The 55,878-nt window shown below is 66.1% G+C and carries 57 protein-coding genes and 1 tRNA gene (1 of these 58 only partly in view); 34 read left to right on the top strand and 24 right to left on the bottom strand.

What is annotated here, in order from left to right:
* The 4 genes from rodA to G7B69_RS04475 form a co-directional block, all read left to right on the top strand.
* A protein-coding gene (gene rodA, locus G7B69_RS04490; RefSeq protein ID WP_166176537.1) for a rod shape-determining protein RodA crosses the window boundary here: on the top strand, positions 1-666 show its 3' portion. 453 nt of this gene lie to the left of the window's left edge; the window shows 666 of its 1,119 coding nt (coding positions 454-1,119); its start codon lies beyond the left edge, outside the window; it ends in the stop codon at positions 664-666.
* 88 nt (positions 667-754) lie between these two features.
* Positions 755-830, top strand: a tRNA-Lys gene (locus tag G7B69_RS04485).
* 82 nt (positions 831-912) lie between these two features.
* Positions 913-1,641 carry an SDR family oxidoreductase gene (locus G7B69_RS04480; protein ID WP_166176535.1) on the top strand — a complete coding sequence of 243 codons (729 nt, stop codon included), beginning with the start codon at positions 913-915 and terminating at the stop codon, positions 1,639-1,641.
* On the top strand, positions 1,641-2,813 hold the full coding sequence (locus G7B69_RS04475; protein WP_166176533.1) for an alpha-hydroxy acid oxidase: 1,173 nt from the start codon (positions 1,641-1,643) through the stop codon (positions 2,811-2,813). Before G7B69_RS04480 ends, G7B69_RS04475 begins: the two co-directional genes overlap by 1 nt.
* Positions 2,814-2,869: 56 nt before the next feature.
* Here G7B69_RS04475 and G7B69_RS04470 read toward each other — a convergent pair whose 3' ends face one another.
* Positions 2,870-3,088: a hypothetical protein gene (locus G7B69_RS04470; RefSeq protein ID WP_166176531.1), complete on the bottom strand. Its 219-nt coding sequence runs from the start codon at positions 3,086-3,088 to the stop codon at positions 2,870-2,872.
* A 179-nt stretch (positions 3,089-3,267) separates the two neighbouring features.
* Here G7B69_RS04470 and G7B69_RS04465 point away from each other — a divergent pair, with 179 nt between their 5' ends.
* Positions 3,268-4,269 (top strand): M48 family metallopeptidase, encoded by a 1,002-nt coding sequence (locus G7B69_RS04465; protein ID WP_166176529.1) that lies wholly within the window; start codon positions 3,268-3,270, stop codon positions 4,267-4,269.
* Positions 4,270-4,273: 4 nt separating this feature from the next.
* Here the strand turns inward: G7B69_RS04465 and G7B69_RS04460 are convergent, their stop codons facing one another.
* A complete protein-coding gene (locus G7B69_RS04460; protein ID WP_166176527.1) occupies positions 4,274-4,789 on the bottom strand; it encodes a flavin reductase family protein in 516 nt (171 codons plus the stop codon).
* Positions 4,790-4,887: 98 nt separating this feature from the next.
* On the opposite strand from G7B69_RS04460, the gene ribB reads away from it, so the two are divergent.
* The 6 genes from ribB (at position 4,888) to G7B69_RS04430 (ending at position 10,544) form a co-directional block, all read left to right on the top strand.
* A complete protein-coding gene (gene ribB, locus G7B69_RS04455) occupies positions 4,888-6,180 on the top strand; it encodes a 3,4-dihydroxy-2-butanone-4-phosphate synthase (RefSeq protein WP_166176525.1) in 1,293 nt (430 codons plus the stop codon).
* Positions 6,177-6,710 carry a CYTH domain-containing protein gene (locus G7B69_RS04450; protein ID WP_166176523.1) on the top strand — a complete coding sequence of 178 codons (534 nt, stop codon included), beginning with the start codon at positions 6,177-6,179 and terminating at the stop codon, positions 6,708-6,710. Before ribB ends, G7B69_RS04450 begins: the two co-directional genes overlap by 4 nt.
* Entirely contained in the window at positions 6,710-7,129 is a 420-nt protein-coding gene (gene ribH / locus G7B69_RS04445; RefSeq protein WP_166176521.1) for a 6,7-dimethyl-8-ribityllumazine synthase, read from the top strand. Before G7B69_RS04450 ends, ribH begins: the two co-directional genes overlap by 1 nt.
* On the top strand, positions 7,126-8,052 hold the full coding sequence (locus tag G7B69_RS04440; RefSeq protein WP_166176519.1) for an aldo/keto reductase: 927 nt from the start codon (positions 7,126-7,128) through the stop codon (positions 8,050-8,052). The genes ribH and G7B69_RS04440 overlap by 4 nt, the downstream gene beginning before the upstream one ends.
* Before the next feature lie 108 nt (positions 8,053-8,160).
* Positions 8,161-9,771, top strand: a complete 1,611-nt coding sequence (locus G7B69_RS04435; RefSeq protein WP_166176517.1) for a putative bifunctional diguanylate cyclase/phosphodiesterase — start codon at positions 8,161-8,163, stop codon at positions 9,769-9,771.
* Between the two features lie 59 nt (positions 9,772-9,830).
* A complete protein-coding gene (locus G7B69_RS04430) occupies positions 9,831-10,544 on the top strand; it encodes a helix-turn-helix domain-containing protein (RefSeq protein WP_166176515.1) in 714 nt (237 codons plus the stop codon).
* A 9-nt stretch (positions 10,545-10,553) separates the two neighbouring features.
* Here G7B69_RS04430 and G7B69_RS04425 read toward each other — a convergent pair whose 3' ends face one another.
* The 4 genes from G7B69_RS04425 to eno all read right to left on the bottom strand — a co-directional run bounded on the left by G7B69_RS04425 (position 10,554) and on the right by eno (position 16,290).
* Positions 10,554-11,840 carry an MgtC/SapB family protein gene (locus G7B69_RS04425; RefSeq protein ID WP_166176513.1) on the bottom strand — a complete coding sequence of 429 codons (1,287 nt, stop codon included), beginning with the start codon at positions 11,838-11,840 and terminating at the stop codon, positions 10,554-10,556.
* A gap of 97 nt (positions 11,841-11,937) precedes the next feature.
* Entirely contained in the window at positions 11,938-14,022 is a 2,085-nt protein-coding gene (locus G7B69_RS04420; protein WP_166176511.1) for a M13 family metallopeptidase, read from the bottom strand.
* A 134-nt stretch (positions 14,023-14,156) separates the two neighbouring features.
* A complete protein-coding gene (locus tag G7B69_RS04415; protein ID WP_166176509.1) occupies positions 14,157-15,008 on the bottom strand; it encodes a hypothetical protein in 852 nt (283 codons plus the stop codon).
* A 4-nt stretch (positions 15,009-15,012) separates the two neighbouring features.
* Entirely contained in the window at positions 15,013-16,290 is a 1,278-nt protein-coding gene (gene eno / locus G7B69_RS04410) for a phosphopyruvate hydratase (protein WP_166176507.1), read from the bottom strand.
* Positions 16,291-16,472: 182 nt separating this feature from the next.
* Between eno and G7B69_RS04405 the strand changes: the two genes are divergently transcribed.
* From G7B69_RS04405 to G7B69_RS04385, 5 genes are all read left to right on the top strand, one after another.
* Positions 16,473-17,033 (top strand): hypothetical protein, encoded by a 561-nt coding sequence (locus G7B69_RS04405; RefSeq protein ID WP_207785949.1) that lies wholly within the window; start codon positions 16,473-16,475, stop codon positions 17,031-17,033.
* 40 nt (positions 17,034-17,073) lie between these two features.
* Positions 17,074-17,481, top strand: coding sequence for a phage holin family protein (locus G7B69_RS04400; RefSeq protein ID WP_166176505.1), 408 nt, complete (start codon positions 17,074-17,076; stop codon positions 17,479-17,481).
* On the top strand, positions 17,478-17,813 hold the full coding sequence (locus tag G7B69_RS04395) for a hypothetical protein (protein WP_166176503.1): 336 nt from the start codon (positions 17,478-17,480) through the stop codon (positions 17,811-17,813). The genes G7B69_RS04400 and G7B69_RS04395 overlap by 4 nt, the downstream gene beginning before the upstream one ends.
* 20 nt (positions 17,814-17,833) lie before the next feature.
* Positions 17,834-18,295: a hypothetical protein gene (locus G7B69_RS04390; RefSeq protein ID WP_166176228.1), complete on the top strand. Its 462-nt coding sequence runs from the start codon at positions 17,834-17,836 to the stop codon at positions 18,293-18,295.
* Between the two features lie 79 nt (positions 18,296-18,374).
* Positions 18,375-18,602: a DUF4170 domain-containing protein gene (locus G7B69_RS04385; RefSeq protein WP_166176501.1), complete on the top strand. Its 228-nt coding sequence runs from the start codon at positions 18,375-18,377 to the stop codon at positions 18,600-18,602.
* Positions 18,603-18,605: 3 nt separating this feature from the next.
* Here G7B69_RS04385 and greA read toward each other — a convergent pair whose 3' ends face one another.
* The 4 genes from greA to carA form a co-directional block, all read right to left on the bottom strand.
* Entirely contained in the window at positions 18,606-19,073 is a 468-nt protein-coding gene (greA, locus tag G7B69_RS04380; protein WP_166176499.1) for a transcription elongation factor GreA, read from the bottom strand.
* A gap of 90 nt (positions 19,074-19,163) precedes the next feature.
* Positions 19,164-22,487: a carbamoyl-phosphate synthase large subunit gene (carB, locus tag G7B69_RS04375; RefSeq protein WP_166176497.1), complete on the bottom strand. Its 3,324-nt coding sequence runs from the start codon at positions 22,485-22,487 to the stop codon at positions 19,164-19,166.
* The gene (locus G7B69_RS04370; RefSeq protein ID WP_166176495.1) at positions 22,471-22,830 is read right to left on the bottom strand and encodes a hypothetical protein; all 360 of its coding nucleotides are present in this window, start codon (positions 22,828-22,830) and stop codon (positions 22,471-22,473) included. The genes carB and G7B69_RS04370 overlap by 17 nt, the downstream gene beginning before the upstream one ends.
* A 20-nt stretch (positions 22,831-22,850) precedes the next feature.
* Positions 22,851-24,014: a glutamine-hydrolyzing carbamoyl-phosphate synthase small subunit gene (carA, locus tag G7B69_RS04365; protein ID WP_166176493.1), complete on the bottom strand. Its 1,164-nt coding sequence runs from the start codon at positions 24,012-24,014 to the stop codon at positions 22,851-22,853.
* 149 nt (positions 24,015-24,163) lie between these two features.
* Here carA and G7B69_RS04360 point away from each other — a divergent pair, with 149 nt between their 5' ends.
* Both G7B69_RS04360 and G7B69_RS04355 read left to right on the top strand, forming a co-directional pair.
* Positions 24,164-24,616 (top strand): GatB/YqeY domain-containing protein, encoded by a 453-nt coding sequence (locus G7B69_RS04360; RefSeq protein ID WP_166176491.1) that lies wholly within the window; start codon positions 24,164-24,166, stop codon positions 24,614-24,616.
* Positions 24,613-25,248: a hypothetical protein gene (locus G7B69_RS04355; protein WP_243415025.1), complete on the top strand. Its 636-nt coding sequence runs from the start codon at positions 24,613-24,615 to the stop codon at positions 25,246-25,248. Before G7B69_RS04360 ends, G7B69_RS04355 begins: the two co-directional genes overlap by 4 nt.
* Here the strand turns inward: G7B69_RS04355 and G7B69_RS04350 are convergent.
* Positions 25,245-25,727 (bottom strand): YybH family protein, encoded by a 483-nt coding sequence (locus tag G7B69_RS04350; RefSeq protein WP_166176487.1) that lies wholly within the window; start codon positions 25,725-25,727, stop codon positions 25,245-25,247. The genes G7B69_RS04355 and G7B69_RS04350 overlap by 4 nt on opposite strands.
* A 120-nt stretch (positions 25,728-25,847) precedes the next feature.
* Between G7B69_RS04350 and dnaG the strand changes: the two genes are divergently transcribed.
* The 3 genes from dnaG (at position 25,848) to G7B69_RS04335 (ending at position 31,671) form a co-directional block, all read left to right on the top strand.
* A complete protein-coding gene (dnaG, locus tag G7B69_RS04345) occupies positions 25,848-27,725 on the top strand; it encodes a DNA primase (RefSeq protein WP_166176485.1) in 1,878 nt (625 codons plus the stop codon).
* 8 nt (positions 27,726-27,733) lie between these two features.
* Positions 27,734-29,767, top strand: a complete 2,034-nt coding sequence (gene rpoD / locus G7B69_RS04340; RefSeq protein WP_166176483.1) for an RNA polymerase sigma factor RpoD — start codon at positions 27,734-27,736, stop codon at positions 29,765-29,767.
* A 128-nt stretch (positions 29,768-29,895) separates the two neighbouring features.
* Positions 29,896-31,671: a DEAD/DEAH box helicase gene (locus G7B69_RS04335; protein ID WP_166176481.1), complete on the top strand. Its 1,776-nt coding sequence runs from the start codon at positions 29,896-29,898 to the stop codon at positions 31,669-31,671.
* On the opposite strand, the gene G7B69_RS04330 is transcribed toward G7B69_RS04335, so the two are convergent.
* Complete coding sequence (locus G7B69_RS04330) at positions 31,668-32,240, bottom strand: hypothetical protein (protein WP_166176479.1); 573 nt, start codon at positions 32,238-32,240, stop codon at positions 31,668-31,670. The two genes, G7B69_RS04335 and G7B69_RS04330, sit on opposite strands and share 4 nt — an antisense overlap.
* A gap of 86 nt (positions 32,241-32,326) precedes the next feature.
* Between G7B69_RS04330 and G7B69_RS04325 the strand changes: the two genes are divergently transcribed.
* The 4 genes from G7B69_RS04325 to G7B69_RS04310 all read left to right on the top strand — a co-directional run bounded on the left by G7B69_RS04325 (position 32,327) and on the right by G7B69_RS04310 (position 37,612).
* On the top strand, positions 32,327-33,361 hold the full coding sequence (locus tag G7B69_RS04325; RefSeq protein ID WP_166176477.1) for a winged helix-turn-helix domain-containing protein: 1,035 nt from the start codon (positions 32,327-32,329) through the stop codon (positions 33,359-33,361).
* Entirely contained in the window at positions 33,358-34,971 is a 1,614-nt protein-coding gene (locus G7B69_RS04320) for a GMC family oxidoreductase (RefSeq protein ID WP_166176475.1), read from the top strand. Before G7B69_RS04325 ends, G7B69_RS04320 begins: the two co-directional genes overlap by 4 nt.
* A gap of 120 nt (positions 34,972-35,091) precedes the next feature.
* Positions 35,092-36,303 carry an MFS transporter gene (locus G7B69_RS04315; protein ID WP_166176473.1) on the top strand — a complete coding sequence of 404 codons (1,212 nt, stop codon included), beginning with the start codon at positions 35,092-35,094 and terminating at the stop codon, positions 36,301-36,303.
* Positions 36,304-36,319: 16 nt separating this feature from the next.
* Positions 36,320-37,612, top strand: coding sequence for an NRAMP family divalent metal transporter (locus tag G7B69_RS04310; RefSeq protein ID WP_166176471.1), 1,293 nt, complete (start codon positions 36,320-36,322; stop codon positions 37,610-37,612).
* Between the two features lie 15 nt (positions 37,613-37,627).
* On the opposite strand, the gene G7B69_RS04305 is transcribed toward G7B69_RS04310, so the two are convergent.
* Positions 37,628-38,554: a beta-keto acid cleavage family enzyme gene (locus G7B69_RS04305; protein WP_166176469.1), complete on the bottom strand. Its 927-nt coding sequence runs from the start codon at positions 38,552-38,554 to the stop codon at positions 37,628-37,630.
* A 23-nt stretch (positions 38,555-38,577) separates the two neighbouring features.
* Positions 38,578-39,582: an aldo/keto reductase gene (locus G7B69_RS04300; RefSeq protein ID WP_166176467.1), complete on the bottom strand. Its 1,005-nt coding sequence runs from the start codon at positions 39,580-39,582 to the stop codon at positions 38,578-38,580.
* Between the two features lie 98 nt (positions 39,583-39,680).
* Between G7B69_RS04300 and rpiB the strand changes: the two genes are divergently transcribed.
* The 7 genes from rpiB to rpsD all read left to right on the top strand — a co-directional run bounded on the left by rpiB (position 39,681) and on the right by rpsD (position 44,049).
* Positions 39,681-40,124 carry a ribose 5-phosphate isomerase B gene (gene rpiB / locus G7B69_RS04295; protein WP_166176465.1) on the top strand — a complete coding sequence of 148 codons (444 nt, stop codon included), beginning with the start codon at positions 39,681-39,683 and terminating at the stop codon, positions 40,122-40,124.
* Positions 40,125-40,129: 5 nt separating this feature from the next.
* Positions 40,130-41,449, top strand: coding sequence for a serine hydroxymethyltransferase (gene glyA / locus G7B69_RS04290; RefSeq protein ID WP_166176463.1), 1,320 nt, complete (start codon positions 40,130-40,132; stop codon positions 41,447-41,449).
* Between the two features lie 4 nt (positions 41,450-41,453).
* A complete protein-coding gene (locus G7B69_RS04285) occupies positions 41,454-41,669 on the top strand; it encodes a hypothetical protein (protein ID WP_166176461.1) in 216 nt (71 codons plus the stop codon).
* 6 nt (positions 41,670-41,675) lie between these two features.
* Entirely contained in the window at positions 41,676-42,155 is a 480-nt protein-coding gene (gene nrdR, locus G7B69_RS04280; RefSeq protein ID WP_166176459.1) for a transcriptional regulator NrdR, read from the top strand.
* Positions 42,136-42,861, top strand: coding sequence for an RNA methyltransferase (locus tag G7B69_RS04275; RefSeq protein ID WP_166176457.1), 726 nt, complete (start codon positions 42,136-42,138; stop codon positions 42,859-42,861). The genes nrdR and G7B69_RS04275 overlap by 20 nt, the downstream gene beginning before the upstream one ends.
* 130 nt (positions 42,862-42,991) lie before the next feature.
* Positions 42,992-43,264, top strand: coding sequence for a hypothetical protein (locus G7B69_RS04270; protein ID WP_166176455.1), 273 nt, complete (start codon positions 42,992-42,994; stop codon positions 43,262-43,264).
* Positions 43,265-43,434: 170 nt separating this feature from the next.
* Positions 43,435-44,049: a 30S ribosomal protein S4 gene (gene rpsD, locus G7B69_RS04265; RefSeq protein WP_166176453.1), complete on the top strand. Its 615-nt coding sequence runs from the start codon at positions 43,435-43,437 to the stop codon at positions 44,047-44,049.
* A gap of 66 nt (positions 44,050-44,115) precedes the next feature.
* Here rpsD and G7B69_RS04260 read toward each other — a convergent pair whose 3' ends face one another.
* Positions 44,116-44,841, bottom strand: a complete 726-nt coding sequence (locus tag G7B69_RS04260; protein WP_166176451.1) for a hypothetical protein — start codon at positions 44,839-44,841, stop codon at positions 44,116-44,118.
* Between the two features lie 33 nt (positions 44,842-44,874).
* Here G7B69_RS04260 and G7B69_RS04255 point away from each other — a divergent pair, with 33 nt between their 5' ends.
* The gene (locus tag G7B69_RS04255; RefSeq protein ID WP_166176449.1) at positions 44,875-46,143 is read left to right on the top strand and encodes a TauD/TfdA family dioxygenase; all 1,269 of its coding nucleotides are present in this window, start codon (positions 44,875-44,877) and stop codon (positions 46,141-46,143) included.
* A gap of 4 nt (positions 46,144-46,147) precedes the next feature.
* Here G7B69_RS04255 and tgt read toward each other — a convergent pair whose 3' ends face one another.
* The 9 genes from tgt to G7B69_RS04210 all read right to left on the bottom strand — a co-directional run bounded on the left by tgt (position 46,148) and on the right by G7B69_RS04210 (position 53,515).
* A complete protein-coding gene (tgt, locus tag G7B69_RS04250) occupies positions 46,148-47,281 on the bottom strand; it encodes a tRNA guanosine(34) transglycosylase Tgt (protein WP_166176447.1) in 1,134 nt (377 codons plus the stop codon).
* Positions 47,271-48,194 (bottom strand): DUF481 domain-containing protein, encoded by a 924-nt coding sequence (locus G7B69_RS04245; protein ID WP_243415024.1) that lies wholly within the window; start codon positions 48,192-48,194, stop codon positions 47,271-47,273. The genes tgt and G7B69_RS04245 overlap by 11 nt, the downstream gene beginning before the upstream one ends.
* 52 nt (positions 48,195-48,246) lie before the next feature.
* On the bottom strand, positions 48,247-49,014 hold the full coding sequence (locus G7B69_RS04240; protein WP_166176443.1) for an ABC transporter permease: 768 nt from the start codon (positions 49,012-49,014) through the stop codon (positions 48,247-48,249).
* Entirely contained in the window at positions 49,011-49,958 is a 948-nt protein-coding gene (locus G7B69_RS04235) for an ABC transporter ATP-binding protein (RefSeq protein ID WP_166176441.1), read from the bottom strand. The genes G7B69_RS04240 and G7B69_RS04235 overlap by 4 nt, the downstream gene beginning before the upstream one ends.
* Positions 49,959-49,996: 38 nt before the next feature.
* On the bottom strand, positions 49,997-51,025 hold the full coding sequence (gene queA / locus G7B69_RS04230; RefSeq protein ID WP_166176439.1) for a tRNA preQ1(34) S-adenosylmethionine ribosyltransferase-isomerase QueA: 1,029 nt from the start codon (positions 51,023-51,025) through the stop codon (positions 49,997-49,999).
* A gap of 8 nt (positions 51,026-51,033) precedes the next feature.
* Complete coding sequence (locus tag G7B69_RS04225; protein WP_166176437.1) at positions 51,034-51,783, bottom strand: peptidylprolyl isomerase; 750 nt, start codon at positions 51,781-51,783, stop codon at positions 51,034-51,036.
* Positions 51,784-51,853: 70 nt separating this feature from the next.
* A complete protein-coding gene (coaD, locus tag G7B69_RS04220; protein WP_166176435.1) occupies positions 51,854-52,366 on the bottom strand; it encodes a pantetheine-phosphate adenylyltransferase in 513 nt (170 codons plus the stop codon).
* The gene (locus G7B69_RS04215) at positions 52,363-53,268 is read right to left on the bottom strand and encodes a polyprenyl synthetase family protein (RefSeq protein WP_166176433.1); all 906 of its coding nucleotides are present in this window, start codon (positions 53,266-53,268) and stop codon (positions 52,363-52,365) included. The genes coaD and G7B69_RS04215 overlap by 4 nt, the downstream gene beginning before the upstream one ends.
* Position 53,269: 1 nt before the next feature.
* Positions 53,270-53,515 carry an exodeoxyribonuclease VII small subunit gene (locus tag G7B69_RS04210; protein WP_166176431.1) on the bottom strand — a complete coding sequence of 82 codons (246 nt, stop codon included), beginning with the start codon at positions 53,513-53,515 and terminating at the stop codon, positions 53,270-53,272.
* Positions 53,516-53,600: 85 nt separating this feature from the next.
* On the opposite strand from G7B69_RS04210, the gene purL reads away from it, so the two are divergent.
* On the top strand, positions 53,601-55,850 hold the full coding sequence (gene purL, locus G7B69_RS04205; protein WP_166176429.1) for a phosphoribosylformylglycinamidine synthase subunit PurL: 2,250 nt from the start codon (positions 53,601-53,603) through the stop codon (positions 55,848-55,850).
* Positions 55,851-55,878: the final 28 nt, after the last annotated feature.

The raw sequence follows: 55,878 nt of genomic DNA, 5'->3' as shown, positions 1-55,878 counted from the left end.
GTGCTGGTCCTGTTGCAGCCCGATCTCGGCACTGCGCTGGCGATAACCTTCGCCGGCGCTGTGGTGATGTTTCTCGCGGGATTGCCGCTCAAATGGTTCCTGGGAGCCGGCGCGGCGGGCGCCCTGGCGGCTCCGCTCGCCTATTTCTTCGTGCTGCACGATTACCAGCGCGCGCGGGTGACGACCTTCCTCAACCCGGAAAGCGATGCCCTGGGCACGGGGTACCACATCACCCAGTCGCAAATCGCCATCGGCTCGGGCGGAATCCTCGGCAAGGGATTCGGCAACGGTTCGCAGAGCCACCTCAACTACCTTCCCGAAGCGCATACCGATTTCGTGTTCGCGACGATGGCCGAGGAATGGGGCCTGCTCGGCGGGCTGTTCGTGCTGCTGGTGTTCGGCGTGGTGCTGCGCTGGGGCCTCGGCGTCGCCCGCCGCGCGCCCGATCGCTTCAGCCGCCTGCTCGCCGGCGGGATGACCGCGACGATTTTCTTCTACGCCGCCGTCAACATGATGATGGTCATGGGCCTGGCTCCGGTGGTCGGCATCCCGTTGCCGTTCCTCAGCTATGGCGGTTCGTCGATGATGACCAACATGATCTGCGTCGGGACCTTGATGATGGTCGACCGCTGGAGCCGCAAGGCCAGCACGCCGGGATTGCTCTAGGCGGCGCCAAGGCCCTTTTATCATCGGCGGCAATCGCTATATGGGCCGCTCCCGGCGATTCGCCGGCCGCGGTTTTCCAGCCCGGGATGGACGCATAGCTCAGTTGGTAGAGCAGCTGACTCTTAATCAGCGGGTCCTAGGTTCGAGCCCTAGTGCGTCCACCACCCTCCCCCGAAAGATTGACGGTTTCGCATCGGCTGCCGGCGCGGTAAGCGGCGAGGCACGTCCAGTCCAAGGGGAAGACCGTTGAGCATCTTGAAGGGCCGCGTGGCGGTGGTGACCGGAGCCAGCTCCGGTATCGGCGAGGCCTGCGCGATTGCATTCGTCGAGAAGGGCGCGAAGGTCGCGCTCGCGGCGCGGCGTGCGGAGCGGCTGTCGGCGCTGGTCGGGCGGCTCGAAAGCCTGGGCGGCGAAGCGCTGGCGGTGACCACCGACGTGACCAGCGAATCCGACGTCGACAACCTCTTTGCGCGGGCCGTCGAGCGCTTCGGCACCGTCGACGTGCTGATCAACAACGCCGGCATCGCCGACAGCACGCCGGTCGACGAGATGCCGCTCGAGCTGTGGCACCAGGTGATCGAGACCAACCTCACCAGCGCCTTCCTGTGCAGCCGCGCGGCGTTCCGGGTGATGAAGGGCAAGGGCCGCGGGCGGATACTCAACATCGGCTCGATCTCGGCGCGGGTGCCGCGGCAGAACAGCCCGGCCTACGCAGCGAGCAAATGGGGCCTCGACGGCTTGACCCGGTCGCTGGCGATCGACGGGCGCGAGTTCAACATCGCGGCGTCCATCTTCCATCCCGGCATCGTCGCCACCGAGATCGCGCCGGGCGCGGTCAAGCTGCCGGACGACCTGACCGCCGATCCGAAGGACATCGCCGATGTGATCATCCACATGTGCGACATCCCCGATCACCTCAATTTCTACGAAGGCATGGTCGTGCAGAACAAGATCCCGTTCCTCGGGCGCGGCTGATGGCCGCAAAGTCGCTTGGCGACCTTGGCTGCTACAACATCGCCGACTTGCGCGAGCGGGCGCGGCGACGCCTGCCCCTCGGAATCTGGGAATACGCCGAGCGGGGGGTCGAGGACGAATGCGGCATGGCGCGCAATCGTGCGGCCTTCGAGACGATAACCTTTCGCCCGCGGGTCTTGCGCGGTGTCGACAAGATCGACCCGTCTACCGAGATATTCGACCAAAAGGTCCCTTTTCCGCTCGCCATCGCCCCGACCGGTGCCGCCGGCTTGATGTGGCACAAGGGCGATCTCGCCCTGGCCCGCGCCGCGGCCGGGGCCGGCGTGCCGTTCATCATCTCGAGCGCGAGCACGATGGACCTGGAGCGGATTGCCGAGGCCGGCGGGAGGCAGTGGTTCCAGCTCTACCTGTGGGAAGACCGCTCGCTTTCCTACGCGGTGATTGACCGCGCCTGGGTGCACGGCTGCGAAGCGCTGTTCGTCACGCTCGATCTGCCGGTACCGCCGAACCGCGAGTACATCTACCGCAGCGGTTTCGGCACGCCGTTCAAACTGAACGCGCGCAACACGCTCGACGTCCTGACCCATCCGCGCTGGCTTGCCGGCGTGATGGGCCGCTACCTGCTCGAAGGCGGTATTCCGACCCAAGCCAACCTGCCCGACCGGCTGCGCGCCAAAGTCACCAAGGGTGCGCCGCCGGGAGCGCTGTTCAAGCAGGACGATCTCGGCTGGGACGGGATCAAGGAGTTGCGCGACCGCTGGCCAGGCAAGTTCGTGCTCAAGGGCGTGCTGCATCCCGAGGACGCCAGGCAGGCGCTGGCGCTCGGCGCTGACGGAATTGTGGTGTCGAATCACGGCGCGCGGGCGCTCGATTGCTCGATCGCGCCAATAGAAGCCTTGCCGGAAATCGTCGACGCCGTGGGAGGCCGGCTGACCTTGTTCCTCGACAGCGGCGTACGCCGGGGCAGCGATGTGGTGAAGGCGGTCGCGCTCGGAGCGGATGCCGTGCTTGCGGGTCGTGCGCCGCTTTACGGCCTCGCCGCGTTCGGAGAACCGGGGGTGGCGCGGGCGATCGCGCTACTGCGCTCCGAAACAATACGCACGATGGCGATGCTCGGCGCGCGAAACATTAGCGAAGTGCGAGCGGCTGCGGTTGAATCGCTTGTTCGATAGACAATAAAAAACGGCGGGAAAGCCCCGCCGTTTTCGTTTTCCTGATCGACCGAAGACTACGGGCTGACCGGGTTGTTGTTGTCGTCGGTAGCGATGATCGCCACCACGCCGGCAACGATAAGCAGCCCGAGCAGAATGCCGAACGTGCCAATACCAGCCAGATCTTCAGACTCGGAGACGGGCGAAGCATCGCGCGCTTCCGCGGCGACCGCAGCCGTCGAACCAAGAACCAACCCGGCAGCTACCAAGCTGGAAAGCGTCTTACGAATAACCATTTGATGCCCTTCCTATAATCTCGACCCCGGGATACCACCATGGTCTGTCCAGTCAACCGTCCGCGGCGCAATTTTGTCTCAACTCATCACAACGAGCGGTCGATTGCCAATTCCCCGGCAGGGGTTCAGTTCCCTTCATTGGAAAGAAACCCTACCGCGGCGCCTATTGCAGGGCAATTATGAACGTTTCCTTATGCCATGATACGCCCCGGCCGGTTGCTCGGCCGGCCGCATGCCTGAAATGGCTGGCGATTCTCGCGCTCGCCGCCGCCGCGCCGGCGCTTGCGACCGACGACTCGCTTGCTCCTTTGCGCTCGCAGGACGAACGGCTGCTGAAGATCGCCGAGCCAATTCTGGCCCGCAACGTGGCCCTCTGCGACCGAACGATGCCAGGCCTGGGCGTCGCCTTGCAGAGCGCCGACCAATATTCGGCGCAAGCCCGTCCACCGTTCGCGGCGCCGGTGGCCTTTGCGGCCGTTCTGCCGGGCTCCGCCGCCGCGCAAGCCGGGATCGAGCGTGACGACGGGCTGCTCTCGGTCGACGGACAGGCGATTGCCAAGCAGCCCGACCTGCTCGCTTCACCCTTGCGCGATTCCGCATTTGCACTGCTGTCCGCGCATTCGCCGGGCAAGCCGCTCGTGCTCGGCATCGCGCACGCCGGGCAAGCGCGCGAAGTGACGATCCCGGCGCAGCAGGAATGCCTCGCGCTGGTCGAGATTCTCGCCGATCAGGGCAACGACGCGCGTTCCGACGGCCGGGTGATCCAGATCGGCTTCGGCCTGGCGAGCCGCGCGAGCGACGAGCAAATCGCCACGATTTTCGCCCACGAACTGGCGCATTCGATCCTCCACCATCGCGATCGCCTCTCGGCGGCAGACGTCAACAAGGGGCTGCTTGGCGAATTCGGGCGTAACCGCCGGCTCAACCTTCAGGCGGAGAAGGAAGCCGACCGCCTCAGCGTCCATCTGCTCGCCAACTCCGGCTACGACCCTCGCGCCGCTGCGGCGTTCTGGCGCTCCAAGCTCGGCAAGCAGTTGAGCGGCGGTGTTTTCCACGACCGCATGCACCTTTCGGCAAAGGCTCGCGCGACGATGCTCGACAGCGAGGTTTCGAAGCTGGCATCCGGCTCGGCGAGCTATCCCGACGACCTGATGGCCCTGCGCAACCAGCCCATGCGCTGAGGTGTCAGCGCGGGGCGCGTTCGGGCGCGGCGCTGATGTCGATGTAATGGCGGTCGTAATAAGTCAGCGGCGCGGCGTTCTCGCGGTGGCGGGCGTCGATCAACTCGCCGATGAAGATCGTGTGCGTGCCGAATTCGTGGCGGTGAGCGGTGCGGCAGATGAAATACGACTGCGCGCTGGCGAGCACAGGAACGCCGTGCTCCTCCCGCCAATCGCCGATCCCGAAGCGATCCTCGCCTCGCGCTTTCTCGAAGACCTCGGCGATCTCGCGATTGCCGAGGCCGAGCACGTTCACGCAAAAGGTGTCGGCGCAAGCGAGCGGTTCGTGCAACGAAGCGGCCCGGTTGATGCAGACGAGCAACGAGGGCGGCTCGAAACTGAGCGAACTCACCGCGGTGGCCAGGATTCCGTGGCGCTCGCCCACGTGCCCGGTGGTGACGGCATAGACCGTCGCCGCCACATGGCGCATCGCCGCACGGAAGGCGTCGAGAATGGCAGTGTTATCGGCCGCGGCGCTCACGCCTTCTCCATGCTTTGGCGCGCGCCGGGGCGCAAGCGCTAAGGGTAAATGTGATCTGAGCTTCCCGAATCACATTTTATTGTGATAACGGACGCGGCATGAACACACAAACGATCGACCGAGTCCGCAATCTCGTCGCCGAGGGGCGCATGTCGCGCGCCGGCCTTGCCCGTGCGGCCGGGCTGCACGCCAACACCTTGCGAGAGTGCACCGAACCGGGCTGGAATCCGACCGCCGAGACCCTGGCGAAGATCGACCGTTTCCTCGAGGAGAACGACGCCACGCCGGTGCTCGTGCCGATCGAGGAAATCATCGACGAGGCGCGCAACGGGCGAATGTTCATCCTCGTCGATGACGAGGACCGGGAGAACGAAGGCGACCTGATCATCCCGGCGCAGATGGCCACGCCGGACGCGATCAATTTCATGGCTACCCACGGGCGCGGCCTGATCTGCCTGGCGCTGACCCCGCAGCGGATCGAAACGCTCGGGCTGCCGCCGATGAGCCGCAGCAACGGCACCCGCCACCAGACGGCCTTTACGATCTCAATCGAAGCTCGCGAGGGCGTCACCACCGGCATCAGCGCCGCCGACCGCGCACGCACCGTTTCGGTGGCGATCGACGCGAGCAAGACTGCCGAGGACATCGTCACGCCGGGCCACGTGTTCCCGCTCGCGGCCCGCGAAGGCGGCGTGCTCGTGCGCGCCGGGCACACAGAGGCGGCGGTCGACATCTCGCGCCTCGCCGGCCTCAATCCCTCGGGCGTGATTTGCGAGGTCATGAACGACGACGGCTCGATGGCCCGCCTCGAGGACCTGATGCGCTTCGGGCGCAAGCATGGCCTCAAGATCGGCACGATCCGCGACCTGATCGCCTACCGCCGCCGCCACGACCACCTCGTCGAGAAGCGCGCCGAAGACCGCTTCCACAGCCGCTGGGGCGGCGACTGGACGGCGATGAGTTTCTACAACAAGGCCACCAAGGGCGAGACCATGGCGCTCGTCAAAGGCCATATCGATCCGAGCAAGCCTACGCTGGTGCGCATGCACGCGCTGTCGACCTTCGACGACATTTTCGCGCAAGACACCGAACGCTACGGCATGCTCGAAGGGGCGATGCGGATTATCGGCGAGGAAGGTTCGGGCGTCGTCGTGCTGATCAGCCGCCCCTCGCCGGATTACGCCACCCGGGCCATCGAAGGGCTCGATCGCAAGCAGGCGCCTGCCGACGACGATCAACTGCCGCCCGAGCAGCGCGACTACGGCGTCGGCGCGCAGATCCTCGCCGAACTGGGCGTCCATGACATGATCCTGCTGACCAACACCAAGCACTCGCTGGTCGGCCTCGAAGGCTACGACCTCTCGATCGTCGGCGAGCGGCCGATCGCGTGAAGGTCAACCGCGGCCTCGACGATGAGACCGGCGAGCCGAGGTATGCGCGGACGGAATTTGAGCGCAGGTGGCTGGTTGACCCGGCGGCGCGCCCGGCGCTCGACGGTCAGTGGATGACGATCATCGACGATCGCTACATCGACGGTACGCGAATGCGGCTGCGGCGGATGACTCGGCCGGACCTCGGCGAGGTCAAGTGGAAGCTGACGAAGAAGTACGAGTGTAGCGATCCGTCGGCACGACCGATCGTCACCAGTTACCTCACCGAGGCCGAATACGATGTGCTTGCAGCTCTTCCCGCCCGCGAGCTGACGAAGCGGCGTTATCACTTGCCGCTTGGCGGCCGTTACTGGAGCCTCGATCTCTTCGAGGGACCGCTCCTCGGACTCGAGATGATCGAATGCGAAGCTGACGACGAAGCCGCGCTCGCGGCGCTCGTGCCGCCCGATTGGGCCTTGCACGAGGTGACCCACTTGCCGCAGTGGCAATGCGGTGCACTCGCCAGCGCAAGTGCCATTCCGGAGGATTGATGGCCAAGTTCCTGATCGTCGAAGCGCGTTTTTACGGGCACCTCAACGACATGCTGATCGCCGGAGCGCAAGGTGCGTTCGAGGCGGCGGGGCATTCGGTCGAGGTGATCACCGTGCCCGGCGCGCTCGAGGTGCCCGGAGCGATCGCGCTGGCCGCCGAGAGCGGGCGCTACGACGGCTTCGTCGGGGTGGGCGTGGTGATCCGCGGCGAGACTTACCATTTCGAGATCGTCGCCGGCGAAAGCGCGCGCGGGATCATGGCGCTGACAATGGACGGCATCGCCGTCGGCAACGGCATCCTGACCGTGGAGAACGAAGCTCAGGCGGTGCTGCGCGCCGATCCGAAGCAAGCCAACAAGGGCGCCGGCGCGGCCGAGGCGGCCATGGCGCTGCTCGCCCTGCAGGAGAGATTCGCATGACCGAGCATCCTTCGATCGCCGGAATCCCGCTGGTCCTCGGCGGCAACGTGTTCGGCTTCACCGCCGACGAGGACGCTAGCTTCGCGATCCTCGACCGCTTCTACGAACACGGCGGGCGGATGGTCGACACTGCGCAAGGTTATTCTGTGTGGGTCCCCGGCCATGTCGGCGGCGAGAGCGAAGCGGTGATCGGCAAGTGGCTCGCCAGCCGCGGCGTGCGTTCGGAGATGCGCATCGCGACCAAGACCGGGATGTTCGGCAAGCCCGGAGACCTCGCGCCGCACAAGGTTGCAGAAGAGCTGCACAAGAGCCTCGAGCGCCTGCAGACCGACTATGTGGACTTGTACTACGCCCACCGCGACGATGGTGAGACTGACCTCGAACAGGTGGCGGCTGGGTTCGACGCCCTGGTCCGGCAGGGGCTGGTGCGCGAAGTCGGGGCATCCAATTTCGACGCCAAGCGCCTGGCCGCGGCTCATGCGGCCGCACATTCCAATGGGACGGTGCCCTACACGATCCTGCAAAACGAGTACAACCTGGTCGAGCGCGACAGCTACGGCCCCGATCTCCAGGAACTATGCCTCGAATTGGGTATCGCCATGCTGCCGTGGTTCGGACTCGCCGCGGGCTTCCTCACGGGCAAATATCGAACGCGCGAGGACCTGGCGAAGTTCAACCGCGGTTCCAGCATCGAACGGTTCTTCGACAAGGGCCTGAAAGTGCTTCCGGCGCTCGATGCGGTTGCCGCCGAAACCGGCGCCAGCCCGGGCGCGGTCGCCCTCGCCTGGCTAATGCGCCAGCCCGGCATCGCCGCGCCGATTGCCAGCGCCAGCAGGCCCGAGCAACTCGACATCCAGTTCGAGGCGCTGGAGTTGAAGCTGGGCGACGATCAGCTCGACCGGCTTACGTCGGCGGGAGCATGAGCGACCACCAAGAGGTTCACCCCTTTATCATATATTAGAGGTTTCTACCTAACCTCGGCCCCGTGGAGCGCGGGGGTGGTTATGGACCAGACATTGCCGGCTGCCGTGATGACGGTCGTCGCTTCCCCGGCAAAGGCCCGGGACACGCGGCGGATCTCTCAAACCGTCGCCTTGCTCGCAATCGTCGTTTTCGTGGTGTCGGCAAGCCAGCTGCTACCGGCACTCGTAGCGCAATCCGGCGCATCGAACCCGGTCCCGCGCGACCTCGTCACCGCTTTTCTACTCAATATCGCGCTGATCCTCTTCGCCTGGCGACGTACGGCGGAACTGCGGCAGGTTTCCAGCCAACGTGACGCGGCCGAGCACCGCGCCCATCAACTGGCCTACTTCGATGAAGTGACCGGTATCCACAATCGTCGCTGGCTGAACGACCTGATCGCTCGCTTGTCGTCGAGCGAACCGGCTCCGAGCGCCCTGATCCTGATCGACCTGGACCGGTTCAAGAAAATCAATGACTTGTTCGGCCATGCTGCCGGCGACGAGTTGCTGGCCATCGCCGCGGCCCGCATTCAGGAGGCCTGTCCGGCCGATGCAAGCTGCGTTCGCCTTGGCGGTGACGAGTTTGCCGTCCTGCTCACCGGCGCCTCGGCCGACAAGCGGGCCTCTGCCCGCACGGCGGGCCGGCTGATCGAAGAGCTCAACAAGCCGGTTTACGTAGCGAATACCCTCACCGCGATCGGCGTTTCGATCGGCATCGCGTGCGCTGGCAACGGCGGGGAGGAGGCTTCCTCGCTTCTTAGGCGCGCCGACGTGGCGATGTATGAGGCCAAGCGCCTCGGGCGCAACCGCTGGGCCTTCTTCGATGCGCACATGGCCAGTGAGCTCAAGCGCGTGGTCAAGTTGGAAGCGGAAATCCGCGAGGGGATCGCCAGCGGGCAGTTCGTGCCGTTCTTCCAGCCGATCATCGATCTGGCGACCGGCGAGGTTACCGCCTTCGAAGTCCTTGCCCGCTGGATGCACCCGACGAGGGGTGTTCTCGAACCGGCTGAATTCATCGAGATGGCTGAGCGGAAGGGGATGATCTCCGATCTTTCGTTTGGCGTCATGCAGGCAGCGCTGACCAGCGCCCGGTCCTGGCCGGGCCGCCTGAAGATCGCGGTCAACGTGTCTCCAGTGCAATTCAGTGATCCGCTGATCGCACAACGCATCATGAAGATCCTGGCGCTCACCGGCTTTCCTCCGGCGCGGCTCGAGCTGGAGATCATGGAGCGCAGCCTGCTCGAGGACCTCGGCATGGCGCTGTCCACCATCACCAGCCTGAAGAACGCCGGGATCAGCGTGTGCGTGGACGATTTCGGCACTGGCTATGCGTCGCTCACCCATCTCCACTCACTGCCCTTCGACCGGATCAAGATCGACCGCGAATTCATCGCGTCGATGGTCGACGGGCAAAAGTGCGATGCTCTCGTCGAAGCGCTGGCGACGCTTGGAAAGGGTTTGAAGCTTCCCATCACCGCCGAGGGGGTGGAAGCGGACTCGCTGCGCTCGAAACTGATCGAGCTCGGTTGCTCGGATGCCCAGGGCTGGTTGTTCGGCGCAGAACTGTCGGCCAAGGAAGTCGTCCTCGGCTTCGGAAGCCGGTGGTCCGATCTTACCGTCCTGCCAACGGCCCCGGATGATACCGCCGCCAGGCCTACGCTGACATCGACCGGGACGTGACGGCAATTCGCGCGGCGCTCTAACGCGAATTTAACCGGGCTGCCCCACTCTCGCGGGGCATGCGCATCGAAGGTCGCCTCGAGACACGCCCGCAGGGCGACCGCCGCACCGCCCCGCGGCGCGAATTGCACTTGCGCCTCACGTCGATCGCCGGCCAGCGCGCGGTGTCCAACGTCATGGTTCTCGATCTGTCGCAAACGGGCGTTCTGCTGCAGACTTCCACACGCCTGGCAGCGGGCGAGACGCTGCAGATCAATTTGCCGCACGCCGGGTTCCAGGCCGCCGAGGTGGTCTGGACCAGCGGCGAGTTTGTCGGCTGTCATTTCGAGCAACCGATCAGCAGCGCGGCGGTCAGCGCCGCTCGGTTGCGCAGCGGGCCTTCCGCGGCGATGCGATCGGTCAGCCGGGCTGCCATCGGCAGCGGCGCGCCCGCGGACGACAGTTTCGGGGCCAGGCTTCGGCGGTTACGCTCGCAGTACAATCTTTCCCAATCCGCCTTGGCCAAGCTGCTCAACGTGAGCAAGTTGAGCGTCTGGAAATGGGAGCGCGATGACGCCCACCCGCGCCGGGCGACGGTGACGGCGCTGGCCAACCTGTTCGCCGTCTCCGAATCGGAGTTGCTGACCGGAACGCCGGCTCAACCGGCCGCGAGCGCCGAGACCGGCTCCGGCGCACCGGAAGGGCTCGCCGAGCTCGTCGAGGAATGCAAGGCGAGGATCGCCGCGCACCTCGGCACCACGACCGACAAGGTGGATATCTCGGTCAGCCTGTGAGGCGGCATTTCATGTCGCGAATTCGACCAGCCCCCACGCGACCGTAAGCACCAGCACGGTCTCGCTGGCGAGCAACGCCAGCGCGGCATTGCGCCCGCCCGACCAGCGCGCGTTGGCGATGGCTATGCCGATCTTGAAGGCCATGTTGACCGCGGCCGTGCCGGCGAGGGCCACGGCGGCCAGTCGCGGCGCGATGGCGTCGTTCGGCAGGCTTGCCAGGGTGACGATCGCCGTGTCGACGTCGAAGCTGCCGGCGAGGAACAGCGACCAGGCCCCCGCCGTCTCGCCGATGTCCGCTTGCGCCCAGCGGACCAGGAGCGCGGCACCCGCCACCGCCACGAGAAAACCCAGCGCGGGGAGCAAGTGGAAGGGCTTGCCGGGCACCGGCGACTTCACCCCTGCCGCGCGCGAATCGAAACGCCAGGCGACACCGGCGGCGAGCCACGCGACCAGCGTGGCGGGCGCGAGAAGGATCGCCAGCGGCACTGCGGCGGAAGGTGCCAGAACCGCGGTCAGCAACGCCACACGCAGGTACATGACCGCGCTGGCGAGAGCGATGCCGGTGGTCAGCGGTCCCGGTTCACCGTCACGCAGCTTGGCGGCCAGCGCCGCAGTCACCGCCGTCGACGAATAGGCTCCGCCGATCAGCGCCGTAGCGATGGTGCCCTTTTTCTCCCCGACCAGGCGATTGGCGATATAGCCGACGATCGAGAAGCCGGTGACGAAAACGACCACCAGCCACAGCTGGAAGGGATTCCAGGCTTCGTAGGGTCCCATCCGCCGGTCGGGCAAGAAGGGTAGCACCGCCCCCGAAATGACGGCGAAGCGGGCGAGCGACTGAACTTCCTGTGCGGTCAGTGCGCCGACCAGCCTGTGGGTCTCCTTGCGCGTTGCCAGCACCAGCGTCGCCAAGGCGGCTCCGGCCACGGCCAGCGCCGGTTGGCCAGCCCCGGCGAGCAATCCGAGCAGGAACGCGCCGAGTGCGGCGATCATGGTGGTCGCATCGCGCTGCGCCGGGTCGGCCGGTCGGCGCAGGAACGCAACCAGCAGCCCCGTCGTGACTCCTGCCGCCACGACGGCCGCGACCAGCGGCGAGAGCGACCGAGCGATCACCGCCACCAGCCCGCCAGCGCCCCCGATCAGCGTGAACGTGCGCACCCCGGCAACGCGGGTGCCGTCGGCCTCCCCCCGCTGGCGCCAGCCGCGTTCGATACCGATCAGCAGGCCCGCCGCGACGGCGGCGAGCAGCGGCAGCGTGAACGAGGTGGCGAGAAGCAGGTCGCGAGTCTGTTGCACGAGCCCCCTTCCCCTTTGCTGGCCGAGCCGAGCGCGCGGAATAGCATCCTCGCGCCGGGGCGGAACCTGCGAATGTTCCGGGGTCAGCCGGCGGCGATCACCAGAGCTTCACGCGCTTCTCGGGCGCGAGGTAGAGCTTGTCGCCGGGCTTCACGTCGAACGCCTTGTACCAGGCGTCGATGTTGCGGACCGTGAGAGCGCGAGTCGTGTCCGGCGCGTGGGCATTGCCGACGATCTGCTTGCGCAGAGCTCCATCGCGGGTCTTGCCGGCGTGCGCCTGGCCGTAGGCGACGAAGAAGCGCTGGTCTCCGGTCAGGCCGTCCTTGACGGGCAGGTCCTTGCCGCCGAGCGAGGCCCGATAGGCGTCGTAGGCCGCCGCGAGCCCCGCCACGTCGGCGCCGTTCTCGCCCAGCGTCAGTTCGCCGTTTACGTGCAGGCCGGGAAGCGGCTCGTAGCCGTTGTACTGCTCGACCAGCGCCTGGCTCTGGCCCTTGAAGTGGGCCAGGTCGGCAGGCTTCCACCAATTGCGCAGCTTGCCGGTCTGGTCGACCGCCGCGCCGCTCGAATCGAAGCTGTGGCTTATCTCGTGGCCGATGATCGATCCGATGGCCCCGTAATTGAACGCGGCGTCGGCGTTAGGATCGTAGAACGGCGGCTGGAAGATCGCCGCCGGGAAGTTGAGCGCGTTCTGCACCGGCAGGTTGACCGCGTTGACCGTCTGCGGGTTCATCCACCACTCGGCCGGGTCCTGCGGCTTGCCGAGCTTGGATAGCGCCCGCGTGGTCTTGAAGCGGATCGCCGCCATGCGATTCGCATAGGCGTTGTCGGGCCCGATCGTCAGGCTTCCGAGATCCGGCCATGTGTCGGGATAGCCGACCGACACGTGCATCGAGTCGAGCTTGGCCTTCGCCTGCTGCTTGGTCGCCGGATCCATCCAATCGAGCGCTTCGATCCGGTTGGCGAACGCCGTCTTGATGTTGGCCGCCATCGTCTCGATCCGCGCCTTGTCGGCGGCGGGGAAGTACTTGTCGACATACGCCTTGCCGAACGCGACGCCGATGTCCTCGTTGATGTTGTCGAGCGCGCGCTTGTCGCGAGGGCGTTGCTGCGGGGTCCCGGAAAGTTCGGTACCGTAGAACGCGAAATGCAGGTCATCGAGCTTGCTCGGCAGCACGTCGGTCTGCGCGTTGATGCGGTGAAAGGCGAGCCAGTCCTTCCACGCGTCGAGCGGCTCGGAAGCCACGAGCTTCGCCAGCCCGGCGATAGACGCGGGGCTGTAGACGTCGAACACCTGCTGCGAGGGCATGCGCGCCGCGGTGAAATAGGCGTCCCAGTCCATGCCCGGCGCCTTGGTGGCGAAATCGCTGCGCTGCCACAGCGTGCCGCCCTTGGTGAAGTCCGCCGTGTCCGCCTTGGTCGCATGTGCTTGCGCGATCTTGGTCTCCAGCGCGTAGATGCGCTCGGCGCGCGCCTGGGCGTCGTCGATCCCGGCGGCGGTGAGCAGGTTGGCGATATAGGTCTTGTAGTCCTTGCGCGCCGAGACGAGCTTGGGATCGTTGCCGAAATAATAGTCCCTGTCCGGCAGGCCGAGGCCGCCCTGGAAGATATAGGGCACCACTTCGTCGGTGGTCAGGGCCTTGGTGACAAACAGGCCGAACAGGTTCTCGGTCGACATGTCGTTGTTGTCGTTGAACAAGTCGAGATCGCTCTCGGTCTGGTCGCCGAGGACCTTGACGAGGTCCGCCTTGTTGCCGATCGCGGCATAGCGGTCGAGGTCGGGCTTGACCGGGGCGAGGCCCGCGGCGTCGATCGCCTGCTGGTTCGTGTAGGCCTGATAGTAGTTCTTGATCAGCGCGTCGTTGCTGCCGGCCGCGGGGTCCGATTTCAGGATGTCGGCGAGAAGTTGCCCCTGCCGTTTCTCCGTTTCCAAGCGGGCGAGATAGAACGAGCCGATGCTCGAACGATCGGCCGGAATCTCATTGGTCTTGACCCAGTTTCCATCGGCGTATTCGAACCAGTCGTCACCCGGCTTGACCGAGGTGTCCATCCACCCGGTCTGAATTCCGGCTTCGGTTCCCTCCTTCGGCGCGGCGATTTCGGTCCCGGCCTGCTTGCAGGCGACCGGACCGAAGGTGACGGTGGCAACGCCGAGCAGGAGGGCGGCAATCAGGCGGGAATTCATCGGCAAATCTCCAGTCCGAGGGCGCGGGCTGCCGCGCATGGTTGCAAACGCAACCGCATAGGCGCGCGCCAGGCATCTTGCAAAGAACGCCGGTCGAGCCAATTCGGCGCCCGGTCGACGATAGCTGAGGCCTTCTAACCCGCGCTTCCCGCCGGCCTGGCGAGCGAGGGCACGAGGAACCAGCCATGACCCATGATCGGGTACAGCCCGACCGCCCCGCCGGGGTTGCGCAGGTAGTCGAAAAGCTCGTCGAAATCGCCGCGCTGGTCCCCGGCGATGGCGACGACGCACACATCCTTGCTGGCGTCCTCGCGCAGAAGTTGCTTGCGGTCCCTGGCGTTGCGGAGGAGGAGCAGTTGGTCCTGTCCTTGTGGGTCGAGGCCCGAGGCGCGCAAGGCTTGCGCGACCTCGGCGGCGCGCCCGGCGGGTAGTCGGGTGATCCACAGGACCACGATCCCCTCCTGACGCAGCTGAGCCAGGCCTTCGGCGACCCGTGCCGGCGCAGGCACCAGCCCCCCCGGGTCAAAGGTTTGCGACCCCTCGTCAAGGTCGATCACCACAGCTGCCACAGGTGCGGCGCATTTGAGGCGAACTGGCGAGTCAATCGTGGGAGGCTGCTTGAGAAGCGCGGATTCGATGGTCTTGGCGTCCTTCGGCGACCGCCGCGCTTGCGCATAGGTGAAGAAGGGTTGCCAACCGTCGTCGGACACCGTCGCGGAGGCGTTGCTGGGCGGCGGCAATTCGGTCAGCTGGGTCGGCATCGGCTTAGCCGATAGAATCGCATCCTCCGCCTTGGCTCCAGCAGTGGCGGCCGGCGCGATCGCCGGAGGGGCCACCTGCGTCGCCGCGCGCACGCGGTGCTCGTCGGTGGCCATCAGCGTACCGCCCGCCAGCAGCGGCAACGCCACCGCGCCGAGGCAGCCGCTCAGCAGCGGAACGAGCGCGAGGGCGAGCCAGATGCGAAATTGGCCGGACGCCCGGGGCAACCCCTTACCTCCCGAAGCAACCCTTGCCGGCGTAGACCGCGCTGTCACCGAGCTCTTCCTCGATGCGGATCAGCTGGTTGTACTTCGCAAGCCGGTCGGAGCGGGCCAGCGAGCCGGTCTTGATCTGCCCGCAATTGGTGGCGACGGCGAGGTCGGCGATGGTCGCATCCTCGGTCTCGCCCGAGCGGTGCGACATCACCGCGGTGTAGCCCGCGCGGTGGGCCATGCTGACCGCCTCGAGCGTCTCCGTCAGCGTGCCGATCTGGTTGACCTTGACCAACAGCGAATTGGCGAGGCCCTTGTCGATGCCCATCGCCAGGCGCTTCGGGTTGGTCACGAACAAGTCGTCGCCGACGAGTTGGACTCGCGCGCCGAGCTTGTCGGTGACGGCCTTCCACCCTTCGAAATCGTCCTCGCTCATCCCGTCCTCGATCGAACGGATCGGATAGGCGTCGGCGAGATCGGCAAGGTAATCGCTCATCTGCTGCGGTGAGAGCGACAGGCCCTCGCCCGAGATCTCGTACTTGCCGCTCTTGAAGAACTCGGTCGCGGCGCAGTCGAGCGCCAGCGCGATGTCCTCGCCGGGCTTGAAACCGGCCTGCTCGATCGAGGCCATGATGAAATCGAGCGCCGCGCGGGTGCTGGCGAGGTCGGGCGCAAAACCGCCTTCGTCGCCGACCGCGGTCGCCAGGCCCTTTTCGTGCAGGCCCTTCTTGAGCGTGTGGAACACTTCCGAGCCCCAGCGCACCGCTTCCGCAAGCGTCGGCGCGCCGACCGGCATGATCATGAATTCCTGGAAGTCGATCGGGTTGTCGGCGTGCTCGCCGCCGTTGATGATGTTCATCATCGGCACCGGCAGCACGTGCGCAGAGACCCCGCCGATATAGGAATAGAGCGGCAGGCCCCGTGCGTCGGCCGCAGCCTTGGCGACCGCCAGACTCACGCCGAGTATCGCGTTGGCGCCGAAGTTGCCCTTGTTATCGCTGCCGTCGAGCGCGATCATGGCGCGGTCGATCTCGCGCTGGTCCTCGGCATCGACGCCGAGCAGGGTATCGGTAAGCGGACCGTTGACCGCGTCGACCGCCTTGAGCACGCCCTTACCCAGATAGCGCGACTTGTCGCCATCGCGCAGCTCGACCGCCTCGTGCGCACCGGTCGAGGCGCCCGAAGGGACCGCCGCGCGGCCGAAGCTGCCATCTTCGAGCAGGACGTCGACCTCGACCGTGGGATTGCCCCGGCTGTCGAGGATCTCGCGGCCGTGAATGTCGATGATCGCGGTCATTCGTTGGCCTCCCGGGCAGTGTTGTAATCGACTATGACACTTCCCATGTCACGGTGACGGGCGGCGCCTAAACCGCGGAACATCGCGGTGCAAGTCGCGTTCGGATTGACAACGGCCGGCCGGGCATTCCTATTGCTCCGGGGAGACAGGCCAGAGCCGAGTTAGAACGAAAGGGCTTTCAAATGGCAAACACCGGCAGCACAACTCCGAAGACCCGCAAGCCTGCGGCCGCCAGGAAGACGGCCGCGGCCAAGAAGCCGGCCACGCCCCGCAAGCCGGCCGCGCCGAAGAGCAACACCGCCGAAGCCAAATCGCGCTTCAACGCCGCGCTCGAGGAAGCCCGCGCCGGCGCAGCCGCGCTTGGCGCCGAAGCCAAGGAGCGGGCCGGCTCCTATCGCAGCCAGGCACTCACCCGCAGCGACGATTACGCGGGGCAGGCCAAAGCCAAGGCCGGCGAGCTGGCGCGCGACGGCAAGGAAAAGGCCAGCGACGCGCTGGCGAGCCTCGGCCGGATGGTCGCCGAAAATGCCGCCACGCTCGATGACAAGTTCGGCACGCGCTACGGCGATTACGCGCGCACCGCCGCGCGCAGCCTGCAGGAAACCGCCGCCACGCTCGACAGCAAGAGCGTCGAGGAACTCGGCGATGACGCCCGGGAAATGGTCCGCAAGAGCCCCGGCACCGCCGTGGGTATCGCTGCGCTGGCGGGGTTCTTCTTTGCGCGGCTGTTCCGCAGGCGGTAAGACGCTCTCCTTGCCACAGGCGTAGGAGGGACGACGCCCGGTGTCCGAAGTCGAAGAAACCACGCCCGCCGGCTCGTCCGACGATGGCCGTGCTGTCGATGAGGCCGCCGAGAACCGTTCGCTGATCGACGATGTCGAAGTCCTGATCGAGGACGGCAAGACCTATCTCGAAGCCGAGCTCAATTTCCAGAAGACTCGCGCCCAGTTCGTCGGCGACAGGGCCAAGGGCGTCGCGCTTTACGGCCTGCTCGGATTGATGTTCGCGTGGATGGCGCTGATCGGGCTGACCATCGGCCTGATCTTCGCGCTTACGCCCTCGATCGGCGGGTGGGGCGCGACGGGAGTGGTGGTGGCGATCTGGCTGGTCGTCGCGGGTGTCGCATTCCGCGCCGCTGCGGGACGCTGGCGCGCGCTCCTGGCGTCGTTCGAGCCTGGGGGCGAGCCATGAGCGATCTCGAAGCGCGCCTCGTCGAAGATCGCCAGCTGCGCGACGCCGCCCTCGAGGTGTTCAGCACCGACTTGCGCTTCATCCGCCAGGATTTGCGCGCGCGCAGCGTGGGCAAGCGGATCACCGACCGCATCGGCGACAGCGCGATGGATATCGTCGACGAGGCGGTCGACTACGCCGAAGCCAATCGCGGGAGAATCGCCGCGGCGGCGGCCGCAATCGTGCTGTGGTTCGCCCGTGCGCCGTTGTTGAACGGACTGTCGCGAATCTTCGGGCTGGACGAGGACGACGAGGAACAAGACGGGGACGACGCCCGTTCCGACAGCGATTGAGCTTTTCCCGGAGAACGACAATGCCCGATGCCAAGCGCCAGAATATCAAGCGGAAAGTGACCGCCGCCAAAAGCCGCAACAAAGCTCGCGCCGAGCCGGCCTCGTTCGCCGATCGCGCGGGTGAGAAAGCCATCGAGGCGAAGGACAAGTTCACCGCATTCGCGAAGAAGCATCCGATCGCGACCGTCGCCGGCGGCCTGGCGGTGGGCGTGCTTGTCAGTGGCTTGTTCCGGGGTTCCCCGACCCGCAAGGCCGGCAAGAAGCTCGGCAAGCGTGCGGCAGGCCTTGCCGCCCTCGCCGCCGAACTGGCGATCGCCTATGGCCAGAGCGCCATGGAGAAGGCCGGCGACGCCCGCGAAGCCGGCGCCGAAAAGCTCGGCAGTTGGACCGAGGACGCGGCGGATTGCGTCACGAGCGCCCGTGCCGTGGCACGCGACACCGGCAAATCGATAACCCAGGCGCTGCGCGACCGGCTAAACTGACCCGAACGGCTCTTGCGGGCTTCGGGCGATCCCTTAAAGGCTCGCCCGAACCCTCATGGCTGCGAAAGGCTTACGGCGAATGGCGAAACAGCTTCTGCACCTGGTGATGGGCGGCCGGGTGGTGGACCCGCAAGGTGTCGAATTTCAGAATCTTGACGAGATCGAACTGGTCGGCGTGTACCCGAACTACGCGGCAGCCGAGGAAGCGTGGCGCGGCAAGGCCCAGCTGACGGTCGACGACGCCGAGATGAAATACGTCATCGTCCACCTGCACCGGCTGCTCGAGCCCGAGCTGCCGGGGAAATAGCGTTCAGATAAACTCGATCTTGTCGACCAGGTAGCAGCGGTCACCGGCAGGCACCGTAACCTCGACCTCGTCGCCGACCGACTTGCCGATCAACGCACGACCCATCGGCGAATCGTAGGAAATCCGCCCGACCCGAACATCCGCTTCCGGCTGGCCGACGATCTGGTAGCGCTGCGGCTTGTCGTCGTCGTCGCGCACGGTGACGGTGGCCCCGAACACGATCCGGTCGCCCGACAGCGAGGCCGGATCGATGATCTGCGCGCGGCTGACCTTGTCTTCCAGGTCGGCGATCTGCGCCTCGACCTGGCCCTGGCGCTCCTTGGCGGCGTGGTACTCGGCGTTCTCCGAGAGATCGCCGTGCGCGCGCGCTTCCTCGATCGCATCCACGATCTTTGGGCGCTCGGCCCGCAGGATCTTCAGTTCGGCAGTCAGCTTCTCATAGCCTTCCGCCAGCATCGGCACCTTTTCCATAACCGGTCCCTGTGTTCACTGTTGCCCGTCAAAACCGCCCTCCCCGCTCATGTCTGGCGGCGGTAGGGGCGGAATGTCGGGGAATTTGGTTCAGCTATAATAGTCTTGCAGCGACCGCACTTCAAGTTCGCTCACCTTAACCGACGTTATGGCGAGCGCCGCTGCCGCCGAAGCCGTCGCGGTGGTATAGTACGGCACCTTGGCGCCGAGTGCCGAGGCGCGGATCGACTGGCTGTCCTTGTGGCTCTGCCAGCCCTCGGTGGTGTTGAAGATCAGCGCCACCTCGCCGTCGACGATCTTGTCGACGATGTGCGGCCGGCCTTCGGCGACCTTGTTGACCCGTTCGACCGGCAGGCCGGCCTCGGCGAGAAAGGTTTGCGTGCCGCCGGTGGCGATGACCCTGAAGCCCTGGGCGATCAGCTGGCGCACCGGTTCGAGGATCTGTGGCTTGTCGCTGTCCTTGACCGACACGAACAGCACGCCCTTCTCGGGCAAGACGGTTCCCTCGCCCAGCTGCGACTTGATATAGGCAGTGGGAAAATCGCGATCGATTCCCATGACTTCACCGGTAGACTTCATCTCAGGTGTGAGAACCGGGTCGGCTCCGGGGAAGCGGCTGAAGGGGAATACCGCTTCCTTCACCGTCATGTAATCGATCCGCCAGTCGACCGCGGGCAAGTCGGCAAGCTTTTCGCCGGCCATCACGCGAGCGGCGATCTTGGCGATGGGCACCCCGATCGCCTTGGCGACGAACGGCACCGTGCGGCTCGCCCGCGGGTTGACCTCGATGAGGTAGACTTCCCCGTCCTTGACCGCAAACTGGACGTTCATCAGTCCGCGCACGCCGAGCGCCATTGCCAGCTGGGTGGCCTGGCGCTCCATTTCGGCGACGATGGCGTCGGGCAGGCTGTAGGGCGGCAGCGTCGCGGCGCTGTCGCCCGAGTGGACGCCCGCTTCCTCGATGTGCTGCATCACCCCGGCGATGACCACCTGCTCGCCGTCGCACAGCGCGTCGACGTCGCATTCGATGGCGTCCCGCAGGTACTGGTCGACCAGCACCGGGCTGTCGCCCGAGACGTTGACCGCCGTGGCGATGTAATCGTCGAGCTGGGCTTCGGAATCGACGATCTCCATCGCCCGCCCGCCGAGCACGTAGCTCGGGCGCAGCAGTACCGGATAGCCGATCCGCGCGGCCGCCGCGGCGGCTTCGTCGCGGCTCTTGGCAATGCCGTTGAGCGGTTGTTTCAGCTTGAGCTTATTGACCAGCTTGGCGAAGCGCTCGCGGTCCTCCGCGAGGTCGATCGCGTCGGGCGAGGTGCCGAGAATCGGTATGCCAGCGTCCTCGAGCGCCTGGGCCAGCTTGAGCGGGGTCTGCCCACCGAACTGGACGATCACGCCGACGAGTTCGCCGCGCGAATGCTCGACCCGGAGGATCTCGAGCACGTCCTCGGCGGTCAGCGGCTCGAAATAGAGGCGGTCGGAGGTATCGTAGTCGGTGCTGACGGTCTCAGGGTTGCAGTTGACCATGATCGTCTCGTAGCCGGCCTCGCTGAGCGCGAAGCAGGCGTGGACGCAGCAGTAGTCGAATTCGATCCCCTGCCCGATCCGGTTGGGTCCGCCGCCGAGGATGACGATCTTCTTGCGGTCGCTCGGCCAGGCCTCGTTCTCGGCCTCGCCGAAGCTCGGCGCCTCGTAAGTCGAGTACATGTACGGGGTGATCGCCTCGAACTCGGCGGCGCAGCTGTCGATCCGCTTGAACACCGGCAGCACGCCGAGCTTCTGGCGCAGCGCGCGGACCTCGTCCTCGCTGGTCGCGCCGGCCATGGCGCGCAAGGTATCGTGGAGCAGCCCGGCGCGCTTGGCCTGGGTCTCGGCCAAGCCGCCGGCGACGCCGACCGAGCGCACGGCCAGCGTGGCGAGGCGCTTGTCGGAAAAGCCCATCGCTTTCAGGCGCCGCAGTCCGTCGGCATCGTTCGGCAGCCCGTTCTGGCCGATCATCGCCTCTTCGTAGACGATCTCCTCGATGTGCCGCAGGAACCATGGGTCGAAGTGGGTGATCGCGTTCACTTCCTCGACCGTGAAGCCTTCGCGGAAGGCCTGGGCGATGTTGAGGATGCGGTCGGGGGTCTGCTTGGAGAGCTCGGCGGTGATCTCGTCGCGCGTCGCGCCTTCGAGCGCCACCATGCGGTTGAACCCGTCGAGCCCGGTCTCGAGCCCGCGGAGCGCCTTCTGCAGGCTCTCCTTGAAGTTGCGGCCGATCGCCATGACCTCGCCGACCGACTTCATCGCCGTCGACAGCTCGACCTTGGTGCCCTTGAACTTCTCGAACGCGAAGCGCGGGATCTTGGTGACGACGTAGTCGATCGTCGGCTCGAACGCCGCCGGGGTCGCGCCGGTGATCTCGTTGGTGATCTCGTCGAGCGTGTAGCCGACGGCGAGCTTGGCGGCGACGCGGGCGATCGGGAACCCGGTCGCCTTCGAGGCCAGCGCCGACGAGCGCGACACGCGCGGGTTCATCTCGATGACGATCAACCGCCCGTCCTTCGGGTTGACCGCGAACTGGACGTTGGAGCCGCCGGTCTCGACCCCGATCTCGCGCAGCACCGCGATGCTGGCGCTGCGCATGATCTGGTATTCCTTGTCGGTCAGCGTCAGCGCCGGGGCGACGGTGATCGAATCGCCGGTATGCACGCCCATCGGATCGACGTTCTCGATCGAGCAGATGATGATGGCGTTGTCGTGCTTGTCGCGCACGACCTCCATCTCGAATTCCTTCCACCCGAGCAGGCTCTCCTCGATCAGCACCTCGGTGGTCGGGCTGGCGTCGAGCCCGGTGCGCACGATCGCCTCGAACTCCTGCCTGTTGTAGGCAATCCCGCCGCCGGTGCCGCCAAGCGTGAAGCTCGGCCGGATGATTGCCGGCAGTCCCGTGTGCTGGAGCACCGCGAGCGCCTCGTCGACGCTGTGGGCGACGCCGCTGCGGGCGCTTTCGAGGCCGATCTTGTCCATCGCCTCGCGGAAGCGCTGGCGGTCCTCCGCCTTGTCGATCGCGTCGGCATCGGCGCCGATCATCTGCACGCCGTACTTCTCGAGCGTGCCGTCGTTGAACAGCGCCAGCGCGCAGTTGAGCGCGGTCTGCCCGCCCATCGTCGGCAGCAGTGCATCGGGGCGCTCTTTCTCGATGATCTTGGCGACGATCTCGGGCGTGATCGGCTCGACATAGGTCGCGTCGGCGAACTCCGGATCGGTCATGATCGTCGCCGGGTTGGAGTTGACCAGGACGACCCGGTACCCCTCCTCCTTCAGCGCCTTGATCGCCTGCGTGCCCGAATAATCGAACTCGCACGCCTGGCCGATGATGATCGGCCCGGCGCCGATGACGAGGATCGAGGAGATGTCAGTGCGTTTGGGCATTATTCGCCTTTGAAATCCTAGCAGCGGTGATTGCCTCAACAGCCGCCGCCTTTACCGAAAGCCAGCTCGGTGACTCGATGTCGAATTCGCTTTCGCCTTTCTGCTCGTCAAAGACAGACAGGCGCCTCACGAACGAGTCCAACGCAAGCTTCAATTCATCGTCGATCTGGCTTTCAGGTAGTTCTGGTAGAAGCCCGAGCGCATCGAGGTCATCGAAGATTTGTTCAATCAGCTCGTCGTAGCCGGTAACCGACGTCCAGAATTGCCCAGACTTCTGATTGAAAGCCGAAGAAAGTCGCTCATCGTCGGCGACTAGCTCGCAATATGCGAGCATCTGAGGCACCCAAACGTCTTGGACGTCAATCACCCCAACATCCCCACGAACTTCTCGAACAGGTAAAAACTGTCCTGCGGCCCCGGGCTCGCCTCGGGGTGGTATTGCACGCCGAACGCCTTCTTGCCCTTGATCGCGATGCCGCAATTGGAGCCGTCGAACAGGCTGACGTGGGTCTCCTCGATCCCCTCCGGCAGGGTCGCGTTGTCGACCGCGAAGCCGTGGTTCATGCTGGTGATCTCGACCACGCCGTCCGCCAGGCGCTTGACGGGGTGGTTGGCGCCGCGGTGGCCCTGGTGCATCTTGCTGGTCTGCGCCCCCGCGGCGAGGCCGAGCATCTGGTGGCCGAGGCAGATGCCGAAGATCGGCACGTCCTTGTCCATCAGCGCCTTGATCGTCGGCACCGCGTATTCGCCGGTCGCCGCCGGGTCGCCGGGGCCGTTCGACAGGAACACGCCGTCTGGCTTGAGCTTGAGGATCTCGTCGAGCGATGTCTTCGCCGGCACCACCGTCACCCGCGCCCCGGCCTTCACCAGATTGCGGAAGATGTTGTCCTTGCTGCCGTAGTCGATGGCGACGACGTGCGGCTTGGCATCGCGCGGGGCGCGGCCGTAGCCCTGCCCGAGCTTCCACGGTCCGCCTTCCCAGCCATGGTGCTTCTCGCGGGAGACGCGCTGGGCGAGGTCCATGCCCTCGAGCCCCGGCCATTCCTTCGCCCGCTTGAGCAGCGCGGGAATGTCGAACCCGCCCTTGGGATCGTGCGCGATCACCGCATTAGGTGCGCCCTGCAAGCGGATGCGGCGGGTGAGCGCGCGAGTGTCGATGCCGGCGACGCCGATCTTGAGATGGCCTTTGAGCCAGTCCTCGAAGCTGCGATCGGAGCGGAAGTTCGATGGTTTGGTGACATCCTCGCGAACGATGCAGCCGACCGCGCCTTCGACTTCCGACTCGATATCCTCGACGTTGGTGCCGACATTGCCGATGTGCGGGAAGGTGAAGGTGACGATCTGCCCGGCGTAGCTCGGGTCGGTCATCACTTCCTGGTACCCGGTCATCGCGGTGTTGAAGCATACCTCGCCCACCGCGCTGCCGACGTGGCCGAATCCCCTGCCCCAGACCACCGTTCCATCCGCGAAAACGATGACTCCTGTCGCGCCCTTGGGTGGCGCGTGCGAGGAGGCGGGGTCGGCCATGATTAGGGGCGCTCCGATAACTGGTTTCCGGCGATGCGTGCTAAGTCGTGGCCGCTAACCGCCGGCCGGCCATGCGTCAACCTGTCCAAGGCCGATTTTGCCCGCTATTTGGACGCTGACGCTCCGCATTCAAACAGAAAGATCACTCGATGCTTCGTGACGACCTCAAGCAGGCGCAAATTTCGGCGATGAAGGCCGGCGACAAGGAGCGCCTCGCGGCGGTCCGGCTGATCCTCGCCAAGGTCAAGGATCGCGACATCGAGCAACGCACCTCCAGCAAACAAATCGAGGACGACGCGCTGATCATCGACACGCTGCAGAAGATGGCCAAGCAGCGCCGCGAATCGATCGAGATGTTCGACAAGGGCGGGCGCGACGAACTGGCCGCCGTCGAACGCAGCGAGCTCAAGGTGATCGAGGAATTCCTTCCCCGCCAGATGGACGAAGCCGAGACCAAGGCCGCGATCGAGGCGATCAAGGGCGAGTTCGGCGCGAGAAGCCTCAAGGACATGGGCAAGGTCATGGCCGAACTGAAGGCGCGCCACGGCACCGTGCTCGACATGGGCCGGGCGAGCGGATGGGTGAAGGACGCGCTGCAGTGAAGCAGGCCGCCGCCCTGCCCCTGTTGCTGTTGGCGGCGTGCTCCAGATCGCCTGAGGCGCCCTCGCCCACGCCATCGCCGGTCGTCACGCCCGACAAGCCGCACACGCTCGTTCCGGCGGATTTCGCGACGCTCAAGCTCGGCGCCAAAGTCGCCGGCTCGGATGCCACGGGCAAGTTCGTCTCTGACGGGCAGGTCGTGGCCGAAGTCGAAAGCTACGTCGCTTGTCCCGAAGGGGTCACCGCTTGCGATCCCGAGGCACTGCCCGCCGGCACGGTCTACACCTACGTGCACCGGGTCGTCCCCGGGAAAACAGTCGCCAGCGCAACCCTGTTCCGCACTGCCCGCCCGGCCGGAGGGTTCGCCAACGGCGTCGGCATCGACAATTCCCAAGCCGCCGCCGCGCTCGGGCCTGACGGCCAGGTCGACGTCGCGGCGGACAACGGCGCGCTCGTCTGGCGAGTGATCGGCGGCGACGGGTGGAAAGCCGGCGAGCCGATCACTTTCTTCTGGCAATCGACGCTGCCGCCCGCGCTTTCGACTGAGGCTTACCTGGTCGAGACGGACGGCAGCGTGGCGATGGGCTCGGGCCCCTTCCCGACAAAGGAAAAGACCGCCGAGCCCCGTTACTAGCCGGCAGTCGGCGTTGACGAGCAGTTCTCGTTGACGATCAGCCAGCTGCCGCTCGCTTCGCGTTTGTAGACATCGGTGCAACGGAACGTGGCGCTGGCCTTCGCGCTCGAGCTGATGTCGTCGCCATAGGAGCTGACGACAAAGGCATCGGGGCCGAGGAGCTGGATCTTCTTGGCCTTGATCACGATCTTGTCGATTTTCGCCGCCGCAAACGCGTCCTGGTTCTTGTCCCAGGTCGAGCGATCCGTAACGAGCGGCCCGACGAAGTCGAAACCCGCGACGTCGGAGGCATAGAGCGCCTTGATCGTCGCCGCATCGGCCGACTGCCACCCCGCGATCGTGGTGTCGAACGCCTTGCCGGCCTCGTCTTCAGTCACCGCGGCTGCAGTCGCATCGGCCGTCGGTGATGGCGCGCTTTGCTGGCAAGCGACGAGCAGGGCGTAGAGCGCGACGATGGCGATAAGAGTGGGTCGGCGCATGGGTCGGTCTCCGGTCAGGGGCGACCCCTCTTTGCCGGATACACGTTTTGCCGCCTTTCTCACCTGAATTCGCCCGCACGCGGGTTTGAGCAGCGGGGCTATCCGGCTTACAACCCGCTCATGGCCCTCACCCCCCAATGGCTGGACGAACTGCGTGCGCGGGTGACGCTGTCGAGTGTGATCATGCGCACGACCAAGCTGCAAAAGGCCGGGCGCGAGTGGAAGGCCTGCTGCCCGTTCCACAACGAGAAGAGCCCGAGCTTCACAGTCAGCGACGAAAAGGGCTTCTACCATTGCTTCGGCTGCGGCGCGCACGGCGACGTCATCCGCTGGATGACCGACCAGCGCGGGCTGTCGTTCATGGATGCGGTGAAGGAGCTGGCGTCGGAGGCCGGGATGGAAGTTCCCCGCGCCGATCCCCGCGAAACCGAGCAGGCGGAGCGCCGCGCAGGTTTACATGACGTCATGGCGTCGGCGCAGGAATGGTTCAAAAACAATCTCCTGGCGGATGAAGGTCGAAAGGCGCGCGAATACCTGGCGGCACGGGGCCTCGACGGCCACACGATCGAGCGCTTCGGGTTCGGCTACGCGCCGGAGGATCGCAAGGCGCTGAAGAAGGCCTTGGCGCGATATCCCGAGCCGATGCTGGTCGAAGCCGGACTGCTGATCGCGGTGGACGACAAGGAGCCTTACGATCGTTTCCGCGGCCGGCTCATGCTGCCGATCCAGGACGCGCGCGGGCGAGTGATCGCATTCGGCGGGCGCATCCTCGAACGTGGCAAAACAGATGCCCCTAAGTATCTGAATTCACCGGATACACCCCTATTCGACAAAGGTCGCACGCTTTACAACCTCCACCGCGCGGGCCCCGCCTCGCGCAAAACCAACCGCATCGTCGTCGTCGAAGGCTACATGGACGTCATCGCCCTTGCTGCGGCCGGGATTGAGGAAACCGTCGCGCCGATGGGCACCGCGCTGACCGAGCGGCAGATCGAACTCCTCTGGCGCATGGTCGAAGTGCCGATCCTGTGCTTCGACGGCGATGCCGCCGGCCAGCGTGCGGCGATGCGCGCCGCCGCCCGCGCCCTGCCCCTGCTCCGCCCCGGGCATTCGCTGGCGTTCGTCCACATGCCGGCCGGGCTCGATCCGGATGACCTCCTGCGCAAGGATGGACGAGGGGCGATGGACCGCCTGCTCGCCGAGCCGCACAGCCTGCTCGAGACGTTGTGGCGTCACGAAAGCAACGCCCAGCCGCTGCGCTCGCCCGAGGACAAGGCCGGGCTGAAGGAACGGCTGATGGCCCACGCCGAGAGCATCCAGCACCCGGAGATCCGCGCGCTTTACAAGCGCGAGCTGGGCGACAGGTTTTCCGCCTTCGCCTTTCCCAAGCGCGAGTTCGTGCCGCGCAAGGACTGGCGCGCGAAGCTCTCCGACAAGCGCTCGAATGCGCCGAGCGACACCGCAGGGCTACGCCGCGCGCGTAGCGGCGCGCGCGACCATTTGACGCAAGCGGTCCTCGCGGGCTTCGCCCGTCACCCGCACGAGATCGCCCGCCACGCCGAGGCCCTCGCCCGCCTCGCCAGCGCCGCCGGAGAAACCGCGCAGGCGATCGACGCCTTGCTCGATGCCTCCGAGGCGCTTGAAGCGGGCGGCGGAAGCCCCATATCCGCGCTCAAGGTCGTCGCGCCGCCGCCGGAAAGCACCCGTTTTTCCTTCCTCGTCGAAGGAACCGATCCGCAAGACGCACGCGAAGACCTGGCCGAAGCGGTTTCGCTGCTGGTCGAAAGGCCCGCGCTCGAAGCGGCGATTGCCGAGGCGACGGCGCGATTCGAAGCCGATCCGGAAGGCGCTTTCGCCGAGCAGCAGCGGCTGCGCAAACGAAAGCTGGAAATCGAGGTGCGACTCGGGCAGATGGCCCGGAAACGCGCCGCCGGTTCGGCGTTGGAACATGGTGACACGGGCGCTCCCGCAGGCGACCGCGAACAGGAAACGGAATAAGCACAGCGATGGCGTCGGAAGAAATCACCACCAACGGCAGCGGCAATGACGACGCACCGCTGATCGATCTCAACGAAGGGACGATCAAGAAGCTCGTCGCCAAGGGCAAGCGCAAGGGCTACCTGACTTACGACGAGCTCAACGCCGCGCTGCCGCAGGACGAGCTTTCGTCCGAACAGATCGAAGACGTGATGTCGGCGATCTCCGAAATGGGCGTCAACATCGTCGAGAGCGACGAGGACGCCTCCGAGGAAGACGGCGAGGACGCCGAGGGTCCCGAGGAAATCGCCGCTTCGGACGACGACGGCGAAGAGCAGCAGCACGTCCCCGAAAAGAAGAAGAAAGAGACCACCGAGCGCACCGACGACCCGGTACGGATGTACTTGCGCGAGATGGGCGCGGTCGAGCTGCTCAGCCGCGAGGGCGAGATCGCCATCGCCAAGCGCATTGAAGCCGGCCGCGACACGATGATCATGGGCCTGTGCGAGAGCCCGATCACGTTCCACGCGATCATCATGTGGTCCGAAGCGCTCAACAACGGCGAGATGCAGCTGCGCGAGATCCTCGATCTCGACGCGATGCTCTCGAAGGAACCTCCCGTCGAGAAGATGGAGGAAGAGAACGAGGACGACAGCGGCGAGATCTCCGAGGAGACCGCCGGCCCGACCTACAAGGAAGAGGAAGAGGTCGAGGAAGAAGAAGAGGCCGACGCCGACGAGGACGAGGACGGCGAGCCCCGCCCGCGCCAGCGCGAAGAGGAGGACGAGGAAGACAACACCCTCAGTCTCGCGCAGATGGAAGCCGCGCTCAAGCCAGAGGCGCTCGAGCGATTCGCGCGCATCACCCAGCTGTTCAAGAAGTTCGAGAAGCTCCAGGGCGAGCGGGTCGACACCCTCGGCCGCGGCGACGATTTCCCCGCCGCCAAGGAGAAGAAGTACGAGGCGCTGCGCGAAGAGCTCACCGCCGAGGTAGAGAGCGTGCAGTTCCACGCCACCAAGATCGAATACCTCGTCGACAACCTCTACGCCTTCAACCGCCGCCTGACCGCGCTGGGCGGCCAGATGCTGCGCCTCGCCGAGCGGCATAAGATCAAGCGCTCCGACTTCCTCACCGAGTATGTTGGGCATGAACTTGATGAAGAATGGCTCGCCGGCATGGCGAAGAAGGACAAGAAGTGGGCCGCCTTCGTCGAGAAGGAAGCCGAAGCGGTCGAGCGCATTCGCGCCGAGATCGCCGACATCGCCGCCGCCACCGGCATGTCGCTCACCGAGTTCCGCCGGATCGTCAACATGGTCCAGAAGGGCGAACGCGAGGCGCGCATCGCCAAGAAGGAAATGGTCGAGGCCAACCTGCGCCTGGTCATCTCGATCGCCAAGAAATACACCAACCGCGGCCTGCAATTCCTCGACCTGATCCAGGAGGGCAACATCGGGCTGATGAAGGCGGTCGACAAGTTCGAGTACCGCCGCGGCTATAAGTTCAGCACTTACGCCACCTGGTGGATTCGTCAGGCGATCACCCGCAGCATCGCCGATCAGGCGCGCACGATCCGCATCCCGGTGCACATGATCGAGACGATCAACAAGCTCGTGCGCACCTCCCGCCAGTTCCTCCACGAGCAGGGCCGCGAGCCCACGCCCGAGGAAATGGCCGAGCGTCTGTCGATGCCGCTCGAGAAGGTCCGCAAGGTGATGAAGATCGCCAAGGAGCCGATCAGCCTGGAGACCCCGATCGGCGACGAGGAAGACAGCCACCTGGGCGACTTCATCGAGGACAAGAATGCGGTGATCCCGGTCGATGCGGCGATCCAGGCCAACCTCAAGGAGACCGTTACGCGAGTGCTCGCGTCACTAACTCCGCGCGAGGAACGCGTGCTGCGCATGCGTTTCGGCATCGGCATGAACACCGACCACACGCTGGAGGAAGTCGGCCAGCAGTTCTCGGTCACCCGCGAACGCATCCGGCAGATCGAGGCCAAGGCGCTGAGGAAGCTCAAGCACCCGAGCCGGTCGCGGAAGATGCGCAGCTTCCTCGATCAGTAAATCGCCGGCGAGCGGAGGCTCGCTGAACTACATTCGCCCGATCGCCGGCCCGCGCTTTCGCGGATTTCGGCAACGGTCCATTTCCTGCTCCGCCGCAATCGTGCGCCGGCAACCCAGAACCGAGCGCCATGCCCTTCTCTAGCCTCCCTACCCATCTCGCCGATGCGCTGACCAAGCGCGGGTATACCGGCCTCACCCCCGTTCAGGCCGCGGTTCTTGAACCCCAAGCTGCCGGCCGGGACCTGATCGTCTCGGCCCAGACCGGCTCGGGCAAGACGGTCGCCTTCGGGCTCGCGATGGCCAGCGAACTTCTCAACGAAAGCGGGGTCACGTCTCCGGCGGCCAAGCCACTCGCGCTGGTCATCGCGCCGACCCGCGAACTGGCCCTGCAGGTCAGCCGCGAGCTAATCTGGCTCTACTCCGGCGCCGGGGCGCGCATCACCACTTGCGTCGGCGGAATGGACGCCTCGAAGGAGCGCCGCAGTCTCGGTTACGGCACGCATATCGTCGTCGGCACGCCGGGCCGCCTGCGCGACCACCTCGAACGCGGCGCGCTCGACCTTTCGGCGCTCAAGGCGGTGGTGCTCGACGAAGCCGACGAGATGCTCGACATGGGTTTTCGCGAGGAGCTCGAGGAGATCCTCGACGCCACGCCCGAGAGACGCCGCACGCTACTGTTCTCGGCCACACTGCCGCGGCCGATCATCGCCCTCGCCAAGCGCTACCAGCGCGACGCGCACCGCATCTCGACCGTCGGCGACGACCGCGGGCACGGCGACATCACCTATCAGGCGGTGACCGTTTCGCCCTCGGAGATCGAGAACGCGGTGGTCAACCTCCTGCGTTTCCACGAAGCCGAGACGGCGATGCTGTTCTGCGCCACGCGCGACAATGTTCGCCATCTTCATGCTACGCTGCAGGAGCGCGGCTTCGCGGTCGTCGCCTTGTCGGGCGAGCACTCGCAGGCCGAGCGCAACCAGGCGATGCAGGCCTTGCGCGATCGGCGCGCGCGGGTCTGCGTCGCGACCGACGTCGCCGCGCGCGGCATCGACTTGCCGAGCCTGAGCCTGGTGGTCCACGTCGAGATCCCGCGCGATCCCGAAGTGCTCCAGCACCGCTCGGGCCGTACCGGTCGCGCGGGCAAGAAGGGTACCGCGGTCATCGTCGTGCCCTACCCGCGCCGCCGCCGCGTCGAATCGATGCTGCGCGATGCGCGGATCGAGGCCGATTGGATCGACGCGCCGACTCCCGAAGCAATCCGCGTACAGGATCGCGGACGCCTGCTGGCCAACTTGCTCGAGGCGGTCGAGTTCGACGACGAAGACCGTGAGCTGGCGGTCCGCCTGATGGCCGAACGCAGCCCGGAGGATATCGCTGCCGCTCTGGTCCACGCGCATCGTGCGGCGATGCCTCAGCCCGAAGAATTGATCGCCAACACTCCGGAAGCTCGCGAAGCGGCGCAAAAAGAGCGTCACCGGCCCGGATTCGAAGACACCGTGTGGTTCCGCCTGGCTGTTGGCCGCAAACAGAACGCCGATCCGCGCTGGATCCTCCCGATCCTCTGCCGCCGCGGCCACGTCACCCGCGGTGAGATCGGCGCGATCCGCCTCGGTCCGGAAGAGACTTTCGTGCAAATTCCTCGCGCGGTCGCCGCCAAGTTTGCCGATGCGGTGAAACGCACCGCAGCCGCCGAACTGGCCGCGGGCGAGGAAAGCATGCTGATCGAGCCGTCAGAGAGCGGGCCGCGCGATACCGCCCGGCAAAGCCGTCGCGACGGCCCGCCCAGGCGCGCGCCGAACGACGGCCCACCGCGCGGTAAGCCGAAGGTCCACCGCAAGGGCAAGCACCCGCATAATGCCAACCGTCCGCCGAAGACTTATTCCGACAGGAAGCCGCGCGGCTAGGGGGCGGAGCCAGCTTGCCTGCGCACCGATTGCCAGAACAAGCCCGCCGAAAGCAGCCACATTCCCGCGAAGCCGAGGTTCAGCACCAACACGCCGGCGAAGCCGGGCGGTTCGCTCGCGCCCCAGCCACCGTGGGCCGCGAGCGCCGTGATCAGCAACTGGAAGCCGCCCGTGGCAAGCATCGCGCGGCTCATGCCGGCGGGACGAAACGCGGCGGCGAAGGCGGCCGCGGCTGCGAGAAGCACTTCGCAAAAGTAGGCCGCGTTGTGCGGGTCGTCCTCGTTGCCGATCACGCCGACGGCCAAGTTGACCCAGATGAGCAGGAAGGCAGCGGTCAGCGCGACGGCGACGCCTGTGCGATAGGCCCACCCACCGGACAGCTTGACCGCCGCTTCATAAAGCAGCGCGGTACCAATGATCATCACCCCGGCGAACACGAAGTCGCCGACGGTCCAGTTAACCTCGTCGCTGACCTGCATCGCCAGCGCCGGGACGGCCAGCAGGGTTCCCGCCACCGTCCACCGCGTGATCCGCCAGGCGTTCCAGGGTCTGTGTGCCAATTCCGTCATGCTCTTGCCTCCATCCATATCGAGGGCTTACCCCTGCGCGCGGGAGCGGTGAGCGCCATGAGCAAGGGCTGAGATTTCACTGAAAAATGGATCCGGGGACGTTCACCTTTGAAGAATTTTCGCTCGATCATGGCGACCGGCGGCTGTGCCGCGCCGGCGAACCGGTCGAGATCAGCAACCGCTATTTCGACGCCCTCGCGCTGCTGCTTAGCGAGCCCGGCAAGCTGGTCTCGAAGGACCGTTTCATGGACGAGGTGTGGCGCGGCATCCCGGTAACCGACGAGGCGCTCACCCAGTGCATCAAGACCCTGCGCCGCCAGCTCGGCGACGACGCTGCGAGCCCGCGATTCATCGAGACGGTGCCCAAGCACGGCTATCGCTTCATCGCGCCGGTCATGCGCCTGGGGTCCGCGGCTGAGACAAGGTCGGCAGCGGCATCCGGTCCTTGGCCAGCGTTCTGGCTGACCGGCGCCGCCGGAGCCGTCGGCGGCGGGCTGGCCGGCCTGCTCGGCGGATTCCTCTACGGCTTCGCGGCTTCCGCCCAAGGCATGGGCGCGACGACGCTGCTGCTGGTGTTGATGGCGCTGACCGCCGGGCTCGGCCTGATCGGCGGCGCAGGAGTCGGCCTCGGTATCGGCGCGGCCGCCTTTGCCCCGATTCAACGCTGGCAATGGCCGGTACTCGGCGGCCTTGCAGGCGGCTTCGTGGTCGGCGCGCTGGCCAAGCTGCTCGGGCTCGATGCCTTCAACTTGCTGTTCGGGCACGCTCCGCGCGACATGACCGGAGCCTCCGAAGGCGCACTGCTCGGCGCGGCCATCGGCTTCGGCACGTGGTTGGCCAGAGGTGGAACACCGCTGCGCGGCATCGCCTGCGGCGCGTTGACCGGAGCGGTGGCCGGGCTGCTGATACCCATGCTCGGCGGGCACATGCTCGGCGGCAGCCTCGACCTGCTCGCGCGGCAATTCCCGGATTCGCACGTCCGCCTCGATTCGATCGCGCACTTGCTGGGCGAGAGCGGCTTCGGCCGTGTGAGCCAAACCGTCACCGGGGCGATCGAAGGCACGGTATTCGGCGCGGGGGTGGTGGGGGCGCTGACCATTGGCCGCCGCTATCTCCGGTGACCGCGGGCTACGACTTCATCGTCGTCGGCTCGGGCTCCTCGGGCGCAGTGGTGGCAGCGCGGCTGAGCGAGGACCCTTCGGTGTCGGTGCTCTTGCTCGAGGCCGGGCCACGCGACCAGCATCCCTTGCAGCTGATGCCGCTGGCGTTTCCGCGCGTGGCGATGGGGCGGATCGGCACCTGGCAGTTTGAATCCGAACCCGAGCCCGGGCTGCACGGCCGCCGCCTGGCGATCCCGCGCGGGCGGACGCTCGGCGGCACCTCGTCGATCAACGCAATGATCGCAATCCGCGGAAACCGGCGCGACTACGACGACTGGGCAGCTCAAGGCCTGGCAGGGTGGAGCTACGCTGAGGTGCTGCCCTACTTCAAGAAGCTGGAGACTCACTGGGGCGGCGCCGGCCCCTACCACGGCGGCGATGGCCCGGTGCACATCTCGCGGATGGAAGGGCCGGACTTGCTGTGGGAGCCACTGCTCGCGGCGGCGAACGCGGCAGGCGTTCGCTATCGCGACGATCCCAACGGGCCCGAGCAGGACGGCATCTCGCGGATGGAATCCACGGTCTACCACGGCCTCCGCGTCAGCTCCGCTCGGGCCTATCTCTACCCAGCGAAGGACCGGACCAACCTCACGATCGAGACCCGCGCTCTCGTTCAACGGATCGTGGTGCGCGGCGGCCGGGCGATCGGCGTGCAATTCGTCAAGCGCGGGCAACTGCTGACCGTTATCGCCAACGAGGAAGTGGTCCTTTCGGCCGGCGCTTATGGCTCGCCGCAGGTCCTCATGCTCTCGGGGATCGGCGCGGCGGACGAGCTGCGCGGCGCAGGCATCGAGCCGGTGCACGACTTGCCGGCCGTCGGACGCAACCTCGCCGATCATCCCAACATCATCAATGAATACGACCTCGTCGGCGACGAAGGCTTGACCCGCCATCTACGCGCCGACCGGGCCGCGCGGGCCGCGGCGCGCTGGTTCGCGCGCCAGTCAGGCCCGTTCGCGTATACCGGCACCTCAGCGAACGTCTTCGCACGCTCGAAAGGAGGCCTCGATCGGCCCGACTTGCAGATGATGGCGCTGCCGCTCAGCGGCGACGCCCGGCTATGGGTGCGCAAGCCGGTGTCGCGGGTGTCGGTCCGCACCGGTTATCTCGCGCAAAAGTCTCGCGGCTGGGTCAAGCTGCGCTCGGCCGACCCGCGCGAACCACCGCGCATCTTCCTCAACCTCTTCGCCGAGCCAGGCGATCTGACAGGGATGGTCCACGCCTTGCGCCTAAGCCGCAGCATCTATGCGCAAAGCCCGTTGCGAGAGCTGATCGCCCGTGAAAACCTGCCCGGAGCCGAGGTGCAGGGCGACGCGGACCTGGCCGAATACATCCGCCGCCACGCGACCCACCGGGCGCATCCCGCCGGCTCGTGCCGGATGGGAACGGAGTCCGACGCCGTGGTCGACGCCGAGCTCCGCGTGCGCGGCATCGACGGCTTGCGCGTGGCCGATGCGTCGATCATGCCTGCCCTGCCGCGCGGCAATCCGAACCTCGCCTGCATGATGATCGGCGAAAAAGCCGCCGACCTCATTCTGGGCCGCACGTTGCCATCCGAGACGCCGGAGTGACGGCCGGCGATTTAGTTCGATACCGACGGTCAATCCGCTGCTAGGCTGGCGTCATAGGTCAAGCCGTCTGGGGAGAGGGTGGGAATGGCGTCGGTATCAGCTGAACCTCGTGCGCGCGGTTTGACGAGCTCGCGTTACCAGGCCGTGCTCGTCGGGCTGCTCGGGGTGAACCTCGGGATAGTCTTCCTCGACCGCACGGCGTTCGGCCTGCTGGCGCCGATGATCCAGCCAGAGTTTCACCTGAGCAACACGGATATCGGCCTGATCAACGCCGTCCTCGCCGTCACCTGGTCGATCTCGAGCTTCGGCCTCACTCGGGCCGCCGACCTGACGGGCCGCAGCAAGCTGCTGCTGGTTGCCGCGACGGTGATCTTCTCGCTGGCGTCGATCAGCTCCGGGCTGGCGGTCGGCTTGCTAACCTTGCTTGCCGCGCGGGCGCTGATGGGGCTTGCCGAAGGTGGCCTGCCGCCGCTGACCTTCCACATCGTCAACAGCGAGGTGGCGACCGAAAGACGCGGGCTGGCGGTCGGCCTGACTTCGACCATCGGCCTGCAGGCAATTCCGCTACTCGGTCCGCTGATCATCGTCGGCGTCGGCACCGCGTATGGCTGGCGCGAGGCGTTCTGGGTCGCCGGCGTCCCCGGCCTGATCATGGCGGTGGTCATCTGGCTGTTCATTCGCAACCCGCCGCACACGCGGACCGATGATACGCCGAAAGGCGCCATCGGGCCGTTGCTGATGGTGAGGAACATTCGCTTCTCGATGATCCTCGCCGTGCTCAACATGACTTCGTACGGGGCGCTGCTCGGGTTCGGGCCGCTGTACATCGTCAACGTCGCCGGCCTGAGCAACGGGGCGATGAGCGTGATCATGACCGCCGTTGCCATGGGCGGGGTGTTCTTCGCATTCGTCGGACCGATGCTGTCCGATCGTGTGGGCCGCAAGCCGGTGATCTTCGGCTGCTACGCGATCTCGGCGGCGGGAGCGATGCTACTGGCCTTCGGCGATCACACCTTACCACTCGTGTTCGCCGGTGCCGTCTTGGCCGGAGCCGGCGGAGCCGGGACCGGCGCGCTGATCATGGCGATCATCCCAGGCGAATCCGCCCCCGCGCACCTCAAAGGCACGGCGATGGGCTTCAACGCCGGCGTCGGCGAGTTGCTTGGCGCGGGCGGAATGTCTGTGGTCGTCGGCTGGCTCGCCGATAGTGCAGGATTGGGCGTGGTCCCATGGGTCTTGCTTGCGGTCGCAGTGCTGTTCTGTCTGATCACCCTGGCGCTCAGGGAGACCGCGCCGAAAGTGATCGAACGACGGATCGGCGCGACCGCGTAGACCCACCGCTGTCCGCATGACCGAACCCGATCAGCTAGCTCCGCCGGCCGGCAAAGCTGCCACCTTCCTGAAGACCCTCGGCCCGGGGCTGATCACCGGCGCGGCAGATGACGATCCGAGCGGAATCGGCACGCACAGCCAGGTCGGCGCCGAATTCGGCTACGGCCTTGCCTGGACTTTCGTTCTCAGTTTTCCGCTCATGGTGGCGATACAGGAGATAGCCGCCGAGATCGGCCGGGTGACCGGCGCGGGAATCGCCCGCAACCTGCGGCGGCATTACCCCCGCTGGCTGCTGTGGTTCATGGTCTCGCTTCTGCTGATCGCCAACGTGATCAACCTCGGAGCCGATCTCAGCGCGATGGGCGCTTCTCTCGCGATGCTCACCGGCGGTCCGCCCGGGCTCTACACGCTCGGCTTCGGCGTCGTGTGCATCGTGCTTGAGGTCTGGCTCAGCTATCCACGCTACGCTTCGGCCCTCAAATGGATCTCGCTCTCGCTGTTCACCTATGTCGCGGTCGTGATGGTCGCCGGTGTCCCCTGGGGGCACGCGCTGCGCTCGCTGGTGGTGCCGGAGTTGCAGTCCAACATCGCCTATGCGACCGCCTTTGTCGCTATTCTCGGGACGACAATCAGCCCCTACCTGTTCTTCTGGCAAGCCGCGCAAGAGATCGAAGAGCAGCACCGCAGCCACGCCAAGCCGCTGTGCCTGACCCCGAAGTCCACCGGCCCCGAGATGAAGCGCATTCGCGTCGACACGCTCACAGGAATGGCGTTCAGCACGCTCATTTCGTTGGCAATCGTCTACGCCACCGCGGCCACGCTCCATGCTCATGGGATTCGCGACATCGAGACCTCTTCGCAGGCCGCCGAGGCGCTTCGCCCGATCGCCGGCCAGTTCGCGTTCGCGATGTTCGCCGCCGGAATTATCGGCACCGGGCTGCTTGCCGTGCCGGTGCTCGCAGGCTCGGCCGCTTACGCGGTGTCGGAGATGGCGGGTGTCGCCGGTAGCCTCGATGCAAAGCCGCTCGCCGCTCGGCTCTTCTACGGCACGATTGCCGCCACCACCCTGGCCGGCGCCTCGCTCTCCTGGATTGGGATCGACCCGGCGCGAGCGCTGTACTGGACAGCCGTGGTCAACGGACTGCTGGCCAGCCCGTTGATGATCATGATGATGCTGATCGTGAGCAACCCGCGAGCGATGGGGCGCGTGGTGATCTCGCGGAGGCAGAAAGTCTTCGGCTGGGCGGCAACGGTGGTGATGATCGCCGCGTCTGCGCTGTTCCTCGGCTTCGCCGCAATCGACCTGTGATGAGCTTCAGGCCGCTTATCCTACTGCCGAGACGTTCGCCAATTCGCTGATGCCGAAGCGTTCGCGGGCTTCCTCGACGGTGGCCGGCTCCATCCCAAAGAATCTCCCCATGGTCACCGCCGCCTCGACCATTTCTCTGTTGTCGCGGGCGATCGAACCGTCAGGCAAATAGAGCCCATCCTCGAAGCCGACGCGCACGAGGTCGCAGTGCATCGACAGCCCGAGCGCGATCATCGGGAACATCGCGCGACCGGTAGAGGTCATCCCCCAGATCGCCCGGGGGAAATAGCGCAGGCCTTCCTCGACATTGAAGATCAGATTGCGCGCGATCGCCGGTACCGCACCGTAACCGCCGCCGTGGAGCAGCCAGACGTTATCGCGGTCGCGGTCGAACAGCCCTTCCTCGGCATAGCGCAGCAGCCGGTGGATCGAGCTCGCCTCGACGATCTCGTATTCGAGCGCCGAGCCCATCGCGTAGACCGCCTTGATGGTCTGCTTGAGCAGATCGGGCGAGTTCACATAGGGCGTCTCGTTCACGTAGCCACCCTCGGGATGATAGAAATCGGCCGATCCACCGGCGATGCCGAACAGGTCCTGCCGTGGCTCCAGTTCCAGCAGACCCAAACGCTCGGCGTCGGTCGGCCAGATGAATTGCCCGGTGTCCGGATCGCGTCGGACCCCGATGCCGTTCGTCGTCTGGATCAGGACCGGCGAGCGGGCGCGGATCTGGCGGATGATCTCTGCGTAGACCTCCTTGTCGCCGGTGTTCTTGCCGTCTGGGCCGCGAGCGTGGACATGGACCATCGCCGCGCCGGCTTCCCAGCAGCGCGCGGCGGCCTCACCGATTTCCTCGGGCTGCTTGGGGACGACCGCCCCGTCACGGTCCTGCTGCATGCCGCCGTTGAGCGCGGCGCTGACGATGAACTTGTTGCCGGCGAACATTGGTAATCCCCTCCCTTGCGTGATCAGCGTACCTGGCGCCCCTCGATGGGATAGGCCGGATCGGTGTAGCCCGGCGTCGAGGCGTGGCCCGGCGGCACGAGACTGTCGACGAACGCCTCGTCCTCGGCATCGAGCGCGGCGTCGATAGCGGGGACGTAGGCGTCCCATTGCTCTTCGGTACGCGGGCCGACGATCGGCGCGGTGACGAACCTGTTGCGCATCACCCAGGCGATGGCGAAGGCGACTGTCGATAGGCCCCTGGCCTCGGCGCGCTCGGCTACCTTGCGGGCAATCTCGAGCGATTCCGGCCGCCACTCGGTCTGCATGATGCGCACGTCGTTGCGTCCCGCGCGCGAGCCTTCGGGCGGCGGCGCGCCGAGATCGTACTTGCCGCTGAGCACCCCGCGGGCGAGCGGACTGTAGGGCGCGACGCCGATCCCGCAGTGGCCGGCCGCGGGCAGTTGCTCGACCTCGGACAGGCGGTCGACGATGTTGTAGAGCGGCTGGCTGACGATCGGCCGGTCCATGCCGAGCCGATCGGCCACGCGGCAGACTTCCATGATCCGCCAGGCCTTGAAATTCGAGACGCCGTAGTAGCGCACCTTGCCTTGGGCCATCAGGTCCTTGATCGCCCGCAGCGGTTCCTCGAAGCCGGCCTCGTTGTCCGAGCGGTGGAAATAGAGAATGTCGATGAAATCCGTGCCGAGCCGGCGCAGGCTGTCGTCGACGTCCTGGAAGATCCACTTGCGCGACTGCCCGCCCTCGTTGGGCTTGCCGCTGCTGTTGTAGCCGAACTTGGTGGCGACGACCCAGTGATGGCGGCTGTCCCTGATCGATCGGCCGACGACTTCCTCGCAAGCCCCGCCGTTGTAGAGGTCGGCCGCGTCGAGGAAGTTGATCCCTTGATCGCGCGCCTTGTCGATGATCCGTTTGGCGGTCGGCTCGTCGGTCGCGCCGCCGAACATCATCGTGCCGAGGCACAACGGCGAGACTTTCAAGGCGCTGCGCCCGAGGTAGCGGTATTCCATGGCCGACTCTCCTTCGCTCCCGCCCCTATAGCTGACCTCGCCGGGGACAAAGCCCATTTGCGGTGGCACCGCGCGCGGCAAATGCTTATGGGCGGTGCATGAAGATCGCCATCGCGTCCGATCATGCCGCGCTCGACATGAAAGCCGACCTCGTCCAGTGGCTCACCGAGCAGGGCCACGAGGTCGCCGATCTCGGGCCCTACGACACCGCGAGCGTCGATTATCCTGACTACGGCTACAAGATTGGCGAGGCGATCGCCTCGGGCGCGGCCGAGCGCGGGATCGCGCTGTGCGGCTCGGGCATCGGCATCGCCATCGCCGCCAACCGCAACCCCAAAGTGCGCTGCGCCCAGGTCTCGGAGCCGCTCTCCGCCAGGCTCTGCCGCTCGCACAACGACGCCAACGCCATCGCCATGGGCGCCCGCCTTATCGGGCCGGAAATGGCCCGCGCCTGCGTCGCCGCATTCCTCTCCACCGAATTCGAAGGCGGCCGCCATGCCGGACGCGTCGACAAGCTTTCCAAGTCACCGCAGGACGCCTGACCCCCATGACCACCGCCAACGCGCCGCAATCCGAGCTTTCAGATGCCGTCAATCGCTTCTGGCACGATAGCCTCGCCGAAGCCGATCCCGATGTTTACCAGGCCATCCGCAACGAGCTCGGCCGGCAGCGCGACCGAATCGAGCTGATCGCTTCGGAAAACATCGCCAGCAAGGCGGTGCTCGAAGCGACCGGATCGGTGTTCACCAACAAGTACGCCGAAGGCTATCCGGGCAAACGCTACTACGGCGGCTGCGAGTACGCCGACGTCGTCGAGACCCTCGCCATCGAGCGGGCAAAGGCGCTGTTCGGCTGCCAGTTCGCCAACGTCCAGCCCAACTCGGGCAGCCAGATGAACCAGGCGGTGTTCTTCGCCTTGCTCAATCCCGGCGACACTTTCATGGGACTCAACCTCTCCGCCGGCGGGCACCTGACGCACGGCTCGCCGGTCAACATGAGCGGCAAATGGTTCAACGCGGTGCCTTACGGGGTGCGCCGCGAGGACCAGCGGCTTGACATGGACGAAGTCCGCCGCCTCGCCCACGAGCACAAGCCCAAGCTGATCATCGCCGGCGCCACCGCCTACCCGCGCCACTGGGACTTCGTCGCCTTCCGCGAGATCGCCGACGAAGTGGGCGCGTACCTGCTGGCCGACATGTCGCATTTTTCGGGCCTCGTCGCCGGCGGCGTTCACCCGAGCCCATTCCCCCACGCGCACGTCGTCACCACGACCACCCACAAGAGCCTGCGCGGCCCGCGCTCGGGCGTGATCCTGTGGAACGACGAGGAATTGTCCAAGCCGCTCAACATGGCGGTGTTCCCCGGCCTCCAGGGCGGCCCGCTGGTCCATGTCATCGCCGCCAAGGCGGTCGCTTTCGGCGAAGCGCTGCGGCCCGAGTTCAAGGCCTATGCCGCGAGCGTGGTCGAGAACGCCAAGGCGCTTGCCGCGAGCCTCGAGGAATCGGGCCTGCGGATTGTCTCGGGCGGGACCGATAATCACCTCATGCTGGTCGACCTCACGCCCAAGGACGTGACCGGGAAAGCGGCGGAAAAGGGCCTCGATCGGGCGTATCTCACCTGTAACAAGAACGGCATCCCGTTCGACACGAAGAGCCCGTTCGTCACCTCGGGCGTCCGTCTCGGAACGCCGGCGGGCACCACCCGCGGGTTCGGCCCGGCCGAGTTCCGCAAGATCGGCGGACTGATTGCAGAAGTCGTCGAGGGACTTGCGAAGAATGGCGACGAAGGCGATGCTCAGGTAGAAGAGAGCGTCCGCCGCCGGGTGGGCGAGCTGTGCGCCGCCTTCCCCGTCTATCCCGGGAGATAAGCCTATGACCGATCCTCACGACGAACCCGATCTGGTCGACGACATGCGCGAGGAAATCGTCGGCATGGCCAAGGAGGGGATGCATCACCCCTCGACCAAGCCGGTGCTGATCGGCGCCGCCGTGGGCGCTGTCGCGGCCGGGATCTTGCCGGTGGTGACCTGGCCGATCGGCTTGCTCGCCGGCGCCGGGTTCATGCTCTACAACCGGGTCAAGCGCTGACTCCTGATGCGCTGCCCCTTCTGCGCGCATGACGACAGCCAGGTAAAGGATTCGCGCCCGACCGAGGACAACACCTCGATTCGTCGCCGCCGCCAGTGCGAAAGCTGCGGCGCCCGATTCACCACCTTCGAGCGGGTTCAGTTGCGCGAGATCGTGGTGATCAAGAGCGGCGGCAAGCGCGAGCCGTTCGAACGCAGCAAGATCGAACAGTCGGTCGCCCTCGCCTGCCGCAAGCGCAGCATCGAACAGGAACGCATCGACCAACTCGTGTCGGGCATCCAGCGGCAAGTCGAAACCATCGGCGAAGCGGAAATCGCCTCGGCGCGCATTGGCGAGATGGTGATGGACGGTCTGCGCCAGCTGGACTCGGTCGCCTACATCCGTTTCGCCAGCGTCTACCGCGACTTCGGCGAAGCGCGCGATTTCGAGGAATTCGCCAGCGCGATCCAGGAAGCCGGTGTGCGGGATGCCGCAAGCGACTCCTGAAGCGCCCGTCATCGTCCTGGTCCGTCCTCAACTGGGCGAGAACATCGGCAAGGCGGCGCGGGCGATGCTCAACTTCGGGCTCACCGAACTTCGCCTGGTCGCTCCGCGCGACGGCTGGCCCAATCCCGCCGCCGGGCCCGCGGCAAGCGGCGCCGATCAGGTTCTCGCGGACGCGCAGGTCTATGACAGCACGGCCGCAGCGGTCGCCGATTGCGCACACGTCTACGCTACTACGGTGCGCAAGCGTGGTGTGACCAAGCCGGTGCTCACGCCCGAATCGGCGGCGCTCGAAATCGCCTCGCAATCCGGGCGAAGCGCGATCCTTTTCGGCCCCGAGCGCTCGGGCCTCGAAACCGATGACGTCGCCCTCGCCCGAACCATCGTTACCGTGCCGATCAACCCCGAGTTCGGCTCGCTCAATCTCGCGCAGGCGGTGATCCTGATGGCTTACGAATGGTCGAAGCATCGCGAGCTCTCGCAGCCTACGCTCGATGAGCAACTGCCGCCGGCCCCGCAGGAAGAACTCGAGGGCTTGATTGCGCATCTCGAGGAGCTGCTCGAGCCGAAAGACTACTTTCGCCCTCCCGCGCGGGCCGAAGCAACGCGCCGGACACTGCGCGGCGTGCTCACCAAGCCCGGCTGGAACCATCTCCAGGTGCGCACGCTCCGCGGCGTGTTGAGCGCGCTCGGGCGAAAGGAACGCTGAGCCCATTCATCTTTGTAATACTTTGTACGTCGTTTGCATTTTCACGCACAGCGATTACTTTATCGCTCACTCTTCGTGGTCGGCAGCGGCAGGTGGTCGCTCCTGAGGATCGAATTGTCAGGAGGATGGAATGCAGGTGAAGATCTTACTGGCAGCCGCGCTCGCAATGGGAATGTCGGCTCCGCTCCTCGCCAAGGACGAGAGCAACGCCAGTGGCGGTGCAACGACCAAGGAAAAGAAGGTCTGCCGCACCGAAAACATCACGGGCTCCCTGATCGGCAAGCGCCGTGTCTGCCTGACGCAGGCGGAATGGGACAAGGTCGCCGCGGAAACCAAGAAGAACCTTGACGAGTACGGCAGCAGGATGGGTGGCATCCGCGAAGGTGCGGGCCAGGCCGGCTGACAAGCCTCTCATAGATTGACATTCCGGTCTCGGGCGGCCATTGGCGCCGCTCGCGATTGGCCCCGCATCCCGGTGAAGCGGCGGCCGCGCTGGAGAATAGCTCCAGCGGTGCGATACCGGGTTGAAACGCTATCGATGGGATAGCGGCAGCAAATTGAAGGATCGACACGATGTCGAAGCGCAAGAGCGCCAAGTACAAACTCGACCGCCGGATGGGCGAAAACATCTGGGGCCGTCCGAATTCTCCGGTCAACCGCCGCTCCTACGGTCCGGGCCAGCACGGCCAGCGTCGCAAGGGCAAGATGAGCGACTTCGGTCTGCAGCTGCGGGCCAAGCAGAAGCTCAAGGGCTACTACGGCGACGTCACCGAGAAGCAATTCAAGGCGACGTACCAGGAAGCCAGCCGGATGAAGGGCGACACCGGGCAGAACCTGATCGGCCTGCTCGAGCGCCGGCTCGACATGGTCGTCTACCGCGCCAAGTTCGCGCCGACGATCTTCTCTGCCCGCCAGCTCGTCAGCCACGGCCACGTTCGCGTCAACGGCGTGAAGTGCAACATCGCCAGCCGCCGCGTGGCGCTCGGCGACGTGATCAGCCTGGGCGACAAGGCCAAGGACATGGCGTTGGTGGCCGAGGCGCAGAGCCTGCCCGAGCGTGACGTTCCCGACTACGTGGCGGCCGACGGCCCCGACAAGGTCACTCTGGCGCGCATCCCGACGCTCGACGAGGTGCCTTATCCGGTGACGATGGAACCGAACCTGGTCGTCGAGTTCTACTCGCGCTGATCTTCGGACGACCGGAACACGAAAGGGCGGTCCCGCGGGGCCGCCCTTTTCGTTTGTAACTCGTGACTAGAGCAATGGCGTCGGCTCGCCGAGCAGCGGCCGGTCGAGCGCCGCCGGAAGACCGTGCCGTTCACCGGCCGCTTCCGCCCAGGCCCGCGCTTGCTCGATCTCTCTCTCGAGCCGCCGCATGGCCTCGGCCTCGCGCGCCGTCCGCACCTCCGGATCGTAATCGAGCGCGGGATTCTTCGAGTAGGAACGGAACAGTTCGCCCGCGGAGATCTGCCGCGCTTCGACGTCCGACATATCGAGTTCCAATAGACCGGCGGCCGCGAGAACCGTCTCAGCGGGCCGGTCGAACAGCATCGAAGCCTCAAGGCTGCGCACGCCGGCATATGTTTGGAGCAAGCTCTCGAACGCCTTCATCTGGGTGAACCATAAGGCGGCCGCCTTTTCCGCCGCGGTCTGCGGTGGGGCCACAGCAGAATAACGACTCTCGCCGATGCGCAGCTCGGCGAAGACATTCTCCGTCCAGCGAACGTGCCCATCGGTTCGCAGAATCGCAGCGACGTAGTTGGCAAGCGGGAAATGAAGCATGATCGCGGGTGCGAGCGGGTCGAGCGCAAGGACCCGTGCGGCGATGAAGTTCACCGGGACGTTGGCCTTGACGATAACCGGCCGATCAGCATGCCAACGCTTGCCGAGCATCGCCACCACGAAGCGCAGCAGGGCGGGCGCGGGGCCGGTCGCCGAAGGATCATTCGCCCCCGCCATGACGCCCAGTTGGCGCAACACCGCCGGCTCTCGCAGAACCAGCGAGCGGTCGGGGTGGTCGAGAGCGCGCGCCAGCAGCGTCGAGCCGCATTGCGCCACATGGAATATCCACCCGATCCTGCGCACCGGCAGCGCGTCCGGCGTGGCTTCGGCCAGGAGCCGATCGATGGGCACGCGAAAGTTGGGCCGGCCGCCGTGTCGGATGCGGCCGTCGACGAAGATCGACTTGGCGATGTCCTCCCGCGTCATCGTCTGGAAGACCGCATGTTTGCCGTCGATCTGGTGCAAGAAGAGCGCGGGGTCGCCGAACAGATCCTGCAGCGTCACGGCCATCGGGAGGACCTAGCACGAGCGCGGCCGATCATCTATCCTCCACCGATGGGGGAGAACGAAACCGGCCCGCTGATTGTCATCGAGGGGCACGGAACCGGGCTCGAACAAGCCGATTCCGCAGCAATACGCGCGCTGCTGGAAGACCGTGGCGCAGTCCTCCTGCGCGGATTTGCCACCACCGTTGAAGGTTTTGCCGCGCTCGGTCACTCCCTCTGCGCGACTTCGGTTTTCAACGAGAGCCCGCACCGCGAAATATTGGGCGACGGAGTTCGGGTGCAGTCGGTCAATCTCGGCGCCGACCCCTTTCCGCTCCATCCCGAACTGGCTCGCGAGCCGTGGCGGCCCGACCTGGCGATGTTCGCGTGCCTTGATCCCCCAAGCGTCGGCGGGCAAACCAACGTCTGTGACGGGATCGCCATCGCCGACAACTTGCCGGCCGAGGTGCGCCGCGTGCTCGAAGGCAAGCGGCTGTTCTACATCCGTCCGGCCTCGCCCGAGTTGCTGCGCTACTGGTTGGGCACGGAGCAACCGGACGACGCCCTTCTGGCCGATCCACCAGCAACTTGTCCCTACTGGTTTCGGCGCGCACGTGACGGAATCGTGCGCGGGTTCACTCGACCGGCCCTCGAACCGACGCTGTTTCAGGATCAGCCGGCGTTCGCCAATTTCCTGCTGTTTGCCCGCGACTACCTGGGTATTGCGCGCATTCCGCTGCTCGAGGGCCAGGTCTTCGATGACGACATGGTCGACGCGATCCGCAGCGCCGCCCGCTCGCTGACCTATTCGCACCGCTGGCGGCAAAGCGACGTGGTGCTGCTCGACAACAGTCGCTTCATGCACGGCCGGAGGGCGATCGCGGAAACGTCGGAACGCCGCATCGCCACCTATTTCGGTTACCTCAAGGGCATCGGCAGGCGCGCAGGCGAGCCGTTCGAGCCGATCTGGCGCCGCGAGACTTTCATCCCGCCGGAAAAGCCGAACGAGAGTTGAGCCGTCAGTTGCGGTATTCCCGGCGGAACCGCGCGGCGAACGCGGCGAAGCTCCCGGCCATAATGGCCTCGCGCATCGAGCGCATCAATTCCTGGTAAAACATCAGGTTATGTTCGGTAGTTAGCATCGCGCCTAGCATTTCGCCGGATTTGACGAGATGATGCAGGTAGGCGCGCGAATAGCTGGTGCATGTCGGGCACGGGCAGCGCTCGTCGAGCGGCGACGAGTCCTCCGCATGGCGCGCGTTGCGCAAGTTGAGCGGGCCGGACCAGGTGAAGGCCTGCCCGTTGCGGCCTGAGCGCGTCGGCAGCACGCAATCGAACATGTCGACCCCGCGCATGACCGCGCCGACGAGGTCGTCGGGCTTGCCGACCCCCATCAGGTAGCGCGGGCGATCGGCGGGAAGCTGGCCGGTGGCGAAGTCGAGCGTGGCAAACATCGCCTCCTGCCCCTCGCCCACGGCGAGGCCGCCGATGGCGTAGCCGTCGAAGCCGATGGCGGTGAGCGCCTGCGCGCTTTCGAGCCGCAACTGCTCATCGAGCGCGCCTTGCTGAATACCGAACAGCGCCGCGCCGGCGGCATGTTCCTCGCCGCCGTCGAACGCTTCCCGGCTGCGCCTGGCCCAGCGCATCGACAGCTCCATCGATCGGGCAATCTCGTCGCGCGGACGGTCGGTGCGCGGGCATTCGTCGAACGCCATGACGATGTCGGAGCCGAGCAGCCGCTGGATTTCCATCGAGCGCTCAGGGGTGAGCATGTGCTTGCTGCCGTCGAGGTGGCTGCGGAATTCGACTCCCTTTTCGGTCAGCTTGCGCAGCTCGCTGAGGCTCATCACCTGGTAACCGCCGCTGTCGGTCAGGATCGGGCGCGGCCAGTTCATGAACTTGTGCAGTCCGCCGAGCCTGGCCACGCGCTCCGCTCCGGGGCGGAGCATCAGGTGATAGGTGTTGCCGAGGATGATGTCGGCGCCGGTCGCTTGCACCGCCTCGGGTTTCATAGCCTTGACGGTCGCCGCGGTGCCGACCGGCATGAACGCCGGCGTGCGGATCTCGCCCCGGCGCATGGCAATGCGGCCGGTGCGAGCCTTGCCGTCGGTTGCCTCTACGCTGAAGGCGAAGCGCGGGGCTTCAGAAGCCATAGACCATCGTAAAACGAGTCATGGTGTCGATCGAGACGCCCTGCGGCGGCGGGTTGCTGTCGTAGTTGAGGGCATAGGACAGCCGTGTGCTGAGCCGGTCGCTGATCTTCGCCTCGAGCCCGCTATTGAGCGCGAGCGTGGTGTTATCCGAATCGACGATCAGGGTGGCGCTGCCGCCGGTCTCGGCGACCATGTTGGCGTTCTGCGTGAAAGTCAGCCGCGGGTTGATCTTCCAGTCGAGGTCGAAACCGGCGAGGCCGCCGAGATGGTTTTCCGCATCGCCATCCACCAGCTCCGTGCGGCGGAACACCGGACCGGCCTTGGCCGAGAGCTTCAAGTCGGGCGAGGAGATCACGTTGTAGCCCAGCCCGCCCGAGAGCGAATAGCGCGAGGCGAAGCCCTGGATCGTGTCGCGCTCGTACTGCGCCAGGCCGAAGGTGAACAAGTCTGGGCTCACCCTGACTCGCGGCTCGTAGGCAAAGAGATAGCGCTCGCGCGAGGTGCGCCCGTTACTGCGCTGGTAGTCGACCGTCGCGGTCAGCTTGTGCTGCCAGTCGATGCCCTTGCGGTCGAGATTGAGCGCCAGCGACACGCCGACGTCGTGACTGTTGCCGGAGGACTGGAAGGCACCGACCTGGCCTTTGCCGTGCCAGTTGTCGAGGAGGCCGGCGGTGCGGATTTCCTGTTCCTTGCGCGCCCTCTCTGCGGCTTCGCGGCTCGCGACTTGCTGGCGGAACGCGCTATCGAGGGAATCGATCTCCGCAACGTCGCCGGGATTGGTCTGTTTGGCGATCTCGACCACCGTTGCGACCTTGGCCTTGTCGCCGGTGGCGATGGCGGCCTCGATCATCGCCCGCACCGGATCGGGCAAGGCGGCCTCGGCGGCCGTGCTCTGCAGCGCGAGAATGAACATGGCCGCGCAAAGGGTGGGCTTGGCAATTGTCATACATTTACTTGCTAGCGCGTCATTCGCGCAGCCGCCAGCCCGTACGGAAGATGAACCCGATAACACCGACGCACAGTACGACGAACCCCACAGTGCATGCGAGCGACAGGCCGATCGGCACGTCCGACCCGCCCATGAAGGTCCAGCGCAGGCCGCTGATCAGGTAGAAGATCGGGTTGAACTGGGCGACCGTGCGCCACGGCTCGGCCAGCATCTTGATAGAATAGAACGTGCCGCCAAGGAATGTCAGCGGGGTGAGGATCAGCAACGGCACGATCTGCAGCTTCTCGAACCCGTCCGCCCATAGGCCGAGGATGAAGCCGAACAGCGCGAATGCCGAGGCGACGAGGACGATGTAGCCCGCCGCGTAGAACGGGTGGGCGACCGAGTAGTCGACGAACAGCATCGCCGTGAGCATGATGATCCCGGCGATGATCAGCGATTTCATCGCCGCGGCGCCGACGAAGCCGACCAGGGTCTCGAACACGCCGACCGGCGCGCTGAGCAGCTCGTAGATCGCGCCGGTGAAACGCGGCATGTAGATGCCGAAGCTGGCGTTGGAAGTGCTCTCGCTCAGCAGCGTCAGCATGATCAGGCCGGGCACGATGAAGGCGCCGTAGGTGGATCCGCCGAACTGGCTGGGGTCCATTCGGCTGCCGATCGCTGCGCCGAAGACGACGAGATAGAGCGAGGTCGTCAGCACTGGCGACAGGATCGAACCGAACGCGGTGCGGAAGAACCGCAGCAATTCGTTGGTGAAGATGGCGATCGCGCCGCGAAGGTTCATGCCGCGCCTCCCTCGCGCCCGTCGACGAGGTCGACGACGATGTCTTCGAGCGTCGATTCCCGCGTGTCGACTTCTTCGAACATGATGTCCTGCCGCACCAGCAGGCGCAGCACCTCGGCGATTTCGCGCTTGCCCTTGCCGGTGCCGTCGCCGCCACGATAACGCAGGGTACGGCCTTCGTCCTCCAGGCTGAGCGGGAATTCGCCCAACGCCGGGGGCAGTTCGCTCATCGGCGCGCCGAGGATGATGCGCGCCTCGGTACGGCCGAGCTTGGCCATGATCGCGTCCTTGTCGTCGACCAAGAGCAGCTTGCCCTTGTTGATCACCCCCACGCGGTCGGCCATTTCCTGGGCCTCCTCGATGTAGTGGGTGGTGAGGATGATCGTCGTGCCCTGGTCGCGCAGCGCGCCGATCTGCCGCCACATGTCGCGCCGCAGCTCGACGTCGACGCCGGCGGTCGGCTCGTCGAGGAACAGCAGCTCGGGATCGTGGCTCAGCGCCTTGGCGATCATCACCCGGCGCTTCATCCCGCCCGACAGCTCGCGGATCTTCACCTCGCGCTTGTCCCACAGGCTGAGCGAGCGGAGCACTTCCTCGAGCCGCGCCTTGTTCGGCGGATAGCCGAACATCCCGCGCGAATACTCGACCGAATGGTCGACCCGGGCGAACATGTCGAACGCCAGCTCCTGCGGCACCAGGCCGATGCGCCGGCGGACCGAGCGCCAATGGCTCTTCACGTCCTCGCCGAATGCGCGGATCGTGCCCTCCGTTGGACGCACCAACCCGCAGACCGCGCCGATCAGCGTCGTCTTGCCGGCGCCGTTGGGGCCAAGCAGCGCGAATATCTCGCCCCGGCGAATGTCGAGATCGACTGAATCGAGCGCGCGCACGCCGCCCTTGTAAGTCTTCGATAATCCACGAAGCTCGAGAATCGGTCCGTCCACCGGCGGGACATTGGCGGCGCCCCGTTGGATTGCAAGGGTCAGGGCAATAGCAGTGACGAATCGCCGTAGCTGTAGAAGCGGTATTCCTGCTCGATCGCGTACGCGTAAGCCGACCGCATCCGCTCGAGGCCCATCAGCGCACTGACCAGCATGAACAGCGTCGACTTGGGCAGATGGAAGTTGGTCATCAGCCCGTCGATGGCGCGAAATTCGTAGCCGGGGGTGATGAAGATCGCGGTGTCGCCTTCGAACGGGCGGATCGTCCCAAGTTCGTCGGCGGCGCTTTCGAGCAGGCGAAGGCTGGTCGTACCGACGGCGATCAGCCGGCCGCCCGCGGCGCGCGCGGCGTTGAGCCGGTCGGCGGTGGCGGCGTCGATACGGCCCCATTCGGAATGCATCCGGTGGTCCGCGGTGTCCTCGGCCTTCACCGGCAGGAAAGTGCCGGCGCCGACGTGGAGGGTCAGCGTTTCGCGGCCGATACCGGCCTCGTCGAGAGCGGCCAGCAACGCCGGAGTAAAGTGCAAAGCGGCAGTCGGCGCGGCGACCGCACCGTCCTCTCGTGCGAACAGGGTCTGGTAATCCTCGCGATCCTGTTCGTCGGTGGCGCGTTTGCCGGCAATGTAGGGCGGCAGCGGCATCGTGCCGGCGCGCTCGAGCAGGACTTCGACCGGCTCCTCGCCGCCGAACGCCAGGGTGAAGCTGCCGTCGGCGTGCCGTTCCTCGGCGACGGCTGTGACGTCCTGCGAGAAATCGATCCGGTCGCCGGGCTTGAGGCGCTTGGCGTTGCGGACGAAGGCCTGCCAGCGGCGCAAGTCGAGCCGCTTGTGCAGCGTTGCGCCGACCTTGGCCTCGCCGCGGCGGCCCTCGAGCTGCGCCGGGATCACCCGGGTGTCGTTGAGCACCAGCACGTCACCGCGGCGCAGAAGATGCGGCAAGTCGCGCACCGTGCTGTCCGCGAAGGGTTTGTCGGCTTCGATGACCAGCATCCGCGCTGCATCGCGCGGGCGCGCCGGCCTCAGCGCAATGCGCTCGGGAGGTAAATCGAAATCGAAAAGATCAACGCGCATCGCGCGCGTTACTGGCCGCCCTCGGCCTGCCGCGGCGAGGCGCCGTCGGCGGGCGTCGGCGCAGCGTTGTCGTTCGCCGCCACCGGCAGCTTCTCCTGCGCGGTGAACTTCGGCGGCTTGTTTTCCGAGGCGAGCGAAGCCTGGGCGATATAAGTCGGATTCTCCGGAGGCTCACCGCGCTGGATCGCGTCGACCGCAGCCATGTTGGAGATCACCCGGCCGAAGTTGGTGTAGTTCCGATCAAGACCGAAGCGAGGATAGAAGACAATGAAGAACTGGCTGTTGGCGCTGTCTTCCGACTGCGCGCGGGCCATGGAGACGGTCCCGCGGACATGCGGCATGGGGTTGAACTCGGCCTTGAGGTCGGGCAGCGGCGAACCGCCCTCGCCTGTGCCCGTCGGGTCGCCGGTCTGCGCCATGAAGCCATCGATCACGCGGTGGAAAATGATCCCGTCGTAAAACCCTTGCCGCACGAGCGTCTTGATCCGCTCGACATGCTGGGGCGCCCACTGCGGCATCAGCCGGATGGCGACGCGCTGGCCGTTGGACAAGTCGAGGTAAAGGATGTTGTCCGGGTCGTGCGTCAGGTCGAAATCGACCGGCGGCAGGCCGACGACAGGTGCGGCGGCAACCTCTTCCGACTTGAAGCGAGTGGCGTCGGGGTTTTCTTCCTTGCCCCCCTTTTCCTGGGCAAAGGCGGCAGCCGGCGCGAGTATCAGCGAAAGCGCAAGCGCCGCGCGGGCAATAATCTTGATCATTGTTGGTCCATCAACCCCAGAACGTCGAGCCGCCGCCCTATCGGCATCGCGCTGACGCTGCAATGAACGATTAGTAATCGCCGCGCCGACCGAGCTTCTGGACCCGATCGACGATTTGCTCACGCACTTCGGGGCTGACGAAGGGTGCGATATCCCCGCCGAGCAGCGCGATTTCCTTGACCAGGCGCGAGGCGATCGGTTGCAGCGAGACATCGGCCATCAGGAATACCGTCTCGACCGCCGGATCGAGCTGCTGGTTCATCCCGGCCATCTGGTACTCGTATTCGAAGTCCGCCACCGCACGCAGCCCGCGGATCAGCACGGTCGCCTGCTTCCTCTGCGCCCACTTGACCAGCAGCGCGTTGAAGCCCTCGACATCCACGTTCTCGATGCCGAGCCGCGCGACTTCGGCGCGCACCATCTCGACCCGTTCGGCGGGGGAGAACATCGGGTCTTTCGAGGGGTTGGTGGTGACCCCGACGATGAGCCGGTCGACCAGCTTGGCGCCCCGGCGGATGATGTCGGCGTGGCCGAGGGTGATCGGATCGAAGGTGCCCGGATAGAGGCCGATGCGTTCACTCACCTGTCCCGCTCCACAATGAACCGCGCCAGCGCGCGCAGGATGTCGGCTTCCTCGCCATGCCCGGCCAGATGGCCGACCGCCTGCTCGGCCAGCGCCTGGGCCTGGTGGCGGGCTTTGTCGGCGCCCATCAGCGAGACGAACGTCGCCTTGCCCCGGTGCGTGTCCTTGCGCAGCGACTTGCCGGCCTTGCCCTCGTCGCCGTCATAATCGAGCAGGTCGTCGGCGATCTGGTAAGCCAGGCCGATGTCGCGCGAGTAGGCCCGCAAGTGCGCCCTGCCCTCTTCCGGACAGCGGCCGAGGATCGCGCCCATCTCGACCGCGGCGCCGAGCAAGGCCCCGGTCTTGAGCTGCTGCAGCCGGGTGACGGTGTGGAGGTCGAACTGGCGCTCGCCGGCGACGATGTCCATCATCTGCCCGCCGGCCATCCCGCTGGCGCCGCTTGCCGCCGCCAGGGTTTGGACGAGCTCGGCGCGAATGAACGAATCGCCGCTGATCTCGGGCATCGAGAGAATCTCGAAGGCCAGCGCGTGGAGCGAATCCCCGGCGAGCACCGCGGTCGCCTCGTCGAACGCGCGGTGCACCGTCGCCTTGCCGTGGCGCATGTCGTCGTCGTCCATGCATGGCAGATCGTCGTGGATCAGCGAGTAGGCGTGGATCGCCTCGATCGCGCAGGCGGCGCGCACGGCCGGCTCGCGCGCAACGCCATAGATGTCGGCGGTGGCGACGAGCAGCAGCGGACGCACCCGCTTGCCGCCGCCGATCGCGGCATAGCGCATCGCTTCGACCAGACGCGCGCGGGCATCGTCGGGAATCGGCAGCAGGGCATCGAAGGTGACGTCGACTTCACGCTGGACCCGTTCGAACGCTCGCGCGAGGGGGCTGTCGGCGAGGCGCAGGCCCATGTCAGGCCTCGAAGGGCTCCGTGCCGACCGCTTTGCCGTCGGGCCCGGCAACGATCTTCTCGATCCGCGCCTGCGCCGCGTCGAGCCGCGCCTGGCAATGCTTGCGGAGCAGCTCGCCGCGTTCGTAGAGGCTTATCGAATCGTCGAGCGGGACCTCGCCGGTCTCCAGCTTGCGCACCACTTCCTCGAGCGCCTTCAGGGCATCCTCGAAGGTCATCTGCGAAAGATCGGGTCCCTGGTCGTCCATTCGCGGAGCAATGACGGGGACAGGCGAGCGGGTCAAGCGTGGCGGGGCTAGCGGGACTCGGCGGCCATCGCTAAGGGCCGCAGCCATGCCCCAAAGCACCGTGAGCATCACCCCCGAGATCGTCGCCGAGCACGGTCTCTCGCCGCAGGAATACGCGGTGATCGAAGACCGGTTGGGCCGCGCGCCGAACCTCGTCGAGCTGGGCATCTTCTCGGTGATGTGGTCCGAGCACTGCAGCTACAAATCGAGCCGCATCCACCTCAAGAAGCTGCCGACCGAGGCGCCGTGGGTGATCTGCGGCCCGGGAGAAAACGCCGGGGTAATCGATATCGGCGAGGGCCAGGCGGCGATCTTCAAGATGGAGAGCCACAACCACCCGTCGTACATCGAGCCGTACCAGGGCGCGGCGACGGGCGTCGGCGGCATCCTCCGCGACGTGTTCACGATGGGCGCGCGCCCGGTGGCCAACCTCAACGCCTTGCGCTTCGGACGGCCCGATCATCCGAAGATGAAGCACCTCGTCGCGGGGGTCGTGGAAGGCATCGGCGGCTACGGCAACTGCGTCGGCGTGCCGACCGTCGGTGGCGAGACCAACTTCCACCGCGCTTACGACGGCAACATCCTGGTCAACGCGATGACCGTCGGCGTCGCCGAGCAGGACAAGATCTTCTATTCGGCCGCCACCGGCCTCGGCAATTCGATCGTCTACGTCGGATCGAAGACAGGCCGCGACGGCATCCACGGCGCAACGATGGCCAGCGCCGACTTCGCCGAGGACGCCGACGCCAAGCGCCCGACCGTGCAGGTCGGCGACCCGTTCACCGAGAAGCTGCTTATCGAAGCCTGCCTCGAGCTGATGGCGACCGACGCGATTGTCGCCATTCAGGATATGGGCGCAGCGGGCCTGACCTCCTCGAGCGTCGAAATGGCCAGCAAGGGCGGCGCCGGCATCCGCCTCGACATGGACAAGGTGCCGTGCCGCGAAGAAGGCATGACTCCCTACGAGATGATGCTCAGCGAGAGCCAGGAGCGCATGCTCATGGTCCTCAAGCCCGGCCGCGAAGGCGAGGCCGAGGCGATCTTCAAGAAGTGGGAGCTCGATTTCGCGGTGATCGGCGAAGTCACCGACACCGGGCACATGGTGCTCGAATGGCAGGGCGAGGTCGTGTGCGACATTCCGCTCGGCCCGCTCGCCGACGACGCCCCGCTGTACGACCGCCCCGCAGTCTCGAAGGACGATTACCGCGCCTGGGCAGGGGTCAAGCCGCTCGAGGATGTTCCCGAGAGCAACGACATCGGCGCCGACCTGCTCAAGCTGATGGGTACGCCCGATCTTGCGAGCCGCGCGTGGATCTGGCGGCAGTACGACAGCCAGGTCATGGGCGACACGCTGCAGCTCTCGGGCGGCGACGCGGCGGTCGTTCGCGTGCACGGCAAGCGCAAGGCGCTGGCGATGACCACGGATTGCACCCCGCGCTATTGCTACGCCAACCCCTACGAAGGCGGCAAGCAGGCCGTCGCCGAAGCTTACCGCAACCTGTCAGCAGTCGGCGCCAAGCCCTTGGCAATCACCAATTGTCTCAACTTCGGCAACCCCGAGCGGCCCGAGATCATGGCCCAGTTCACCGGCTGTCTCGAAGGCATGGGCAACGCCTGCCGCGCGCTCGACTTCCCGATCGTGAGCGGTAACGTCAGCCTCTACAACGAGAGCAAGGCGACCGGAGGAGGCAGCGCGGTCCTCCCCACTCCGGCGATCGGCGGCGTCGGTATTCTCGACGACTATTCGACAATGGCGACGATCGGCTTCAAGGCCGAAGGCGAAGCGATCTACCTGATCGGCTCAGAGCCGTGGGCGACTCCGCACCAGGAGCGCGGCCATCTCGGCCAGTCGCTCTGGCTGCGCGAAATCCACGGCCGGGAGGAAGGCGATGCGCCGCATGTCGACCTGACGCTGGAAAAGAACTCGGGCGAGTTCGTCCGCGAGCTTATCGCGGCCGGCCTTGTCAGCGCGGTGCACGACGTCTCGGACGGCGGCCTGGCGATCGCGCTGGCGGAAATGGCGCTGGCAAGCGGCCTCGGAGCCGAGACCATGGCGCATGAAGGCTATTCGCCAGCCGAGTGGTGGTTCGGCGAGGACCAGGGCCGCTATGTCGTCACCGTGCCCGACCTCGACGCCTTCCAGCGTCAGATCGCCAGGGGAACACGCAACGCCGATACGGCGTCCTCCGGCCTTCGCCGGATCGGCACGGTCGGCGGCTCGAGCTTGTTCGGCGTCGCCCTCGCCGATCTTCGCGCCGCGCACGAAAGCTTCTTCCACGACTGGATGGAAGCCTGAGAGCGCCCATCGGCGCTCAACAGCTTTC

It is taken from the genome of Croceibacterium segetis, assembly GCF_011320115.1.
Taxonomy (GTDB): domain Bacteria; phylum Pseudomonadota; class Alphaproteobacteria; order Sphingomonadales; family Sphingomonadaceae; genus Croceibacterium_B; species Croceibacterium_B segetis.
Note: the sequence above shows the minus strand (reverse complement) of the source record. Positions and strands in the feature narration are given on the sequence as shown.

Bases quoted from the DNA above. Each gene is read 5' to 3' on its own strand.
- rpoD (WP_166176483.1), top strand. From the start codon at position 27,734: ATGGCGTCGGAAGAAATCACCACCAACGGCAGCGGCAATGACGACGCA.
- G7B69_RS04325 (WP_166176477.1), top strand. From the start codon at position 32,327: ATGGATCCGGGGACGTTCACCTTTGAAGAATTTTCGCTCGATCATGGC.
- G7B69_RS04360 (WP_166176491.1), top strand. From the start codon at position 24,164: ATGCTTCGTGACGACCTCAAGCAGGCGCAAATTTCGGCGATGAAGGCC.
- greA (WP_166176499.1), bottom strand. From the start codon at position 19,073: ATGGAAAAGGTGCCGATGCTGGCGGAAGGCTATGAGAAGCTGACTGCC.
- rpiB (WP_166176465.1), top strand. From the start codon at position 39,681: ATGAAGATCGCCATCGCGTCCGATCATGCCGCGCTCGACATGAAAGCC.
- nrdR (WP_166176459.1), top strand. From the start codon at position 41,676: ATGCGCTGCCCCTTCTGCGCGCATGACGACAGCCAGGTAAAGGATTCG.
- ribH (WP_166176521.1), top strand. From the start codon at position 6,710: ATGGCCAAGTTCCTGATCGTCGAAGCGCGTTTTTACGGGCACCTCAAC.
- eno (WP_166176507.1), bottom strand. From the start codon at position 16,290: ATGACCGCGATCATCGACATTCACGGCCGCGAGATCCTCGACAGCCGG.
- G7B69_RS04385 (WP_166176501.1), top strand. From the start codon at position 18,375: ATGGCGAAACAGCTTCTGCACCTGGTGATGGGCGGCCGGGTGGTGGAC.
- G7B69_RS04225 (WP_166176437.1), bottom strand. From the start codon at position 51,783: ATGATCAAGATTATTGCCCGCGCGGCGCTTGCGCTTTCGCTGATACTC.
- G7B69_RS04215 (WP_166176433.1), bottom strand. From the start codon at position 53,268: ATGGGCCTGCGCCTCGCCGACAGCCCCCTCGCGCGAGCGTTCGAACGG.
- G7B69_RS04275 (WP_166176457.1), top strand. From the start codon at position 42,136: ATGCCGCAAGCGACTCCTGAAGCGCCCGTCATCGTCCTGGTCCGTCCT.
- G7B69_RS04420 (WP_166176511.1), bottom strand. From the start codon at position 14,022: ATGAATTCCCGCCTGATTGCCGCCCTCCTGCTCGGCGTTGCCACCGTC.
- carA (WP_166176493.1), bottom strand. From the start codon at position 24,014: ATGGCCGACCCCGCCTCCTCGCACGCGCCACCCAAGGGCGCGACAGGA.
- G7B69_RS04395 (WP_166176503.1), top strand. From the start codon at position 17,478: ATGAGCGATCTCGAAGCGCGCCTCGTCGAAGATCGCCAGCTGCGCGAC.
- purL (WP_166176429.1), top strand. From the start codon at position 53,601: ATGCCCCAAAGCACCGTGAGCATCACCCCCGAGATCGTCGCCGAGCAC.
- G7B69_RS04430 (WP_166176515.1), top strand. From the start codon at position 9,831: ATGCGCATCGAAGGTCGCCTCGAGACACGCCCGCAGGGCGACCGCCGC.
- G7B69_RS04285 (WP_166176461.1), top strand. From the start codon at position 41,454: ATGACCGATCCTCACGACGAACCCGATCTGGTCGACGACATGCGCGAG.
- G7B69_RS04475 (WP_166176533.1), top strand. From the start codon at position 1,641: ATGGCCGCAAAGTCGCTTGGCGACCTTGGCTGCTACAACATCGCCGAC.
- G7B69_RS04440 (WP_166176519.1), top strand. From the start codon at position 7,126: ATGACCGAGCATCCTTCGATCGCCGGAATCCCGCTGGTCCTCGGCGGC.
- ribB (WP_166176525.1), top strand. From the start codon at position 4,888: ATGAACACACAAACGATCGACCGAGTCCGCAATCTCGTCGCCGAGGGG.
- G7B69_RS04330 (WP_166176479.1), bottom strand. From the start codon at position 32,240: ATGACGGAATTGGCACACAGACCCTGGAACGCCTGGCGGATCACGCGG.
- dnaG (WP_166176485.1), top strand. From the start codon at position 25,848: ATGGCCCTCACCCCCCAATGGCTGGACGAACTGCGTGCGCGGGTGACG.
- G7B69_RS04305 (WP_166176469.1), bottom strand. From the start codon at position 38,554: ATGTTCGCCGGCAACAAGTTCATCGTCAGCGCCGCGCTCAACGGCGGC.
- G7B69_RS04240 (WP_166176443.1), bottom strand. From the start codon at position 49,014: ATGAACCTTCGCGGCGCGATCGCCATCTTCACCAACGAATTGCTGCGG.
- glyA (WP_166176463.1), top strand. From the start codon at position 40,130: ATGACCACCGCCAACGCGCCGCAATCCGAGCTTTCAGATGCCGTCAAT.
- G7B69_RS04390 (WP_166176228.1), top strand. From the start codon at position 17,834: ATGCCCGATGCCAAGCGCCAGAATATCAAGCGGAAAGTGACCGCCGCC.
- G7B69_RS04245 (WP_243415024.1), bottom strand. From the start codon at position 48,194: ATGTTCATTCTCGCGCTGCAGAGCACGGCCGCCGAGGCCGCCTTGCCC.
- carB (WP_166176497.1), bottom strand. From the start codon at position 22,487: ATGCCCAAACGCACTGACATCTCCTCGATCCTCGTCATCGGCGCCGGG.
- G7B69_RS04210 (WP_166176431.1), bottom strand. From the start codon at position 53,515: ATGGACGACCAGGGACCCGATCTTTCGCAGATGACCTTCGAGGATGCC.
- tgt (WP_166176447.1), bottom strand. From the start codon at position 47,281: ATGGCTTCTGAAGCCCCGCGCTTCGCCTTCAGCGTAGAGGCAACCGAC.
- G7B69_RS04270 (WP_166176455.1), top strand. From the start codon at position 42,992: ATGCAGGTGAAGATCTTACTGGCAGCCGCGCTCGCAATGGGAATGTCG.
- G7B69_RS04300 (WP_166176467.1), bottom strand. From the start codon at position 39,582: ATGGAATACCGCTACCTCGGGCGCAGCGCCTTGAAAGTCTCGCCGTTG.
- G7B69_RS04335 (WP_166176481.1), top strand. From the start codon at position 29,896: ATGCCCTTCTCTAGCCTCCCTACCCATCTCGCCGATGCGCTGACCAAG.
- queA (WP_166176439.1), bottom strand. From the start codon at position 51,025: ATGCGCGTTGATCTTTTCGATTTCGATTTACCTCCCGAGCGCATTGCG.
- G7B69_RS04310 (WP_166176471.1), top strand. From the start codon at position 36,320: ATGACCGAACCCGATCAGCTAGCTCCGCCGGCCGGCAAAGCTGCCACC.
- G7B69_RS04470 (WP_166176531.1), bottom strand. From the start codon at position 3,088: ATGGTTATTCGTAAGACGCTTTCCAGCTTGGTAGCTGCCGGGTTGGTT.
- G7B69_RS04435 (WP_166176517.1), top strand. From the start codon at position 8,161: ATGACGGTCGTCGCTTCCCCGGCAAAGGCCCGGGACACGCGGCGGATC.
- G7B69_RS04350 (WP_166176487.1), bottom strand. From the start codon at position 25,727: ATGCGCCGACCCACTCTTATCGCCATCGTCGCGCTCTACGCCCTGCTC.
- rpsD (WP_166176453.1), top strand. From the start codon at position 43,435: ATGTCGAAGCGCAAGAGCGCCAAGTACAAACTCGACCGCCGGATGGGC.
- G7B69_RS04405 (WP_207785949.1), top strand. From the start codon at position 16,473: ATGGCAAACACCGGCAGCACAACTCCGAAGACCCGCAAGCCTGCGGCC.
- G7B69_RS04465 (WP_166176529.1), top strand. From the start codon at position 3,268: ATGAACGTTTCCTTATGCCATGATACGCCCCGGCCGGTTGCTCGGCCG.